Origin of the sequence: Ligilactobacillus agilis DSM 20509, assembly GCF_001436215.1 — a bacterium.
Classification (GTDB): domain Bacteria; phylum Bacillota; class Bacilli; order Lactobacillales; family Lactobacillaceae; genus Ligilactobacillus; species Ligilactobacillus agilis.
The window spans coordinates 57,672-115,342 of the sequence record NZ_AYYP01000010.1 but is presented as its reverse complement, the minus strand read 5'-3'; the positions used below and the strand labels follow the sequence as shown (position 1 = coordinate 115,342).

52 protein-coding genes, 2 pseudogenes and 1 other annotated feature (1 of these 55 only partly in view) are annotated in these 57,671 nt (G+C 40.6%); of the genes and pseudogenes, 11 read left to right on the top strand and 43 right to left on the bottom strand.

What is annotated here, in order from left to right; genetic code table 11:
* Positions 1 to 99: 99 nt before the first annotated feature.
* Positions 100 to 288: a hypothetical protein gene (locus tag FC14_RS01575; protein ID WP_056975965.1), complete on the bottom strand. Its 189-nt coding sequence runs from the start codon at positions 286 to 288 to the stop codon at positions 100 to 102.
* A 198-nt stretch (positions 289 to 486) separates the two neighbouring features.
* On the opposite strand from FC14_RS01575, the gene FC14_RS01570 reads away from it, so the two are divergent.
* From FC14_RS01570 to FC14_RS01560, 3 genes are all read left to right on the top strand, one after another.
* Positions 487 to 2,676 (top strand): ATP-dependent Clp protease ATP-binding subunit, encoded by a 2,190-nt coding sequence (locus FC14_RS01570; protein WP_056975981.1) that lies wholly within the window; start codon positions 487 to 489, stop codon positions 2,674 to 2,676.
* Positions 2,677 to 2,834: 158 nt separating this feature from the next.
* Positions 2,835 to 3,119, top strand: a complete 285-nt coding sequence (locus tag FC14_RS01565; RefSeq protein WP_050610942.1) for a DUF1827 family protein — start codon at positions 2,835 to 2,837, stop codon at positions 3,117 to 3,119.
* 179 nt (positions 3,120 to 3,298) lie between these two features.
* Positions 3,299 to 4,345: a MucBP domain-containing protein gene (locus FC14_RS01560; protein ID WP_056975963.1), complete on the top strand. Its 1,047-nt coding sequence runs from the start codon at positions 3,299 to 3,301 to the stop codon at positions 4,343 to 4,345.
* Between the two features lie 28 nt (positions 4,346 to 4,373).
* Here FC14_RS01560 and FC14_RS01555 read toward each other — a convergent pair whose 3' ends face one another.
* The 7 genes from FC14_RS01555 to FC14_RS01525 form a co-directional block, all read right to left on the bottom strand.
* Complete coding sequence (locus tag FC14_RS01555) at positions 4,374 to 6,212, bottom strand: glycoside hydrolase family 13 protein (RefSeq protein ID WP_056975962.1); 1,839 nt, start codon at positions 6,210 to 6,212, stop codon at positions 4,374 to 4,376.
* Complete coding sequence (locus FC14_RS01550; protein ID WP_056975960.1) at positions 6,193 to 8,631, bottom strand: glycogen/starch/alpha-glucan phosphorylase; 2,439 nt, start codon at positions 8,629 to 8,631, stop codon at positions 6,193 to 6,195. The genes FC14_RS01555 and FC14_RS01550 overlap by 20 nt, the downstream gene beginning before the upstream one ends.
* Before the next feature lie 105 nt (positions 8,632 to 8,736).
* Positions 8,737 to 10,173 (bottom strand): glycogen synthase GlgA, encoded by a 1,437-nt coding sequence (glgA, locus tag FC14_RS01545; protein WP_050610938.1) that lies wholly within the window; start codon positions 10,171 to 10,173, stop codon positions 8,737 to 8,739.
* Positions 10,174 to 10,177: 4 nt separating this feature from the next.
* Positions 10,178 to 11,323, bottom strand: a complete 1,146-nt coding sequence (gene glgD, locus FC14_RS01540) for a glucose-1-phosphate adenylyltransferase subunit GlgD (RefSeq protein ID WP_056975958.1) — start codon at positions 11,321 to 11,323, stop codon at positions 10,178 to 10,180.
* The gene (locus tag FC14_RS01535; protein WP_056975955.1) at positions 11,313 to 12,455 is read right to left on the bottom strand and encodes a glucose-1-phosphate adenylyltransferase; all 1,143 of its coding nucleotides are present in this window, start codon (positions 12,453 to 12,455) and stop codon (positions 11,313 to 11,315) included. Before FC14_RS01535 ends, glgD begins: the two co-directional genes overlap by 11 nt.
* Positions 12,456 to 12,515: 60 nt before the next feature.
* A complete protein-coding gene (gene glgB / locus FC14_RS01530; protein WP_056975979.1) occupies positions 12,516 to 14,450 on the bottom strand; it encodes a 1,4-alpha-glucan branching protein GlgB in 1,935 nt (644 codons plus the stop codon).
* A gap of 422 nt (positions 14,451 to 14,872) precedes the next feature.
* A complete protein-coding gene (locus FC14_RS01525; protein WP_056975953.1) occupies positions 14,873 to 15,181 on the bottom strand; it encodes a hypothetical protein in 309 nt (102 codons plus the stop codon).
* Positions 15,182 to 15,472: 291 nt separating this feature from the next.
* Between FC14_RS01525 and FC14_RS01520 the strand changes: the two genes are divergently transcribed.
* A complete protein-coding gene (locus tag FC14_RS01520) occupies positions 15,473 to 15,721 on the top strand; it encodes a hypothetical protein (RefSeq protein WP_056975951.1) in 249 nt (82 codons plus the stop codon).
* A 75-nt stretch (positions 15,722 to 15,796) separates the two neighbouring features.
* On the opposite strand, the gene glmM is transcribed toward FC14_RS01520, so the two are convergent.
* From glmM to cdaA, 3 genes are read right to left on the bottom strand one after another with little or no spacing between them, the layout of a single operon-like run.
* Positions 15,797 to 17,152: a phosphoglucosamine mutase gene (gene glmM, locus FC14_RS01515; protein ID WP_056975949.1), complete on the bottom strand. Its 1,356-nt coding sequence runs from the start codon at positions 17,150 to 17,152 to the stop codon at positions 15,797 to 15,799.
* 26 nt (positions 17,153 to 17,178) lie between these two features.
* Entirely contained in the window at positions 17,179 to 18,327 is a 1,149-nt protein-coding gene (locus FC14_RS01510) for a CdaR family protein (protein WP_056975947.1), read from the bottom strand.
* Complete coding sequence (gene cdaA / locus FC14_RS01505) at positions 18,324 to 19,166, bottom strand: diadenylate cyclase CdaA (protein WP_050610932.1); 843 nt, start codon at positions 19,164 to 19,166, stop codon at positions 18,324 to 18,326. The genes FC14_RS01510 and cdaA overlap by 4 nt, the downstream gene beginning before the upstream one ends.
* Positions 19,167 to 19,368: 202 nt before the next feature.
* Between cdaA and FC14_RS01500 the strand changes: the two genes are divergently transcribed.
* Positions 19,369 to 20,043 (top strand): DUF1361 domain-containing protein, encoded by a 675-nt coding sequence (locus tag FC14_RS01500; protein ID WP_056975945.1) that lies wholly within the window; start codon positions 19,369 to 19,371, stop codon positions 20,041 to 20,043.
* Positions 20,044 to 20,114: 71 nt separating this feature from the next.
* Here the strand turns inward: FC14_RS01500 and murB are convergent, their stop codons facing one another.
* Positions 20,115 to 21,023, bottom strand: a complete 909-nt coding sequence (murB, locus tag FC14_RS01495; RefSeq protein WP_050610930.1) for a UDP-N-acetylmuramate dehydrogenase — start codon at positions 21,021 to 21,023, stop codon at positions 20,115 to 20,117.
* Between the two features lie 129 nt (positions 21,024 to 21,152).
* Between murB and FC14_RS01490 the strand changes: the two genes are divergently transcribed.
* Positions 21,153 to 21,692 (top strand): 3'-5' exonuclease, encoded by a 540-nt coding sequence (locus FC14_RS01490; RefSeq protein WP_056975943.1) that lies wholly within the window; start codon positions 21,153 to 21,155, stop codon positions 21,690 to 21,692.
* Positions 21,693 to 21,747: 55 nt separating this feature from the next.
* Here FC14_RS01490 and ftsX read toward each other — a convergent pair whose 3' ends face one another.
* The 7 genes from ftsX to FC14_RS01455 form a co-directional block, all read right to left on the bottom strand.
* Positions 21,748 to 22,635, bottom strand: coding sequence for a permease-like cell division protein FtsX (gene ftsX, locus FC14_RS01485; RefSeq protein WP_050610928.1), 888 nt, complete (start codon positions 22,633 to 22,635; stop codon positions 21,748 to 21,750).
* The gene (gene ftsE, locus FC14_RS01480; RefSeq protein WP_056975941.1) at positions 22,616 to 23,311 is read right to left on the bottom strand and encodes a cell division ATP-binding protein FtsE; all 696 of its coding nucleotides are present in this window, start codon (positions 23,309 to 23,311) and stop codon (positions 22,616 to 22,618) included. Before ftsE ends, ftsX begins: the two co-directional genes overlap by 20 nt.
* An 81-nt stretch (positions 23,312 to 23,392) precedes the next feature.
* A protein-coding gene (gene prfB / locus FC14_RS01475; RefSeq protein WP_101812090.1) for a peptide chain release factor 2 occupies positions 23,393 to 24,521 on the bottom strand; the annotation gives its coding sequence in 2 pieces (ribosomal slippage) (positions 23,393 to 24,448 and positions 24,450 to 24,521; 1,128 coding nt in all).
* A gap of 63 nt (positions 24,522 to 24,584) precedes the next feature.
* Positions 24,585 to 26,948 carry a preprotein translocase subunit SecA gene (gene secA, locus FC14_RS01470; RefSeq protein ID WP_056975937.1) on the bottom strand — a complete coding sequence of 788 codons (2,364 nt, stop codon included), beginning with the start codon at positions 26,946 to 26,948 and terminating at the stop codon, positions 24,585 to 24,587.
* A 174-nt stretch (positions 26,949 to 27,122) separates the two neighbouring features.
* Positions 27,123 to 27,677, bottom strand: coding sequence for a ribosome hibernation-promoting factor, HPF/YfiA family (hpf, locus tag FC14_RS01465; protein ID WP_056975935.1), 555 nt, complete (start codon positions 27,675 to 27,677; stop codon positions 27,123 to 27,125).
* A 160-nt stretch (positions 27,678 to 27,837) separates the two neighbouring features.
* Positions 27,838 to 28,542: a ComF family protein gene (locus tag FC14_RS01460; RefSeq protein ID WP_056975933.1), complete on the bottom strand. Its 705-nt coding sequence runs from the start codon at positions 28,540 to 28,542 to the stop codon at positions 27,838 to 27,840.
* Complete coding sequence (locus tag FC14_RS01455; RefSeq protein WP_056975931.1) at positions 28,535 to 29,863, bottom strand: ATP-dependent helicase ComFA; 1,329 nt, start codon at positions 29,861 to 29,863, stop codon at positions 28,535 to 28,537. The genes FC14_RS01460 and FC14_RS01455 overlap by 8 nt, the downstream gene beginning before the upstream one ends.
* A gap of 58 nt (positions 29,864 to 29,921) precedes the next feature.
* Here FC14_RS01455 and FC14_RS01450 point away from each other — a divergent pair, with 58 nt between their 5' ends.
* Positions 29,922 to 30,569 carry a YigZ family protein gene (locus tag FC14_RS01450; RefSeq protein WP_056975929.1) on the top strand — a complete coding sequence of 216 codons (648 nt, stop codon included), beginning with the start codon at positions 29,922 to 29,924 and terminating at the stop codon, positions 30,567 to 30,569.
* A 38-nt stretch (positions 30,570 to 30,607) separates the two neighbouring features.
* Here FC14_RS01450 and FC14_RS01445 read toward each other — a convergent pair whose 3' ends face one another.
* From FC14_RS01445 to groES, 4 genes are all read right to left on the bottom strand, one after another.
* Positions 30,608 to 31,726 carry a glycosyltransferase family 4 protein gene (locus tag FC14_RS01445; RefSeq protein WP_056975927.1) on the bottom strand — a complete coding sequence of 373 codons (1,119 nt, stop codon included), beginning with the start codon at positions 31,724 to 31,726 and terminating at the stop codon, positions 30,608 to 30,610.
* A 196-nt stretch (positions 31,727 to 31,922) separates the two neighbouring features.
* The gene (locus FC14_RS01440) at positions 31,923 to 33,758 is read right to left on the bottom strand and encodes an APC family permease (protein ID WP_056975925.1); all 1,836 of its coding nucleotides are present in this window, start codon (positions 33,756 to 33,758) and stop codon (positions 31,923 to 31,925) included.
* Positions 33,759 to 34,023: 265 nt separating this feature from the next.
* On the bottom strand, positions 34,024 to 35,643 hold the full coding sequence (gene groL, locus FC14_RS01435; protein ID WP_050610917.1) for a chaperonin GroEL: 1,620 nt from the start codon (positions 35,641 to 35,643) through the stop codon (positions 34,024 to 34,026).
* Between the two features lie 38 nt (positions 35,644 to 35,681).
* Positions 35,682 to 35,966: a co-chaperone GroES gene (gene groES, locus FC14_RS01430; protein WP_056975923.1), complete on the bottom strand. Its 285-nt coding sequence runs from the start codon at positions 35,964 to 35,966 to the stop codon at positions 35,682 to 35,684.
* A gap of 202 nt (positions 35,967 to 36,168) precedes the next feature.
* Between groES and FC14_RS01425 the strand changes: the two genes are divergently transcribed.
* Positions 36,169 to 36,804, top strand: coding sequence for a CPBP family intramembrane glutamic endopeptidase (locus FC14_RS01425; protein ID WP_050610915.1), 636 nt, complete (start codon positions 36,169 to 36,171; stop codon positions 36,802 to 36,804).
* Between the two features lie 41 nt (positions 36,805 to 36,845).
* Here FC14_RS01425 and FC14_RS01420 read toward each other — a convergent pair whose 3' ends face one another.
* Positions 36,846 to 37,490, bottom strand: a complete 645-nt coding sequence (locus tag FC14_RS01420; RefSeq protein WP_050610914.1) for a redox-sensing transcriptional repressor Rex — start codon at positions 37,488 to 37,490, stop codon at positions 36,846 to 36,848.
* Positions 37,491 to 37,719: 229 nt separating this feature from the next.
* Here FC14_RS01420 and FC14_RS01415 point away from each other — a divergent pair, with 229 nt between their 5' ends.
* Positions 37,720 to 39,675, top strand: coding sequence for an ABC-F family ATP-binding cassette domain-containing protein (locus FC14_RS01415; protein WP_056975921.1), 1,956 nt, complete (start codon positions 37,720 to 37,722; stop codon positions 39,673 to 39,675).
* 49 nt (positions 39,676 to 39,724) lie between these two features.
* On the opposite strand, the gene FC14_RS01410 is transcribed toward FC14_RS01415, so the two are convergent.
* From FC14_RS01410 to rplK, 10 genes and pseudogenes are all read right to left on the bottom strand, one after another.
* Positions 39,725 to 40,621, bottom strand: coding sequence for a DNA/RNA non-specific endonuclease (locus FC14_RS01410; protein WP_056975920.1), 897 nt, complete (start codon positions 40,619 to 40,621; stop codon positions 39,725 to 39,727).
* A 12-nt stretch (positions 40,622 to 40,633) separates the two neighbouring features.
* Entirely contained in the window at positions 40,634 to 41,098 is a 465-nt protein-coding gene (locus FC14_RS01405) for a sunset domain-containing protein (protein WP_056975918.1), read from the bottom strand.
* 94 nt (positions 41,099 to 41,192) lie between these two features.
* Entirely contained in the window at positions 41,193 to 41,561 is a 369-nt protein-coding gene (gene rplL, locus FC14_RS01400) for a 50S ribosomal protein L7/L12 (RefSeq protein WP_050610910.1), read from the bottom strand.
* 61 nt (positions 41,562 to 41,622) lie between these two features.
* Positions 41,623 to 42,126: a 50S ribosomal protein L10 gene (rplJ, locus tag FC14_RS01395; protein ID WP_050610909.1), complete on the bottom strand. Its 504-nt coding sequence runs from the start codon at positions 42,124 to 42,126 to the stop codon at positions 41,623 to 41,625.
* A gap of 35 nt (positions 42,127 to 42,161) precedes the next feature.
* Positions 42,162 to 42,279: a sequence feature (ribosomal protein L10 leader region), on the bottom strand.
* Between the two features lie 56 nt (positions 42,280 to 42,335).
* Positions 42,336 to 42,761 (bottom strand): annotated as a pseudogene (locus FC14_RS01390) (ATP-binding cassette domain-containing protein); the annotation flags it as partial.
* Between the two features lie 22 nt (positions 42,762 to 42,783).
* Positions 42,784 to 42,978 (bottom strand): ATP-binding cassette domain-containing protein, encoded by a 195-nt coding sequence (locus FC14_RS11010; protein ID WP_268872172.1) that lies wholly within the window; start codon positions 42,976 to 42,978, stop codon positions 42,784 to 42,786.
* Positions 42,971 to 44,422, bottom strand: a complete 1,452-nt coding sequence (locus FC14_RS01385; RefSeq protein ID WP_056975916.1) for a hypothetical protein — start codon at positions 44,420 to 44,422, stop codon at positions 42,971 to 42,973. Before FC14_RS01385 ends, FC14_RS11010 begins: the two co-directional genes overlap by 8 nt.
* Before the next feature lie 147 nt (positions 44,423 to 44,569).
* Positions 44,570 to 45,037, bottom strand: coding sequence for a hypothetical protein (locus tag FC14_RS01380; RefSeq protein WP_056975914.1), 468 nt, complete (start codon positions 45,035 to 45,037; stop codon positions 44,570 to 44,572).
* A 207-nt stretch (positions 45,038 to 45,244) separates the two neighbouring features.
* Positions 45,245 to 45,937, bottom strand: coding sequence for a 50S ribosomal protein L1 (gene rplA / locus FC14_RS01375; protein WP_050610907.1), 693 nt, complete (start codon positions 45,935 to 45,937; stop codon positions 45,245 to 45,247).
* Between the two features lie 110 nt (positions 45,938 to 46,047).
* Complete coding sequence (gene rplK, locus FC14_RS01370; RefSeq protein WP_050610906.1) at positions 46,048 to 46,473, bottom strand: 50S ribosomal protein L11; 426 nt, start codon at positions 46,471 to 46,473, stop codon at positions 46,048 to 46,050.
* A gap of 220 nt (positions 46,474 to 46,693) precedes the next feature.
* Here rplK and FC14_RS01365 point away from each other — a divergent pair, with 220 nt between their 5' ends.
* Positions 46,694 to 47,509, top strand: coding sequence for a VOC family protein (locus FC14_RS01365; protein ID WP_056975912.1), 816 nt, complete (start codon positions 46,694 to 46,696; stop codon positions 47,507 to 47,509).
* 31 nt (positions 47,510 to 47,540) lie between these two features.
* On the opposite strand, the gene FC14_RS01360 is transcribed toward FC14_RS01365, so the two are convergent.
* The 6 genes from FC14_RS01360 to FC14_RS01335 all read right to left on the bottom strand — a co-directional run bounded on the left by FC14_RS01360 (position 47,541) and on the right by FC14_RS01335 (position 54,871).
* The gene (locus FC14_RS01360) at positions 47,541 to 48,212 is read right to left on the bottom strand and encodes a 2,3-bisphosphoglycerate-dependent phosphoglycerate mutase (protein WP_056975910.1); all 672 of its coding nucleotides are present in this window, start codon (positions 48,210 to 48,212) and stop codon (positions 47,541 to 47,543) included.
* A 126-nt stretch (positions 48,213 to 48,338) separates the two neighbouring features.
* Positions 48,339 to 49,484, bottom strand: coding sequence for a C40 family peptidase (locus tag FC14_RS01355; RefSeq protein ID WP_056975908.1), 1,146 nt, complete (start codon positions 49,482 to 49,484; stop codon positions 48,339 to 48,341).
* A 218-nt stretch (positions 49,485 to 49,702) separates the two neighbouring features.
* Complete coding sequence (locus FC14_RS01350; protein WP_056975906.1) at positions 49,703 to 50,725, bottom strand: DMT family transporter; 1,023 nt, start codon at positions 50,723 to 50,725, stop codon at positions 49,703 to 49,705.
* 15 nt (positions 50,726 to 50,740) lie between these two features.
* Complete coding sequence (locus FC14_RS01345; RefSeq protein ID WP_056975904.1) at positions 50,741 to 51,691, bottom strand: AEC family transporter; 951 nt, start codon at positions 51,689 to 51,691, stop codon at positions 50,741 to 50,743.
* A gap of 152 nt (positions 51,692 to 51,843) precedes the next feature.
* Complete coding sequence (locus tag FC14_RS01340; protein WP_056975902.1) at positions 51,844 to 52,641, bottom strand: endonuclease/exonuclease/phosphatase family protein; 798 nt, start codon at positions 52,639 to 52,641, stop codon at positions 51,844 to 51,846.
* Between the two features lie 70 nt (positions 52,642 to 52,711).
* Complete coding sequence (locus tag FC14_RS01335; RefSeq protein ID WP_056975900.1) at positions 52,712 to 54,871, bottom strand: PTS transporter subunit IIBC; 2,160 nt, start codon at positions 54,869 to 54,871, stop codon at positions 52,712 to 52,714.
* Between the two features lie 257 nt (positions 54,872 to 55,128).
* Here FC14_RS01335 and FC14_RS01330 point away from each other — a divergent pair, with 257 nt between their 5' ends.
* Positions 55,129 to 56,283, top strand: coding sequence for an LCP family glycopolymer transferase (locus FC14_RS01330; protein WP_056975898.1), 1,155 nt, complete (start codon positions 55,129 to 55,131; stop codon positions 56,281 to 56,283).
* Positions 56,284 to 56,456: 173 nt separating this feature from the next.
* On the opposite strand, the gene FC14_RS01325 is transcribed toward FC14_RS01330, so the two are convergent.
* The 3 genes and pseudogenes from FC14_RS01325 to FC14_RS01320 form a co-directional block, all read right to left on the bottom strand.
* On the bottom strand, positions 56,457 to 57,449 hold the full coding sequence (locus tag FC14_RS01325) for an alpha/beta hydrolase (protein WP_056975897.1): 993 nt from the start codon (positions 57,447 to 57,449) through the stop codon (positions 56,457 to 56,459).
* Between the two features lie 5 nt (positions 57,450 to 57,454).
* Positions 57,455 to 57,601: pseudogene (locus FC14_RS11105) on the bottom strand (DapH/DapD/GlmU-related protein); the annotation flags it as partial.
* Positions 57,602 to 57,671: the 3' end of an LbetaH domain-containing protein gene (locus FC14_RS01320; RefSeq protein WP_420890253.1), read on the bottom strand. Its footprint extends 353 nt past the window's final position; the window shows 70 of its 423 coding nt (coding positions 354-423); its start codon lies beyond the right edge, outside the window; its stop codon occupies positions 57,602 to 57,604.

Sequence of the window (57,671 nt, the reverse complement as noted above, 5' to 3'; positions counted from 1 at the left end):
TATTGAAACCGCCCCTATCAATGAAATATTAACATGTTTGATTACTTAAAACAAGTTTTTTATTACAAGAAAGATTATTTAATTACCTTTGAATTTAGATTAAATTCCGTCTCTACTATAGTGGTAGCTAACACCTCCACCACGTTTTGCCCTACCTACAATACTATTTCGTTGGTGAAATTCCATTAACACTGGTTGGAAAGCTTGAAATTCCTTTTGTTCAACATCTAGCTCAGCTAACTCTCCGCTAACTAACTGCTCCAATAATTTTTGGTAGTCTTTATCCATCTAATCCCTCCATTTGGCATCTAAAACTCAAGTAGACTTTAAACACATTTCCTATTATACCAAGCTTTGCATCTTTTTTCTAAAACCGAGTCTTTTTACTTGCACTTAGAAAGAAAGTTTTTATAATAAGAATTACAAAGGTCAAAAATGGTCAAACTATTTCTGACTAATGTTTGAAGAAAGGTAGTGAACTTATTAATGCTTTGTCAAATTTGTCATCAAAATCCGGCAACCATTCATTTAACAACTAATGTCAATGGTCAACAAACTACCCTCGATCTTTGTCAAAAAGATTATCAACTTTTAAAAGAACGAAGTAGTCAAAATGGCGGCCTAAGTGCCTTAATGCAAGATCCATTCGGCTTTGGTAACTTAGATGATATTATGCGCTCGCTTAGCGGGCAAGCTAACGGGGCAACCCCTTCAATGCCAGGTGGACCACGGCCAAATCCACAGGCCGGCCGAAACGGTAACGGCGGCAACTCTATTCTTGACCAATTTGGTCTAGATTTAACCAATGAAGCCAAAAATGGACACATTGACCCTGTTATTGGCCGTGATAAAGAAATCGCCCGTGTTATCGAAATTCTTAACCGGCGGACCAAGAATAACCCTGTCTTAATTGGGGAAGCTGGGGTCGGTAAGACTGCTGTCGTTGAAGGTCTAGCCCAAAAAATCGTCGACGGTGACGTCCCTCAAAAATTATTGAATAAAAAGGTTATTAGACTTGATGTTGTTTCCTTAGTTCAAGGAACTGGTATCCGTGGTCAATTCGAGCAACGGATGCAACAATTAATGACCGAACTTAAACAACAACAAGACACCATTCTCTTCATCGATGAAATTCATGAAATTGTAGGCGCTGGTAACGCTGAAGGTGGAATGGATGCAGGTAACGTCTTAAAGCCTGCCTTAGCACGTGGTGAACTCCAATTAGTAGGTGCTACTACCTTAAACGAGTTCCGCTCCATCGAAAAAGACGCCGCCTTGGCACGACGCTTACAACCAGTACAAGTAGATGAACCAAGCATCCCTGAAACTATCAAAATTCTTGAAGGAATTCAAAGTAAATACGAGGCTTATCACCACGTAAAATATAGCGAAGATGCCTTAAAGGCCGCAGTTACCCTTTCTGCTCGCTATATTCAAGATAGGTATCTTCCAGATAAGGCAATTGATTTGCTTGACGAGGCTGGCTCTAAAAAGAATTTAACTATTCAAGCAGTGGACCCTAACCTCCTTAGCGAAAAAATTAAGAATGCCGAATCACAAAAGCAAGCTGCTTTAAAAGAGGAAGACTATGAAAAGGCAGCCTACTACCGTGATCAAGTCAACCGCTTTGAAAAGATGAAGGAAAACAGCGTTTCTGACGAAGATACACCTTTAGTCACTGACCAAGACATGGAAAAGATTGTCGAAGAAAAGACTAAAATCCCTGTTGGTGAATTAAAGGCCAAGGAACAGTCACAACTCAAGAATTTGGCTGCTTCCCTGGAAAGCCATGTTATCGGTCAAAACCAAGCGGTTGATAAAGTTGCCCGGGCAATTAGACGTAACCGGGTCGGCTTTAACAAGTCAGGTCGGCCAATTGGTTCCTTCCTCTTTGTCGGTCCAACCGGGGTTGGTAAAACCGAAACTGCTAAGCAACTAGCCAAGGAACTCTTTGGTACCGAAGACTCTATGATTCGCTTTGACATGAGTGAATACATGGAAAAATTCTCAGTTTCCAAATTAATTGGTTCACCTCCTGGCTACGTCGGTTACGAAGAAGCCGGTCAATTAACTGAACAAGTAAGGAGACACCCGTATAGCTTAATTCTTCTTGACGAAGTAGAAAAAGCCCATCCAGACGTTATGCATATGTTCTTACAAATCTTAGATGATGGTCGCTTGACCGATTCTCAAGGACGGACCGTATCATTTAAAGATACCATTATTATCATGACAAGTAACGCTGGTTCTGGCGATTCAGTTGTCAACGTTGGCTTTGGTGCAGAAGCTAGTGGTAAGTCTAACTCAGTGATTGATAAACTTACTAAGTACTTCAAACCCGAATTCTTAAACCGCTTTGACGGTATCATTGAATTTAACGCCCTTTCAAAGGAAGACCTAACCAAGATTGTCCGCCTAATGTTGGCTGATGTTAACGATATGTTAGCACCACAAGGTTTATCCTTGCATGTTACCGCTCCGGTAGAGGCTAAATTAGTCGACTTAGGTTATGATCCAAAGATGGGGGCCCGGCCACTAAGACGCGTCATTCAAGAACAGTTGGAAGACAGAATCGCAGATTATTTCTTAGATCATCCGACAGAAAAACAACTTGTTGCTAAAGTTGAAAACGGCGAAATTAAAATTACTAACCAGACCACGGAAACAAGTAATTAATCGTTAATGAAAAGAAGCCTGCTACTAAAGTAGTAAGCTTCTTTTTTATTTAGCAAAAATAATCTTCATTTTTAAATTGTTATCAATTTAAACTTTTTAATATTTGCGGTATAATTAAGGTACAAAGGAATATATTAATTGTATAGGAGGGACTAATTATGATTATGACAGACGTTACTAACAGCTACCACCGTTTTATCAACGAAGAATTACGTTCATCTAACGCCCACTTTATTAAGGTTTATTCTTTGGGCAATTCCAAAGTTGTTTACAAGAAAAAATTTGGGCACGCAGAAGTCGTTATTTCTAACAAAATTCGCCCTGTCACCCAAAAAGAAATTGATTTTGTCCTCAAAGAATTAGCATCCTCCCTAGAAGTCACACCGACTATAGATAATGCTAACCATAACTTAGTTCAGATTACTTGGGATTTAGCTAGTTAACTACTAGCTTTAGACAAATTACCGACTTGGCTTGGAGTCACTAAAGTGGTTCCAAGCTTTTTATTTACCAATAGCTAGCATTTTATTTTTCGCGGTCTATTTCTTTTTTCTTGTAAAAAATCTAGCTGAATACGTTATAATGAACTTAGTTAACTTTTTACTAGGAGGGGTCAGCGCTTATGTTATGGTCACGAATATTTTCTAACCTAACCACTAACTTTAATATTCGCCGCCGGCAGCGGGGCCGCCATTTTGCCACCAAAAAGCATTATGTCCCTACTCCAAAAGCTGCCCCTAGTCCTAAAACTGTTACGCCGTCTACTAGCGACGCAACCTTATTGATTATTTATAAAGATGAAGCCCACCAAGCTTTAGCTGACCCTGAATTAGTTGTAGGTCAGTTAGGGGCCAAATTTAACTTAAGGTTTAAAAATTTCAAACACTATCGGCTGGTTAAAATCCAAGGTTTCACCTCCACTTTCGTGGATTCTTATGGCATTATCACCCTAACTTACCAGCGAATTACCGCTGCTAATATCTGGGTTTTTTGTATCGACTTAGACAGCCGACGCTTTTTGACAAAACCTCACTTTGTTAACGGCCTCCTTGGTCAGTCTTACGCTTTAGCTTCACCCACTATCAAAAATTATCGACTCTTGCTTGCAAAAGGTCCAATTCGGGGAACTTTTTCAGATAAACAAGCTGTTGTTACTTACTATTATCGTAACAATAACATTCAAGATATTACCTACCAACCTTACTTTCTTGAGATGCTTGACTTTATTACTTGTTATGATAACCCGTTGGGGCACTTAACCTCGGTTACTCTTGCTAAGGGAACGGTTTGGAAGACTTTTCAGACTATTCTTCTGACTGATGGCCAAATTTGGCACTGCATGGGCGGGAGTCTTTGGATCAAAGAAACTGCAGCTGCTTTCAAAAAAATAACGGGGCCAACCAAAAGATCTGCCCTCAATTACCAAGCAGCGATTAAACTCCCTTATAGCCAACCAATAAATCAGTTGGCAACCATTAACTTTGTTCCTCATAAACAAGTAACTAGTTATGAGCGACCATTTGGCCGTCCAAGTCAGCAATTCACTCACAACCAACAAGTTTTAATAACCGCTACCCTTCAATCTTATAACATTACCTGGTATCAACTTAATCATACTTCTTGGATTACTAGTCAATACCTTAAAATTTCGGCCCAAAAAGGGAACTAGTCGTTAGCGACTAGCTCCCTTTTTAGTTTCAGCTTCGATTTCCTTGCCAAAAGTATCCTTCAAATGGTTGCAACTGGGTAGTCGCAACTTGTTTAACAACCGTTTCGCCCAAATTATGATTGTCGTGATCAAAAGCAAAACTTTCTTGGCCTAAATCTATAGTTTGTTGACTTAGATTGAGCACATAGAAAGCTAATTTAGTTTCGGTATAACGCAAAATTATGAAGCAATTGTCATTACCACCAATGATTAACTCACCTTTTTGCAAGGCCTCACTATCGTTATGCCGGTGCACCCACTTCTTGACCAGCTTTTGGATTGTTAGGTTTTCTCGTCCCCATGGGAAGAACGCCCGGTTTAAAGGATCTTTGCCTCCAGTCAATCCGGCTTCATCACCGTAATAGATGCACGGCACCCCAGGAAACATAAATAACAAGCCATAAGCAGCAATCAATTTACGCTCATCATTACCTAATGCGGTTAGAATTCGCTCCGTGTCATGTGTCCCCAAATTGTTCAGCGCGTTAAAGAAAAAGGTCCGGGGGTAGTTTTCACGCAAACTCATTAATTCTCGCGCCACCGACCAGATCGGACGTTGGTGGCTATTTATCAATAAATCTAAAATACATTTGCGTAAAGGATAATTCATAACCCCATCAAGTTCTGACCCCTCTACATAGTGACGTCTAGCCTCGTGTGCTATTTTGTTAGACGCGTCTTCCCAAACTTCACCTAATAATAACTTTTCGTTTGCAAAGCCATCTAAGTTTTTCCGAATTCCCTCAATAAAGTATTCCGGCAATTCATCCGCCACGTCTAACCGCCAACCATCTACCCCTAAATTAGTCCACTTGCTAATGACGCTATCTTTTGCGCCGTAGATATAGGCTTGGTAGTTAGGGTTGGCTTTATCAACTTCCGGTAGATCTTTAACCCCCCACCAAGAAGCATATTCATCAGGATAATGGGTAAACTTAAACCATGAATAGTAGGGACTATTTTCGTTTTGAGCGGCCCCTTGGTCAGCACCATAATAAAGCTTACGCGCATTAAAATACTTACTATCCTTTCCAACGTGATTGAAGACGCCATCTAAGATTAGATACATCCCATTGCGATGTAACTCGTCTAACAAGTCCTTAAAATCTGCACTTGTTCCCAACATCGGATCTATTTCCATAAAATCATTAGTATCATAGCGGTGATTAGTCGTCGCTAAAAAAATCGGATTCAAATAAAGTCCGCGAATTCCTAACTCTTTTAGGTAGGGAATCTTAGCTTTAATTCCCTTCAAATTGCCCCCAAAAAAGTCCCAGCGCACAACTTCTCCCTTAGCATCCTTGATATAGTAAGGGGTATCCTCCAATGTTGCATAGATAAAACTATTCTTCTTTTTACCAGTGATTTCTTGATTGGGATTTCCATTGTAAAACCGGTCTGGAAAAATCTGGTAACAAACTCCGCCTTGATACCACTTAGGAGCCGTAACCTCGTTTTGGTAACAGGTTAACTGGTAAGCGGTAATGTTATCCCCAGCACTAACTCTACCTGGACCACCATAGCCATCATAATCCGCGCCATAAAAGTAACAAGCGCGCTGGCCATTTTCATCCAGCTCAATCTTAAAATAGTAATAATAAAGCCCGGCCTGCTCTAAACTTAAAGTTACCTGATAAAAATCAGCTTCCTTATAAGTCATTTGGTAGCTGGTAGCAGACATTTCACCATCTTTTCTAAGCAGCAGTTCTACCTGGGGATTAGTCTGACTAGCTACGGCAATTCCAAATGTAACCGCTTGGTCTTTAGCAATAGCACCAAATGGTCGTTTATATCTTGCTATCCACGAATTATAGTGGATATTTGGCATTAGTTCCTACTTCCTTTCCTTCTGTGACTGATTTAATATTCCAGATTTCGGCAGCATACTTCTTAATCGTGTCATCAGACGAGAAGAAGCAGCCATTGGCAGTATTAATCAAACTCATCTTATTCCAACGATTTCTATCACGATATGCTTCATCAACCTCAGCTTGAGCACGTAAGTAGTCTTCAAAATCACCTAAAACAAAGTAGTCATCGTTTAAGTAAGTTAAGGAATCAAAGATTTCGTGCCCTTCATTACTAATATTAGGAATCGTTCCATCAACAAATGCATCTAATACCCGATGGATAACTGGATCATTATAGTAATAGTCTGAACCATGATAGCCATGGTTAGCATAGTATTCATATACTTGATCTTTAGTTAAACCGAAGATAAAGATATTGTCGTCGCCCACTTTATCCTTAATTTCAATATTAGCCCCATCAAGAGTCGCGACCGTCAAGGCACCATTTAACATGAACTTCATGTTAGATGTTCCTGAAGCTTCCTTAGAAGCAGTAGAAATTTGTTCGCTGACATCGGCCGCAGGAATAATCTTTTCAGCCAAAGTTACCCCATAATCTTCCAAGAAGACAACCTTCAACTTACCTTGAATGCTTGGATCATTGTTTACTAAGTTGGCTACTTCATTGATACACTTAATGATTGACTTGGCGTACCGATAACTAGGTGCAGCCTTAGCGCCAAAGATAAAGACGCGTGGGACCATATCCAGATTTGGATTATCCTTCAAATCAAGGTAAACCTTAACAATTCTTAACAGATTCAATAATTGCCGCTTATAAGCATGTAGTCTCTTTACCTGAACATCAAAAATTGCATCGGGAGATACTTCAATCCCCGTCTTTTCCTTGATAACGGCGGCCAAACGAACCTTGTTTTCACGCTTAGCTTGTCCAAACTTATCTAGGACAGCTTGATCATCGGCATAATCTAATAGCTTATTAACCTGTTTGATATCACTCCGCCAGTTAGTCCCCAACGTTTCGTCTAATACCCGTGCCAAAGATGGGTTGGCTAATTGTAACCAACGACGTTCTGTAATCCCGTTAGTCTTATTATTAAAGCGTTCAGGATAAAGGGTGTAGAAGTCGTGGAGCACATCTTCTTTCAATAATTCTGTGTGCAACTTAGCAACCCCATTAGTGCTATGCGAACCGATAATAGCTAGGTGAGCCATATGAACTTGACCACCCGAGATGATTCGAGTCCGTTCAATGATACTACCATCAACTTTACCGGCCCATTCTTTAACATAGCGGTTATCAATTTCAGCAATAATTTGCAGTAACCGTGGTTGGATTTCGTTCATCATTTGAATGCTCCACTTCTCCAATGCTTCCGCCATAATGGTGTGGTTGGTGTAAGACATTACTTGGACTGTTTGTTGCCAAGCATCTTCCCAGGACATGTGTTTTTCATCTAATAAAATCCGCATTAATTCCGCCACACACATTGCTGGGTGAGTATCATTGATGTGAATTCCAATGTGCTTTCCTAGTTCGGTCAATGGTTTACCATATTTTTCGTAGTGCCGCACAATACTTTGGACCCCAGCAGACACAAAGAAGTATTCTTGTTGTAACCGTAAACGCCGGCCGTCTTCGGTTGAATCGTCAGGGTAAAGAACCGCGGTTAAATCTTCCACCCGCCGTCTAGCTTCAATCGTTGGGTACTTATTTTCTTCACTTTCAGGAATTTCCGCTTCCCATAGTCTCAAAGTATTAACGTGTTGATTATGATAACCAACCATCCCCGTATCATAAGGAACCGCCCGGATGATCATCCCATCTTCATAAACTGGTTCAAGGTAGTCCCCCTTTTGTTCTAGGTGAACGTGACCACCCATTCTGACCATAACGGCCTTACTATCACGCCTTACTTCCCAAGCATTACCTACCCCGGATTTCAACCAAACACTAGGTAATTCAACCTGGTAACCATTAACAAACTTTTGTTTAAATAGACCATACTTATAGCGAATCCCATTACCATTTCCAGGAAAACCATCCGAAGCTAAGGAATCCATGAAGGCAGCCGCTAAGCGACCTAGCCCACCGTTTCCTAAGGCCATATCAGGTTCAACCTTCACTAAATCTTCTAGGTCGATTCCTAATTCTGCTAACCCTGCTTGAACTGTTTCTAACCACCCCATGTTTAAAAGGTTGCTCTTTAGCATCTTACCTGGCAAAAATTCAATTGAAAAATAATAAATTTGTTTTTCATCTTTGTTGACGTACTCTTTCCAAGTTTGACGCCACTTTCTAGTGTAAGCAGACTTTACTAACGAACATAAGGTATCATATAGTTCATAAGCGGTCGCATCTTTTACATCTAGAGCATATTTTGTTTCTAACCGTTCTTCAAATTTTTCCACAAAGTTCTCTTTAGTAAGTTCCATAATTCCTCTCCCTTTTTTAAAAAAGGAGCCAGGAATAATACCAATCCCCAGCTTCTTATTTTTATTAACACGTTAGCTGGACAAAAGACTTAATCTTTAGCAACATTAATTACGGATAATTTCTTCATAAAGTGCTTCATAGCTTTGACTAGCTGTCTGCCAACTAGAGTCTCTCTTCATCGCATTAGTTACCAATTTCTTCCAAACTTTTGGTTCATTAGTATAAACCCCTAATGCCTGTTTAATTGTTTCCATCATATAAAATGAATTGTATTCTTCAAACCCAAAGCCGGTCCCGGTATGTTCGATTGGATTATAAGCTTCAACACTATCCTTTAAGCCCCCAATTTGGTGAACGATTGGTAGGGTCCCATAACGCATCGAGATCATCTGGGACAAGCCACATGGTTCAAAGGCCGATGGCATCAAGAACATATCACAGCCTGCATAGATTTCTTGAGCCAAGTTAACATCAAAATCAATCTTGACCCCACACTTATCTGGATACTTATCACCAAAGTACCAGAAGTCATGTTCTAAATCAGGGTAGCCTGTACCAAGCACTACTACTTGAACATCAAATTGAAGCAAGTTTTCCATTTCGCTTACTACTAACTGGAAGCCTTTTTGGTAAGTTAGCCGACTGACAATTCCAATTAGGGGAACGTCTTTTCTAACCGGCAAGCCAAACTTTTGCTGGAGTTCAGCCTTATCCACCGCCTTGCCCTTCAAATTATTCTTGGTAAAGGTGTGTTTAATGTTAGGATCAGTCTTAGGATTATTTGTTTCATAATCAATCCCATTTAAAATCCCAGACAACTTCCAATTTACCATCCGTAATACGCCATCTAACCCGCAACCAAATGCTGGTGTTTGGATTTCACCGGCATAGCTTGGACTAACAGTATTAATTTTATCGGCGTATAAAATCCCGGCTTTCATAAAGTTAACCGCATCCCCAAAACGAACCGTGCCGTCATCATAACGACCTGTATCCATCCCAAATAATTCTGGTAAGACGTCGCGGCCGTATTGTCCTTGGAATTCAAGGTTATGAATCGTTAGGACGGTCGCAATTTGTTGGTAAGCATTAATCCAGCCATACTTTTCCCGTAATAGGAAGGGAATGAAGGCGGTGTGGTAATCATTTACATGGAGGACATCGGGAATAAAGTTTACCTTTTCCATCATTTCAATGACTGCTTGTTGGAAAAAGGCAAACCGTTCACCATCATCATAGTAGCCATAAAGACCCGGGCGCTTAAAATAGTATTCGTTATCAATAAAAAAGTATTCGACCCCGTCTTGTTCTAAGTGCATCAAGCCACAATACTGACTCCGCCAACCAACGTTAACGCGGAAATTAAATAAGTAAGCTAACTTTTGCTTATACTCTTCTTTCATCCCAGCAAAGTATGGTAAGACTACCTTTACCTCATGACCCTTTTTAGCTAGGTACTTAGGTAGCGCTCCGACCACGTCTCCAAGGCCACCAGTCTTAAAAAAAGGGGCACACTCCGCTGCTGCAAATAAAATTTTCATTCACTTAGCCTCCAATAACGTCTGCGGTAATATGAGTATCTTTTTCGATTACTACCGGTTTTTCAGGCGTACCTTCAATCTTTAGGTTAGCGTCAATCGTTACATTCTTATCAAGAATTGCATATTTAACGCTGGTATTTTCACCCACATTAGCGCTTCCCATTAAGACAGAGCCGATAACCTCTGCCCCATTTTCAACAACAGTTCGCCGTGAAATTAGGCTGTCTTCAACCTTCCCCTTAATGACACAACCAGTTGCAAACTGACTCCGCCGAACTTCTGAATCTTCGGTAAAGTAAGTTGCCACTTCATTTTTAGTCCGCGTAATTACTTTTTGGCTGGAGAATAAAAGTGAGTTGAATTTTTCAGGATTTAACATATCCATGTTAGCTTGGTAGTAGCTCTTAACACTGTAAATGTTGCTCATGTAACCTGTGTATTCATAAGCAGAGCTCTTAACCTTAGTCAATTCGCTAACTAAAAATTCTTCAATGCTGGTTGGTGCACCTGCATTTTGCCCGGCGTTTAAGGCCTTAATTAACCAGTCGGTATTAGCGATAAAAATTCCCATGGCTAAGTTATAGGTATCGTCTTTTTCGCTTAAGTCATTGAATTTTTTAGTACCTAAAACCGTTCCGTTTTCTCCTAAAGTTAGGATTTGGTCATCACTAGCAATATCATTTCTAGCAACCCGTTTAAAGACCGCCGTAATTTCATTATTTTGAGCTTGATGAATCTTTAATACGGCCCGCAAATCAACGTTAGCTAAAATCTTGTTAGAGATGAACACTGTGTATGAAGCCTTTGATTTTTGTAAGTAATCGATTACGTCATCAAAGTAGGTCTTACCTTCTGCCTTACGCCGGAGAATATCTTGATAGAAACTAATATATTGATAACTACCAATACTGTCTAAGCCCCATTCACGTCCCCCACCAAGATGGTCAAAGACTGACTTAATCCGCCCTTCATTCATAATCATAAATACGTTTCTAATATTGGCATTTACCACGCTTGAAAGGGCAAAATCTATAATCCGGTATTTGCAATCAAAGTAGAGGGTGGAGAGGGGCCGATTCTTAGTTAAGGGTAAAAGACTCGTATATTCGTGTTCGTTACCAATAATTGCACACATTCTATTAGTCTTCATTAACTTTCACTCCAATCACTTCAGAATTTCCTACGACAGCGATTTCATCACTACCGTCAATTTCAGCGTTATCACCAATAACCGCATTTTCACCAATGATTGCGCGGTTAATCTTGACATTTTTACCAATCGAAGCCCCCGGCATAACGATACTGTCCTTAACCACACTGCCTTCCTTTACTTGAACGTTGGCAGCTAAAATTGAGTGCTCAATATCACCTGCTACAAAGCAACCGTCAACAATCATTGAGTTATTAACGTTAGCGGTATCCGTAATGAATTGAGGTGGTGCAATTGGATTTTTAGAATAAATTCTCCAACTGTGATCGCGGATATCTAAACCGCCCTTATCATCAATGAATTCCATGTTAGCTTCCCAAAGCGAATCAATTGTCCCAACATCTTTCCAATAACCTGAGAAGTTGTAAGCAAAGACATTATCCCCACTCTTAATGTAAGCAGGAATAACATTCTTACCAAAGTCAACCATTGGAACACCTTTTGTAAAGCCATTGACTAATACCTGTCTTAGGCGTGGCCAACTAAAGATATAAATCCCCATTGAAGCGTGGTTACTCTTTGGTTCCGCTGGCTTTTCTTCGAACTCGATAATGCGATTATTTTCATCGGTATTCATAATACCAAACCGGCTAGCTTCATCCCAAGGAACATCGATAACAGCAACCGTTAAAGCGGCATTTTTTTCCTTATGTTGTTGCAGCATATCTTCATAGTCCATTTTGTAGATATGGTCTCCCGATAGGACCAATAAGTATTCTGAATCCATGCTATCAATGTAATCAATATTTTGGTAGATAGCGTGCGCAGTACCTTCAAACCACTTACTGCCTTCATTACTTGAATATGGTTGTAAGATAGTTACCCCAGAATCAAGCCGATCTAGCCCCCAACTAGCACCGTTACCTATATGATTATTCAATACAAGAGGTTGATATTGGGTAATTACCCCAATATTGTGAACCCCAGAGTTTACACAGTTACTCAAGGTAAAATCGATAATGCGGTAGCGGCCACCAAATGGAACCGCGGGTTTCGCAATATTTTTAGTTAACTTTTTTAACCGGGTGCCTTGACCACCAGCCAAAATCATTGCAAGCATTTCATTTTTCATATTCTAAGATGGATTTACTCCATCCCACACCTCTTTTCTATGAAAATCTATTAACAAAACTTACTTCTTCTTTTTAACTTCCTTTTTAGCAGTAGGATGCTTCTTTTTCTTACGCAAATTAATATCAACCGGCTTTAAAATAATTGCCCCTAAGGCAGGAACTGTTGTCGTGATTACTTGCTCAAATTGCTTGAAGCTTTCATCTTGACTCAGGCTATCAACATTGTGCTTAGTCCATGTCCCCCCAAATTCTCTCATTTCAGTATTGAATACTTCTTGATACTTACCAGGATATGGGACCCCAATCTTGAAGTTTCTTCTTTCAACCGGGGTTAAATTCATTGCAATTATTAAGAAATCCTTCTTACGTTTGCCGTGTCTAATGAAGGTCAAGACCGTTTCATCAGTATTATCTGCGTCAATTACTTCCAGGGTATTTTCAGTGTGGTCAGTTTCCCACAAAGCGCGATTATCGTGGTAAAACTTGTTTAAGCTGGCAGTATAATGTTGCATACTTGCATTCAAATCGTCTTGCAAATCAACCCACTCTAATTGGTCGTCATACTTCCACTCTAAAAACTGGCCCCATTCGCTTCCCATGAACAAGAGTTGCTTACCAGGGTGGGTAGCCTGATAGAGATAAAGTGTCCGTAACTGGGCAAACTGCCGGTACCGATCTCCCCACATCTTATGCATCAAACTCTTTTTGCCATGCACCACTTCGTCATGAGAAAGCGGTAAAATAAAGTTTTCAGACATTCGGTACATCCACGAAAAAGTCAGTAAATTCAAATGATACTTGCGATAAACTGGATCCATTTCGAAAAACTTCAAAACGTCGTTCATCCAGCCCATGTTCCACTTATAATCAAACCCAAGCGAATCTTCTTCTAGCATCCCCGTAACCTTTGTCCCGGCAGATGATTCTTCTGCCATAATGATAGTCTTAGGATGCTTTAATTTGACTACACTATTAAACTTCCGTAAGAAGTGCCAACCTTCCAGATTACGATTGCCCCCGTCTTTATTAGGTTTCCAAGGGCCAACATCATAGTCTAAGTAAATCATATTTGAAACTGCATCTACCCTAAGTCCGTCTAGGTGGAAAGTCTCAATCCAATAAAGGGCACTAGAAATTAAGAATGATTGCACTTGCGGTTTGCCTAAATCAAAATTCAAAGCTCCCCACCCGATATTATTAGCGCGATCAGAGTCATAATATTCATAGGTTGGTGTCCCATCATAATAAGGAAGCGTATCATCGTTACGGCAGAAATGACCTGGTACCCAATCAACCAAGACCCCAATATTTTCATTATGACAAGCGTTGACAAAATATTGGAAATCCTCAGGTGTTCCATAGTAGGAAGAAAGGGCAAAATAACCGATTAACTGGTAGCCCCAAGAAGCTCCTAACGGATGCTCCATCAAGGGCATAAATTCTACGTGAGAATAGCCCAATTTCTTCAAATATGGTACTAGCTCATCTGTTAAGTCCTTAAAAGTATATGGGCTACCATCGGCATGGTGTTTCCAAGACGATGCATGCACCTCATAAATATTTAAGGGACGCTCAAAGTAGTTAGACCTTTTTTGTCTCCCCCGCCACAGTCCATCAGTCCAATGGAAGTCTTTCAAGTCGTAGAGGATGGCCGCATCTCCTGGTCGTTTTTCAAACCTTTGCGCAAATGGATCAATTTTAAAAATTTGCCGACCATTAGCCTGGGTAACATTATACTTATACATCTGACCTTCTTTAGGAATAGTCGTAAACACAGACCAAACTCCCTCTTGGTCTTTGGTCAGAGGAATCCCCTCAGCTTGCCACTCATTAAATTCACCAACTAGGGAAACGTTTTGTGCATTCGGAGCCCACACCGAAAAGATAAAACCATCTTTGCCATCAACCGTCGCCTTATGTGCACCTAGAGTGTTATAAGCATGAAAGTTCTCACCAGTCGTAAATGTCGCTAGGCCTTTTTTTAAGTCATTCATATTAAATTTGCCCACAGCGACCCCTCCTTGCAAAATAATCTAGATAGTCATAGTTTAATAACTCTCTATTTATATAATACCATAAATCTTTGAAGATACCTTATTTTTTCTAATTTTAAGAACAAATTATTGTATTCGTTTTAAAAGTTGCAGTTACAAGCTTTTACTATAAAAAGTAACCATTAGAATAATCGGTTACATTATAATTATAATCTTCTTCTAATCATAACTTTTTAGCAACAACGCTCTTTTCTTGTTAAGATTTAATCTAAATAAGCTTAGAAAAAATCTAAAAAACGCTTTCTTAACTTGCATTTAAGCCCCTTCTTTTTTCTAATTAAATAAACATGCATTAATTTAAACTTAATTTAACCCAACTAAAAAGACACCTAGCAATTGCCAGGTGCCCCTTTACTTAAAGCCTAAGCGATATGATTTTCACGTAAGATAGCGTCTACTAATTTTTGCGCCTCCGGCGTTTTAGTCCACTCTTCAAAGTGATTCATCTGTTCAGTCGGCATCTCAAAATTTTCGTTTACATACTGCTCATATTTAATGACGTTAGTTGATCTGGGAATATTCAATTGCAAAATCCTAACCTGTTTAATAAATCCCCGTACTGCAGCCAACTCTGCCCGGCCATTTTGAACCATGTTGGCAATTTCAAAGTACCTACTTCCGTCATTTCTAGTAATTTCTTCGATTAAAGTCAACGTCTCGTTACTTTTCAATAACAACAACTCCCTTATTAGCAGTCTCATTAACTTTCAAACTCGATTATAGCACAAAAAGCTCAAAACAACAAAACCACTGTAACTAAAAAGCTACAGTGGTTGGCATAAGAGAGAAAGAGAATTGATTAGAAGGTAAATTAGTTTAAATACCTTACTCCTATAATATACTCCCGTCTGTAAGCGTTGTCAAACTATTTTTAAGTTTTTTTACTTAATTTATTCAACTTGTCCTTCCTCCTATTAAAGCCTATACTAAGTAGTAGTTTATTAGGTTAGGATGTTCACACTATGATTAATACTAAACAATTTCAACTCTCGCTTTTTTTAGGGTTAGTGATTACTTTAATTCACCTCCTGTTGGAATTCACCCAACTTAACTCTGGAACTAACCTTACTTTTGACACCCTGTTACTCTTTTTCCATACTAAGTTTTTCCTACTTCCCATCCTGGTTTGGTTCTTAGAGTACCTAGTCAATACTAGCATCTGCTACTTGTTTTTCCGCCTACTAACCCACCTCATCAAATTATTTCAATAGATAACAAAAAAGGCTGTGATAAGAGTAACTTTTCTTACTCATATCACAGCCTTTTATTTTGAATCAAACTAATATTTAGGCTTCACTTACACCCATTTCTTCTTCGACCACTGCTACAATCTGCATGACATAATCATGAACCTCCTCTTTAGTAGGAGCTTCTGCCATGACACGCAATAAGTCTTCGGTGCCACTAGGACGTACTAACACCCGACCATCGTCACCCATCTTATCTTCAACCTTAGCAATGACTTCTTTAATCTTTTCATTGTCCAAAGCAGCTTTTTTATCAGTTACACGGACGTTGACTAATTCTTGTGGATAAGTCGTAACTTCAGCTGCCAGTTGTCCTAAGGTCTTACCTGTTTGCTTAATAATGTTTAATAGCTGTAAAGCTGTCAACATCCCATCACCAGTAGTATTGAAGTCCAAGAAGACTACGTGGCCTGATTGTTCCCCACCAAGATTGTAACCATTCTTCCGCATTTCTTCAACGACATAGCGGTCACCAACCTTAGTTTTTACTGAGTTTAACCCATTAGCTTCCATTGCCTTATATAAACCAATATTAGACATGACAGTGGTTACGATGGTATCCTTTTTCAAACGACCACGTTGACTAAGATATTTACCACAGATATACATAATCTTATCGCCATCTACAATTTCGCCGTTTTCATCAACTGCAATACAACGGTCCCCATCGCCATCAAAGGCAATTCCGACCTGTGCGCCCTTTTCAAGCACAAACTTAGCCAAAGCTTCAGGGTGAGTTGACCCTACCCCGGCATTAATATTAATTCCATCCGGACTAGTTGCCATCGTTTCAAAGTCTGCATTTAAATCAGCAAATAATCTTGAAACTAACGCACTGGTTGAACCATTTGCACCGTCAACTGCAATATGTAGCCCAGTTAAATCGTCTGGAATCGTTTGTTCTAAAAATTGAGTATACTTCAAAGCCCCTTCTTTATAGTCGTTAATCCTACCCAAACCTTCTGCAGCTGGCCGGGGAAGGTTATCGCTGGCTTGATCTAGCAGTACTTCAATTTCTTCTTCTTGATCATCAGATAATTTATAACCATCACTACCAAAGAACTTAATCCCATTATCTGAAGCTGGGTTATGGGAGGCAGAAATCATAATCCCGGCATCGGCATCTTGTAAGCGGACAAGGTATGCCACCCCTGGGGTTGTCATTACTCCTAAGGTGAAGACTTCAATCCCTACGGATAATAAGCCAGCAATTAGGGCGCTTTCTAACATTTGCCCAGAAATTCTTGTATCACGAGCCACTAATACCCGGGGAGTTTTCCCGCTTGCATGCTGTGTTAGGACGTAGCCTCCACAACGTCCCAATTTGAAGGCCAACTCAGGGCTTAAACTTTGATTGGCAATTCCTCTGACACCGTCTGTACCAAAATACTTCATACTATTTTAATCCTCGTTTCTTTAACTTAATTCTCAGCTTCATCACTGCTACTAGAACTACTTAACTGACTGCTAGTACTTGAAGAACTGGTTGCTTCGGAACTACTATCATCCGTAGCTACCGTTTCCTTCGTACTACTGGCACTGCTTGTTTCAGCTTGCGAACTAGCTTGGTTTTGCTTTTGAGCAGTACTTGCTTCCTTTTGACTAACACTGACGTTAACCGTAATTGTGGTTGGACTGATAGCGGTTATCCCGCTTTGACTTGGAGACAAGCGGACATTTTCGACCGTGTCCGCCGTCACCCCGGTAATTGATACCGGCACGTCTAAGCGGTTCAATTTGCTTAAAGCCTCCTTAGTTCCGTGGACAGTCACTGTCTTAGTATCCGAACTAAAACTATACTTCATATTGCTTACCCCTTCGCCCCGTGCAACTAAGTTAATTGGAACCCTTTTACTTGCACTAGCCGTATAAATCGGCACTGTTGCCGTTACGTTAGCCGGGGAAATAACAACGTTTAATACTTTACCACTTTCATCTAAGGCTTGCAAAGCCACGTTTTTAGCGTAGGTCTCATTGGCATTACGCGGCAAATTCAGGTTAGCCACCACTTTATCTAGGTTATTAATATCTTTAGCGGCCCCCGTTACCGTCACATATGCTTGTGAACTATATGCTTCTCCAGCAGCATACCCACTTGCAATCCGATTGCTATCATACCTAACTTGAACCGCTGTTTTCTTAGTCTTTTTCTTACTAATTTGTACCGTAATCTTTTCGGGAATGATTTTTACGGTCAACTCACTACTTAGACCTGAATCTTTCAACCTAACGGTGTGGACCCCTGGTTTTAAGTCATTTAAGTCGGCATAAATTTCAAAGTTTTGTGTATTTTTAGCCGCAATTACTAGCGCCGACGGACCACTAATTTTGACCTTAACCACATCGGGATACCCACTTACAAAGTATTTATCGCTATTAACATTTAGTTTTAAATCCGTTTCTAGTGTAATTGTTTTATTAGAAACTAAGCTACTACCGAAGGTCCCGGAATTACCACTACGCGTCGTATTTCCTTTTTCAGATGTTACGTAAAATGAAAGTAACAAGGCAAAAAATAGGGAAATTAGCCGGTAAAAAAGCTTAGAGTTAAAAGCTTGTCTTACTTTCAATGCTTATGTCCCCCTCCTTTTATCATCCCTTCAATAAAGCGTGTAACTGGATTGGTCTTTACTTCTTCTTGCCGCGGAACTAATTCATTACGCAACAATTTCAAATAATCCTGCTGGGTAAGGTCACGGATCAACTCGTTATTCTTCGTAACTGTTACCCCACCGGTTTCTTCTGAAACAACAATTGTTAACGCATCAGTTACCTCACTGATTCCAACCGCTGCTCTGTGTCTGGTTCCGAGCTCTTTAGGAATTAAATTACTCTCAGATAAAGGCAAGTAGGCGGCTGCTACTGCAATCTTATTATCCTTAATAATTACGGCCCCATCATGTAAAGGGGTATTAGGAATAAAAATATTGATTAGTAACGCACCCGTGACATCGGCATCGAGGCTTATTCCAGTTTCAATGTAATCTTCTAAGCCGGTATTTTGTTGGATAGTGATTAAAGCACCAATCCGCCGTTTAGACATATATTGAATGGCTTGATCCAAAGCTTCAACCATTTTTTCTTCTTGATTGCCGGTTTTATTATAGGTAAATACCGAACCACGCCCTAGATGCTCTAACCCCCGTCTGATTTCAGGCTGAAAGATAATGATGATTGCAATAATCCCCCAATTAATAACCTGATCCATAATCCACGATAGAGTTTGCAACCCTACATACCAACTTATTAACTTAATTACAATAATGACTAAAACACCCTTAAATAACTGAACAGCTTTGGTTCCCTTTAAGAGCATCATTAATTCATAAATAACAAACCATACCAGGCAAATATCGATTAAATTAACAAAATTACGCAGGGTGAGCAAATCTCCCCAATTAATTGCCATTAGTAAGATCACCCCTCTTTTTAAATTTCTTTTTCATTATATCACGACTTTAAAAATTATTTTAGCTTTGCTCAATTGACCGCCAGCTAAATTTTAATGGTCACCACTAAAAAGTTAAAATATCCCTAAATACAGTTTTTTAGTAAGCAAATTTTCTTAGCATTTGTTAGAATAGTAGTAATAAATTCTAGGGTGATGTTTTATGTCTACGAAATCTAAATGGTTAATCCGGACAGCGTTTTGGCTGTATATGTTGTATGTCTACCTAACCGTTGTCCGTCACAACTCTTTTTATAGTTTTTTACTTTTAAATACTTTTTTAGCCTACATTCCAATTGAACTTTCCTTTCACATTAAGGAAAAACAAACTGGGCTGTTATTTTATCCCCTGTTGATTGGTTGGTTATTATTTTATCCCAATGCCCCCTATATCTTAACCGACCTCTTTCACCTAGCGCGGATGACCCCTTACAATCCGACTACAGGTTTAATGAGCTTTAACTTGCATATGTGGCTAAACTTTACCAACTTAGTTTCCTCAGCATTAGCAGCAGCCCTAATCGGAAATTGGAGTCTCCAATACGTAGCAGATGTCATTTGCTTGCGCTTCAAACTACATAATAATTTCGGGCGCCTAAGCATTGTCACGCTCTTGCTACTATTATCGTCGGTCGGCATTTACGTTGGCCGGTTCTTACGGCTCCACACCGCTTACTTATTCTTAAACCCTAATTGGGTAATTGAGCAACTGCTTAACATGTGGAGCATCCGGATGCTAGCCTTCGTTTGCTTCATGTTCTTACTACAACTAATTATTTGGTTGAGCACCTACTTAAGTTATCTCGCTTTTAGAAATATGGATTCTAAGTTCAATTAACAAAAACCGTTTGAAATCAAGTTCGATTTCAAACGGTTTTTTATTACTTACTTTTTGTTTTTTCAATCCAACTAACTGTCACGCCCGATAATTCGAACTTCCGTTTCTAAATCCACATCAAATTTAGCCTTAATTTCTGCTTGAATATGATGAATAACATCTAGGTAATCGCTAGCGGTCGCATGGTCCACGTTGACAATAAAACCTGCGTGTTTTTTAGAAACCTGCGCCCCCCCACTTTGGTAACCTTGTAGGCCAGCATCACAAATTAATTTACCTGTAAAATGTCCTACCGGTCTCTTAAAGACACTCCCACAAGAAGGATATTCCAACGGCTGCTTAGACGCCCGTAAGAAGTTCAATTCTTCCATTCGGTTACGGATTGCATACCTATCACCTGCCCGCAAACTAAAAGTTGCTTGCAAAACAATATCGTCTTCTTCTTGGAGGCGGCTGTGCCGATAAGCAAAGTGGAGTTCATTATTTTGGTAAGTTTTTAACTGACCATCGCGGGTGATAACTTCGACTGATTTAACAACGTCCTTAATTTCTCCATCATAAGCACCAGCGTTCATAAAAATAGCTCCCCCGATACTACCAGGGATACCCGCAGCAAATTCCAAGCCAGTTAACCCGGCTTGATATGCAACTTGAGTCGTTTTAATTAAAGAAGCTCCGGCCTGGGCCAAAATAAAATTACCCTCAACCTTGATTTCATTCATATCGGTTAGAATAATCACTAGCCCTAAGATTCCACCTTCTTTGACAATCAAGTTACTAGCATTGCCAATTACAGTTACAGCTACCTGGTTTTCCTTAGCAAATACCAATAATGATTTGATTTCAGCAACATTTTTAGGAAAGGCTAGGCATTCGGCCGGACCACCCGTTTTAGTATTTGTATATTTAGCTAATGGCTCAGCTGCTAATATTTTGATTTTCGGAAACTTAACCTTAAATTCTTGTGCTAGTTCAGTCATTATAATAATACTTCCTCACATTTTAATAATACTACCCTATTTTAGCATTTTTTAGGGCGTCTTGCTTGATTTAGAACCCACTTCTGTTAAACTTTTAACGTAAAGTCAAAATTTGAAAGAAGGACTCCTATGGATTTTGTTGCCTTTGATTTCGAAACGGCCAACGCAAAGAGAAATAGCGCTTGCTCACTAGCATTGAGTGTTGTTCGTAATGGTCAAATTGTCGATGAATTTTACTCGCTAATTAATCCCCAAGCTGAGTTTGCTCCAACTAACATTCGCATTCACGGGATTCGACCTGCTGATGTAAAAAAGGCACCAACTCTAGCCGAGCTGTGGCCTCATATTCAGTCTTTTTTCCAGCCCAACCAGTTGGCTGTCGCCCATAATGCTAGCTTTGATTGTAGCGTTTTAAAGTGCACCCTGGAAAGTTATGACATTACGGTACCACAATTTTTGGTCTTAGATACCCTAAAGACTAGTCGGAAATTTTTTGCCGACTTTCCTAATCAAAAGCTCGACACTATTTGTCAACGACTTAATATTTCACTTGAAAACCACCATAACGCCTTAGCCGATGCATCTGCTTGTGCTAACATCTTACTTTACCAAGCAAACCATTTTGGCAGCTCCGCCTTGGTAGATTTTATTAAAACTTATCCCAAATAAAAAGTACCTAACAAGTTGGTTTCACAAAACCACTTTGTTAGGTACTTTTTTAAAACTAAATCTTTAAGAACTTACTCATTGATAAACCAGAACCTAAAGCCCCGATAACAATCCCAATTACGGCTAAAAGTAAGTCGATTTCCCATAAAAACTGACCTGGTGTTAACAACCGGTATGCTGTTCCTTCAAAGGACTTGGATAAAACAGCGTAAGCCCAGTTGTAACCAAAATCAACTAATATAATTGGAATAACGGCACCAAGCAACCCTGTCCAAGCTCCTTCTAAAACAAACGGCCAGCGAATATAGCTATTAGTAGCTCCTACTAAGCGCATGATTCCAATCTCATCTTTACGTGATAAAATCGTAATCCGAATTGTGTTGGAAATCAAGAACACAGCCACGAATAACAAGAGGACACTGATAGTTAAGCCCCACTTTTGAATAGTTGCTACGGCTTTAAACAACTTCTTAGCTGCTACTCCACCATAACGAGCATCGTAGACGTTCTTAATCTTCTTAGCTTGCTTGGCAACCTTGATGGTTTGGTCGGGTGAGTTAGTCTCAACAATGTAAACATCGTAGAGCGGGTTACTATCCCCTTGGAATAAACGGAAGTCATCACCGTAAACCCCAATTACATTTTTTAATTCTTGCTTACGACTGGAGAACTTAATCTTCTTAACGGCCTTGATTTTAGTCAAATCAGCCTTAATTTGTTTAATCTGTTCCTTGTTAGTTCCACGGTTAATAACTACTCGAACTTGCACGTCCCTTTCAACATCATGGGCAACTTTATTGATATTTAATAAGACTGAGAGTAATACCCCTACCAATAATAAGGTTACTGTTACAGCTGAAATTGCGGCAACTGACATCCAACCATTACGTCTTAAACTCTTAAAACTTTCGGTCAGATGACGCTTAAGCGTTAGCGTCTTCATTACTATAAACCCCTTCCTCTTCATCACGAATAATCTTACCACCATTAATTTCTAACACCCGGTGTTTGTATTCATTCACTATAAAACTGTTGTGAGTCGCCATTACAACCGTAGTTCCTTGCTTATTAACCTGTTCTAGAATTTCCATAATTCCTTCGGCGGTTTCAGGATCTAGGTTACCAGTTGGTTCGTCAGCAATCAAAATGCTTGGCTCGTTTGCAATTGCCCGTGCAATCGCCACCCGTTGCTGTTCGCCCCCTGACAATTCCGCTGGAAAATTATCCCGCTTGGCACTTAGACCAACTAAGTCTAAAACGCGACTTACCCTTTGTTCAACTTCTTCTGGGGTTTTTTCAATTACTTGTAAAGCATAGGCGATGTTTTCAAACACTGTTAGCCGTGGTAATAACTTGAAATCTTGGAAAACAATCCCTAATTCGCGCCGTAAAAATGGAATTTCCCGACTCTTAATATTTTCCAAAGCATATTCATTTACAATAATGCTCCCCGATGTGGGAGCTTCTTCCCGGTACATCATTTTTATAAAAGTTGATTTTCCCGCCCCACTAGGACCGACAACGTAAACAAATTCGCCCGGCTTTATTTTTACCGAAATATTGTTGGTTGCTGTAATATTATTATCGTATTTTTTTACGACGTTTTTAAATTCAATCAAAAAAGTTACCTCCCTACAGATTGTAATAGCCTTAATAATTATATCATTTTGGCTTAGCTTAAGGTTGCAATTAAATTACAGTTACTTATCATTATCCCCACTTGCTTTGTGAATGTTCCACTGGAGATAAGCGTTGATAAAGGGATCTAAGTCCCCATCCATTACCGCCCCAGTATTACCAGTTTCGTAGCCAGTCCGGTGGTCTTTAATCATTGAGTAGGGGTGGAAAACATAAGATCTTATTTGGGATCCCCAAGAAATATCCAGCTGTTCACCTTGCAACTTGGCTTTTTCCTTTTCCTTAGCTTCTAATTCCAGTTGATACAACTTAGATTTCAACATACTTTCGGCCGTAGCCCGGTTTTGGAATTGCGAACGTTGAGCTTGACTCGAAACAACAATTCCCGTCGGAATGTGAATCAACCGTACCGCTGAAGAAGTTTTATTGATATGCTGCCCCCCAGCTCCACTAGCTCGAAAGACTTCCATCTTCACATCTTCTGGCCGCAACTCTACTTCAACAGAATCATCTAGCTGAGGCATAACATTTACAGAGGCAAAAGAGGTATGCCGTCTGCCCGCCGCATCAAATGGTGAAATTCTCACTAAGCGGTGAACCCCTTTTTCACTTCTGAGGTAACCGTAAGCGTTCGTCCCTTCAATTAGTAGGGTAACACTTTTAATCCCCGCTTCATCTCCGGCCTGATAATCTACTGTTTCAACCTTAAATCCATGCTGGTCTGCCCAGCGCGTATACATTCTTAATAACATCGAACCCCAATCTTGCGATTCAGTCCCACCAGCTCCAGGGTGGATTTCTAAGATTGCATTGTCCTTGTCATAAGGTTGGTTCAACAAAATGCTTAGTTGGTAGGCTTGTAACTTGTTAGCAGCCGCCGCATAGGTTTGCTCTAGTTCCGCTAATAATTCTTGATCGGTTGGTTCTTCAGCCACCATTTCTAAGAGAACTTCTAAGTCCTCAACTAGCTTTACTAACTCTTTGAAATTATCATACTTAGCCTTTAATTCATTATTTTGATTGATTAACTTCTGAGCGGACTCTTGGTCATCCCAAAAGCCCGGTTGAGCCATCTTATTTTCATTAAGGGCAATCTCTTCTTCTAGTTCATCTAAGTCAAAGAGACCTCCTAAATTCTAAGATTTTTGCCTTCATTGTGGCAATTTCACGTTTGTAATCACTATATTCCATTTTATCCTCCATTCAAAAAGCTGAAAAGCAAGCTTACTTCAGTCTTACCTTCCAGCTTTATTTTTACCGCTTAATATTTTGGCGAATTTCCGCCTTCATGAAGAGGCGGGTAACGTCGTATTCAATATCCCCAATCATCTGTTCAAACATTCTGAAACCATCTGATTGGTATTCAACCAACGGATTCAATTGTCCGTAACCACGAAGACCGATTGATTGGCGTAATTGATCCATTTCATCGATGTGATCAGTCCACCGGGAGTCTACCACCCGTAAGATAACAACCTTTTCAAATTCTAGCATTTGACTAGCATCATATAGTTGTTTTTCTTTTAACTTGTAGTTAGCCTCGGCACGGTCCATTAGGTAAGCAACAATCTCATCAGGAGTCTTGCCAACTAAATCTGCCAATTCAATGCTATCTTCATTAACCATTGCTGATACAGCAAAATCTAAAATAGCTTGCAAGTTCCACTCATTCTTTTCACCCTGAGTATGAACTTGAACTGTATGCTCTACAGTTCGCTTAATCATTGGCATAATTACACCCTTGAGTGACTTATCTTCCATGATTACTTGTTGCCGTTGGCTGTAAATAATTTCACGTTGAGCCCGCATTACATCATCGTATTGTAACACTTGCTTTCTAGTATCGTAGTTATTACCTTCAACCCGCTTTTGCGCAGATTCAACTTGCTTAGTAATCATCCGTGATTGGATAACCGCATCATCATCGGCCACTTTCATTCGTTCCAAGAATGCCTTGATTCTTTCTGAACCAAAGCGTAGCATCAAATCATCTTCCAGCGATAGATAGAATTGTGACACCCCTGGATCACCTTGACGACCTGACCGGCCCCGTAACTGATTATCAATCCGGCGCGATTCGTGCCGTTCTGTCCCAATTACGGCTAAACCACCAAGTTCACGAACACCCGGCCCCAGTTTGATATCGGTACCCCGACCGGCCATGTTAGTAGCAATTGTGACAGCTCCTCTTTGCCCGGCATTCATAACAATTTCAGCTTCCCGGGCGTGGTTTTTGGCGTTTAAGACAGAGTGAGGAATTCCCTCTTGATCAAGCATATGTGACAAAAGCTCAGAGGTTTCCACAGCCACCGTCCCAACCAAGATTGGTTGTCCAGCTTCATGGCGAGTCTTAATATCTTCTACCACCGCTTTAAACTTACTCTTTAAAGTTGGATACAATAAATCAGGCCGGTCTTCCCGGGCGATTGGCCGGTTAGTTGGAATTGTCACAACTTCCATGTTATAGATTTCCCGGAATTCTTCTTGTTCCGTCTTGGCAGTCCCAGTCATCCCCGAGAGTTTCTTATACATTCTGAAGAAGTTTTGGTAGGTAATGTTAGCCATTGTTTTAGTTTCTTCTTTAATTTCAACGTGTTCTTTAGCTTCGATAGCCTGGTGCAACCCATCGGAGTAGCGCCGGCCATCCATAATCCGCCCTGTAAATTGGTCAACAATCAAGACTTCCCCATCTTGGACCACATAATCTTTATCCCGTAACATGATAAAGTTAGCCCGCAAGGCATTATCTAAGTGGTGATTTAAGGCTGTGTTATCTGGGTCATATAAGTTGGTTAACCCAAAGTATTTTTCACCCTTCTTGATTCCTTCCTCAGTCAAGGAAACAGTCTTAGACTCCAAGTCAATCTTAAAGTCTTCATCTTCCGTTAGCGTTTTAGCAAACCGGTCTGTCCGCGTATAAAGCATAGTTGAACCAGTTGCTTGCCCTGAAATAATCAGCGGTGTCCGCGCTTCATCGATTAAAATAGAGTCTACTTCATCGACAATTACAAAGTTAAGTGGGCGTTGTACCATATCTTCTCTGTAAACAACCATGTTATCCCGCAGGTAGTCAAAGCCTAATTCACTGTTAGTGGAATAGGTAATATCAGCCGCATAAGCTTCCCGCTTTTCGGCTGGAGTCTTGCTAGCGATATTTAAGCCAACTTTTAATCCTAACCAATTATAAAGTTCACCCATTTCACTGGCATCACGACTAGATAAATACTCGTTAACAGTAACAACGTGTACCCCTTCTCCTGATAAGGCGTTGAGGTAAACAGGCATAGTAGCCGTCAAAGTCTTTCCTTCACCAGTTTTCATTTCTGCAATATTACCTTCGTGAAGAACAATCCCCCCGATAATTTGAACCCGGTAAGGATATAGGCCTAAAACCCGACGAGCCCCTTCACGTGCAACCGCAAAGGCTTCTGGCAAGAGTTCATCTAAACTACTGCCATTTTGGTAACGTTGCTTTAATTCTGGTGTTTTTGCTTTTAATTCTTCATCTGATAAAGCTTCCATCGTACTTGCATAAGCTTCAACTTTATCAGCAATTTTTCCTAAACGCTTTAATTCACGTTTATCACTTTCAACCCATTTTCTTAGGAAATTTGCCATCTTATAAATCCTTCCTAATTTGTTTTCTTTTAAAAAAATTAAATTTCAATTTAAAATTTAGTATACCAAGGTATATTCTAGCATTATTTTCAGAAAATTTAAACATAAAAAAGGGTTGCCACTATCGACAACCCTCCCTAGCACTAGCTAGCTATCTTATTTAGTTAGCGAAGACTAGCCTTCGTCACCTGCTTCGATTAAGCCGTAACGTCCATCCTTACGACGGTAAACGATGTTAATGCCTTGGGTTTCAGCATCTTCATAGATGAAGAAGTTGTGGCCTAACATGTCCATTTGTAAGACAGCTTCTTCACTGTCCATTGGCTTCAAGGAAACATGCTTTGTACGCACGATTTCAAACTTCTTATCTTCTTCTTCCTTTTCTTCGGCTTGAGGAACAAATTCAAAGGAAGCAAAGCCTTTTTCACGTGACTTGCGATTAACTTTTGTCTTATACTTACGAATTTGACGTTCAAGTTTATCAGTCACCAAATCAATACTTGCGTACATATCAGGTGAGGTTTCTTCAGCCCGTAAAACTAGGTAAGGTAAAGGAATGGTTACTTCTACCTTGTATGTTTTGTCGGTGTAAACTTTTAGATTTACATGAGCTGTAGAATTTGAAGTATTCTCGAAGTATTTTTCTAACTTAGTTAGTTTCTTTTCTACGTATTCGCGAATAGCTCCTGTAACTTCGATATTTTCACCACGAACATTGATTTTTAACATGGTAAACCTCTCCTTTCAACACTAAGTATCACTACTTAGTTCAAAGATAGGTTCTTATATGAACCATATCTTATCTACACTTTTATTATAATAGAAAGCGGTTCATTTAACAATTGTTATAGACAAATTTTTCCCTTTTTTTAGACTTTTTTCGCTTTTTTTAACGGCTAAGCGTCACGCTTCTAACCAACGCAGCCCCGTGTGTTTTTAAAACTGCACGGGCATGATACAGTGTCCGGCCGGTTGTATAAACGTCATCTAAAAGTACCACCTTCTTTTGCAAAATTTCCTCCTCACTTCCACTATAATTGAACGGTTGCTTGGTTTTCATTCGTTGGCGGCGGTTCTTCTTAGATTGCTTTACCCGTCCATGAGTTTGTTTCATCTCTAATACCTCAGTTAAAGGCAAAAGTTCTGCTAGACCTATCACCTGGTTGAATCCCCGCTGGCTCTTACTTTCCTGATCGACCGGAATAGGAACATACAGCCAGCCTTGCTTAGGAGGATAGTTCTTAACAATAAAGTCACACCACTGCTTTTGAAAAACGTAACGCAAGCGGTAATCGCCTAAAAACTTATACCTTTCTAAGTAGCCCTTCATTGCTTCGGTCTGGTAGCTATACAGGGCTTTGTTAGTTAACAACTCTGGGGCTACTTGTTGCCAACGCAAGCAGTCTGAACACAGCTTGCCCATCTCACTCAGCCGGCCACACCCTGGGCAAGTTAATTTATTATCTAACCTGATAAAATTAGCAGCACAGCGCTCACATAGGTATTTATCAACCAGCGGTTGCAATGTTAAAAACCATTTTAAATCAAAGTGGTAAGTTAGGTCTTGTTGACAAAGTAAACACTGCTTATTCATCTTGCTTCAACTTCTTTCCCTTACGATTGAGAAACTTAATTTGCTTGCAGGCGGCTTTTACCGTCCGGGTATAATCTTGACAAAAGAAATAAACATCCCCGGTAGGTCGCGCCTTATTTCTCCCCGCTCGTCCTGCAATCTGGACCAAAGCAGCCGTCGAAAAGTTGCTATCGTCTGCAGCTAAAACCATAATATTAATCCCTGGAAATGTTACCCCCCGCTCCAAAATAGTAGTCGTAACTAAGTACCGGTATTCCTGCGCCCGCATTTTAGCTACCTTCTCAATTCGTTGACCATCGTTAGCGTAGACCGTCTGCCCCTTTAATTCTGGCTTTAACAAGTTAGCAATAGCTTGGTAGACCGGTTTTAAGAGGGCAATTCTTGGAACAAAAACTAAGAATTGATATCCTTCTTCCTGCCACCTTAGTAGAATTTTTTTAATTTTTGAATTCAAAATTCCCTCGTCAAGCTGACTGCGTAATTTAGCAACTGCGACTAAGTTAATTGTTGGCAGTAGGTAGCCATGAAACCGAAGTGGGAGGTAACTGACCGAGAGTTCTTTTTTCTTAACAGCCGCTAACAGCTTCCTACTAGGAGTTGCAGTTAGATAGACTAGCGTACCACCTGGAATCAGCGCGTTATTAGCAGCATAATGAAGCCCTGGATCATCTACAAAGGGAAAAGCATCCACTTCATCAATTATCAACAGGTCAAAGGCCTGGTAAAAACGCAATAGCTGGTGAGTGGTTGCAACTACTAGCTGGGTATAACGGTACGATTCCTTAGCGTGGCCATGAAGTAAAATCATGGGCGTCTTTGCAAATGCAGCTTGTAACCTGGGAAATAATTCGTTACAAACATCGACCCTCGGTGAAGCAAGTCCCACCCGCTTTCCAGTTTGGAGGGCCCAGTTAATGGTTTCAAAAAGCATCTCCGTCTTTCCCGCCCCCGTTACAGCCCACAGCAAATGTTTGCCCCCGTGTTTAACAACCGTTTGTAGTTGAGCCGAGCACTTCTCCTGGTACTTAGATAATTGTCCCTGCCAAGTTAAACTATTTTTTTTGTATTCAAATAGGTGGGGCTCTGGTAAATTATAAAGCTGGTCAGCACTAGTCAGCCGTCCTAACAGCAGACAATTAGGACAATAGTACTTTCCAGTTGGAAGCCGGGCTAACTTTAAACTAGTAGTCTGCCCGCACCTTTGACAAATCACTCCTCGCTTACCTACCACCAAAGCAGGTTTAACCCGGAGATTATTTAAGCCCTCCAAGTCTTTTTCACCCAAAACTATTTGGCGACCGTATAAAATGCTTGCATCCATAGTAATTCCCCCTTCATAATATAGATACGCAAAAAATTCAGATTACTGGAGGAGTTACATGGAAAATGAGACATATTTAACCATAAAATCACCTGGCTCTTATAAACAAACGATTAAGAAGTCAGATTTCATTTGCAGTCTCGCTCGAACTGAAACAGAAGCAGAAGCTAAAGCCTTCATCGCCCAGATTCAAGCCCAAAATAAAAAGGCCAACCATAACTGTTTTGCCTACACCTTAGGTCTAAACGACGAAATCCAACGCGAAAGCGATAACGGGGAACCTTCAGGAACAGCCGGCGTCCCTATTTTAGAGGTACTTAAAAATCTTTCCCTCCATAACGTCACCGCAGTCGTTACCCGTTACTTTGGCGGTATCAAGTTAGGTGCTTCAGGGCTAATCCGGGCTTATTCAAGCACTACCAGCCAGGCCATCAACGAAATCGGCATCGTCAAACGGGTTATGCAAAGAGAGCTCGCACTTCAAATCGCTTATAACCAACAAGGTCGTTTAGAAAATTATTTAAAACAAAATAACTATCACATCCTAAATACTGACTACGGAGTTGACGTTACTATCAAGATTGCGGTTGACCTTGAGAACGTTAATCCTACTGAAGCCAACCTCATCGACCTTTTAAACGGCCAAATTCAAATCACCCCCGGCCCTAGTTTCTATAACGAAATCCCCTACCAACCTCATCACTAACAAATAAAGGATGCCCTGTCAAAGAGCATCCTTTATTGTTATTTATGTCGATCTTCTTTATCACGGTCGCAACGTTCACGCGCACTTGTCATTAAAACTAACTTTTTAATTCCATCAAGTAAGGGTTGCCGCCCATCTCCTACTAAGCCGATTAATTCCACAAACAACTCTAATCCTAGTAGGGTAGCGACTGTTAACAGCACTGACCCCCACAAGTTTGATAAGGGGTACAGCAAGGAAATGAACGAAAAGATTAAAGCAATTCCATAAATTACCAGCACTGTTTGGCGGTGTGAAAGCCCCATTTGCATCAAGCGGTGGTGTAAATGATGCTTATCTGCTTGCGAAATTGGTTTATTATTCAACCATCTCCGCAAAATCGCGTAGACTGTATCTGTAATCGGAACACCCATAATTATCACTGGGATAATAATCGTAATGAACGTCGCATTCTTTAAGCCATACAAAGAGAAAACAGCCATCATAAAACCAATGAATAATGAACCCGTATCTCCTAAATAGATTCTAGCCGGGTGAAAATTATAGGGTAAAAAGCCAATTAAAGCAGCAACTAGTGTAAACATCATGATTGACACAAAGGTATTGGTTACATTTAAGAAGAAATATCCTGTCACTGCACTGGTTGTTAAAGCTATAATTGAAACCCCAGTCGCCAACCCATCCAAACCATCAATCAGATTAACCGCGTTGGTAATAGCTAGAATCCAAATAATGGTGATAGGAAAACTCAGCCAGCCTAGCGGGATTACCCCTAGAAATGGTAAGGTTAACGTCGTCATCCTTACTTTGGCAACAAAAAATACCACTAGCGCTGCCAAAAAAATCCCAAACATTTTTTGCCGGGGTTTTAATTCATAAATATCATCAATCACGCCCGTCGCAATTATGATTAACTGGGCTAAAATTAACGAATACAACTGACTACTTGGATATTGATTTCTTAATAAAAATAAGTTTGCTAAATTAAATGACAAAAAGATTGCCAAACCACCCATTGTCGGCATGGGGATTTTATTAACCCGCCGCGCGTTAGGGTTATCAACTGCCCCTACTTTAAAAGCCAGCTGCCGAATAAATGGTGTTAGCAAGGCAGCCAGTAACATAGTGGCAAATAAAGACGCAAGGATTTTATACATATATCTGCCGTCCTTTTAAATCTAAATCTTAGTCAAAGCACTAATTTGACTGTAACAGTCAAATTTAACTGTCAACTATCATAACTTCTATGATAACATATCGCCAACCTTTTTGGCATTGAAATAATAATCCCCCTTTATAAAAGCAAAGCGAAACGACCTTGACTAACAAATTATCAGTCAAGGTCGTTTTAGCTTATTTCTTCAAATGATAACTATAGGTCGAGACAATCACATTTTCGTGAAGATTTAATGCCCGCCGTAATTGTAAGGCGGTTTGGTTATGCAAGATATTTTGCCATGGCTTCTTAGGTACGAATTGTGGGATTAGAACTGTCACCGAATAGTTACGGTTAGCCGCATTTTTAGCAATTACATCAGTAAAACGTAAGACCGGCTTAGTAACTGACCGGTAAGAAGAGTGCAAATCGACAAACCGAACGTCAGGGAAGGCCTGCTTAAATTTCTTAGCCGTTTCATGTTCCTTTTTCGGATTAGTGTCAAAAGAAACGTGCATAGCAATCACGTAATCCCCAATCGAACGCGCATAGTTAATAGCCCCCGTCGTCACATGGGTAACTGAACTAACTAACACGATTACCGTTGAACCATCGTACTTATGGAATTGTGCTTCCTCGTCCATTGTCAAGCGTAATTGGGCGGCAATCTTTACATAGTGATCATGCACCTTATAAAACATAAACAGTAAGAATGGCATGATTACTAGGTATGGCCAAACATTGTCAAAGTGTAACCAGAACAAGAAAATCACTAAGGCAAAGGAAATTAATGCGCCTAATAAGTTAAAGCAAGCATTTAAGACCCAATTCTTTCCTTTTTCCCTAAACCAGTGAATAATCATCCCTGATTGCGACAAGGTAAACGGCACAAATACCCCCACTGCATACAGTGGAATCAAGAGGTTAGTTTGACCATGGAAAATAAAGATTAACGCAATCGCACCAACCGCCAAGAAAATAATCCCGTTAGAATAACCTAGGCGATCACCCTTATCCATAAACAGGTGGGGCATAAACTTGTCCTTAGCCATATTGTAAGCTAACATTGGGAAGGCTGAAAAACCTGTGTTAGCAGCAACGGCTAAAATCATAGCAGTTGCTAATTGAAGGAGGTAATAAAAAATCCCCTTTCCAAAAACTAACGCCCCAATTTGAGATAAGACCGTTTGCTCAGGATTAGGCATTACCCCTAAGTAATAACTAAGGAAAGTAATCCCAGCAAAGAAAGTCGCCAAAATTAAGGACATAATTGCTAAGGTATTAGCCGCGTTCTTTCTTTTTGGCTCCTTAAAGTTTGGCACCGCATTACTGATAGCTTCGACCCCAGTTAGGGAAGAAGAACCCGCAGAAAATGCCTTTAAAAATAAAATAACCGTCATGCCAGGAACACTAGCACCAATCGCAGCTGGGGCGTGGTAAGCCAAATGACCGGTAGCAATATTAATTAATCCCCAAACAACCATCCCGACAATCATGATGACAAAGAAATAAACGGGCACGGTCAGAAATGAAGCTGACTCCCTCATTCCCCGTAAGTTCAAGGTCATGATAAAGAGGACAATTATTACTGAAATTGCCACACTATGGTCACGCAAAGCCGGCACCGCAGAGGTTATCGCTTCAGTCCCCGCAGTCACAGAAACCGCAACGGTCAACATATAGTCAACCAATAATGAGCCCCCAGCCACTAACCCAGCACCTGTTCCCCAGTTCTTGGTTGCGACTACGTAAGCACCACCACCAGATGGATAGGCATGAATAATTTGGCGGTAGGACATTGTAATTGCAAAGAGCAAAATCAGCACAATTCCAGCCGCTGGCATTGCATACCAAGTTGCAGCTGCAGATAAGGCAAATAACACGGTGGTTATCTGTTCGGTCCCGTATGCCACAGAAGACAAAGCATCTGAAGAAAGAAGTGCCAGGGCCTTAAACTTGGTTAAAGATTGCCCGCCTTCCTCTGCAGTTTTTAACGGCTGACCAATTAACAGCCGTTTTAAATAACGCCACATAATAATTTCTCCTTTAGCTAATCGTAATTATCACTTATTCAAAGTAGAAACTTTTTTGATTAAACACCACCATTTTACACCAAAAGCCCCAAAATTAGTAGCCACATCTGATTAAGACTAGTAGGGGCATTTGTAAAATAGTACGCCCTTGATTTAATCATATTTACCTAGGACTTGCAAGCTAATTTTTTAACAAAGTTTTTTCATAACAAAAAAAGCAAGCCTCCTCAAGGAAAACTTGCTTTTAATTACCCTTAATTTTAAATTACATCATACCGCCCATACCAGCAGCTGGTGCTTGAGGAGCTGGATTTTCTTCTGGTTTGTCGGCAACAACCGCTTCGGTTGTAAGTAATAATGCAGAAACTGAAGCAGCGTTTTGAAGTGCTGAACGAGTAACCTTAGTTGGGTCAACAATTCCGGCTTCAACCATATCTACCCATTCATCACTAGCAGCATTGTAACCAATACCGGCCTTTTGTTCCTTTAATTTTTCAACGATTACAGATCCTTCCAGCCCAGCGTTTTCAGCAATTTGACGAACTGGTTCTTCTAAGGCACGTTTAACGATGTTAATCCCAGTTAAAACGTCACCTTCAGCTTTAAGGCTAGCAACAGCAGGAATTACATTTACTAAGGCTGTACCACCACCAGGAACAAAGCCTTCTTCCACGGCAGCCCGGGTTGCATTTAAGGCATCTTCAATCCGGTACTTGCGTTCCTTCAATTCAGTTTCAGTGGCAGCCCCAACTTTAATAACCGCAACCCCACCGGCTAATTTAGCTAACCGTTCTTGAAGCTTTTCACGATCAAAGTCAGAAGTTGTTTCTGCGATTTGCTTCTTAATTTGTTCTACTCTTTCCTTAATTTGAGCTGAGTCACCAGCACCTTCAGTAATTGTTGTATTTTCCTTAGTTACAATTACCTTGTGAGCTGTCCCTAATTGGTCAAGGGTAGTGTCTTTTAATTGAAGGCCTAAATCATCGGTAATCAAAGTTGCACCGGTCAAGATAGCAATATCTTCTAACATTGCTTTGCGCCGGTCACCAAAGCCAGGTGCCTTAACAGCAACTACATTAAAGCTACCACGAATCTTGTTTAAAACAAGGGTTGGTAAAGCTTCACCATCAACATCATCGGCTACAATCAAGAGTGCCCGCCCTTGTTGAACTACTTCTTGAAGTAATGGCAAGATTTCTTGGATGTTAGAAATCTTCTTATCAGTCAACAAAATGTATGGGTTGTCAAGGTCTGCTTCCATCTTATCAGTATCTGTTACCATGTATTGTGATAGGTAACCACGGTCAAATTGCATCCCTTCAACAACGTCTAAGGAAGTATCAATCCCCTTAGATTCTTCAATAGTGATAACCCCATCGTTACCAACTTTTTCCATCGCATCAGCAATTAAGTTACCTACTTCTTCACTTGCTGATGAAATAGAAGCAACTTGGGCGATATCACTCTTAGAAGCAACTGTGTGAGACATCTTGTGTAACCCTTCAACGGCAGCCTTAGTTGCCATTTCAATCCCAGTCCGGATACCAACAGGGTTAGCACCAGCAGTTACGTTCTTCATTCCTTCGTTAACAATTGCTTGGGTCAAGACAGTAGCAGTAGTTGTACCGTCACCGGCAATATCATTTGTCTTAGAAGCAACTTCGGCTACTAATTTAGCCCCCATATTTTCAAAATGATCTTCTAATTCAATTCCCTTAGCAATAGTTACCCCATCGTTTGTGATAGTTGGGGAACCATATGATTGTTCCAAGACAACGTTACGTCCCTTAGGACCAATTGTTGATTTAACTGTGTTAGCTAATTTGTCAACCCCAGCTAACATTTTTGAACGTGCATCTTCTGAAAACTTAATTTCCTTTGCCATTAAATATTCACCTCATATAGTAGTAAATTTAATAAAAACTAGTCAACAATTGCAACTAAGTCGTTTTCACGAACAACTAAGTAAGTTGCATCTTCATATTTAACTTCTGTTCCAGCGTACTTGTCGAATAAGACAAGGTCACCTTCCTTAACACTTGGAGCAACTTTTTGACCATTGTCTAAAACGCGACCTTCACCAACAGCGATAACCTTAGCTGTTTGAGGTTTTTCTTTTGCATTAGCGGCTAAAATAATGCCCCCAACTTTTTGTTCTTCTTCTTTTTGAACTTCTAAAATTACTCGATCTCCTAATGGTTTAAGCACGTTAAATCCCTCCATGTTTTTTTTAGCACTCGTTAACTTTGAGTGCTAACTGATTACAACTATTACTATACTCACTTTAATTTAAAATTGCAAGACTTTTTTATCACTCTCGCCTGGCGAGTGCTAATTTTTTTAACCACGGCTTAACTGTGTTATAATTGACGCTGTTGAAATTTTACTTACAAGCAGAAAGGTTTTTTCAATGGCAAATTCTAAAAACGCGTTGGCATTAGTGCTTACTTATTTTCTAACACTTAACTTTGCCAACCTAGCTAGCTACTGGTGGGCAAAAAGTCCTTATATTTATCTGTTCCTAACAATTATTAACCTCTTAGGTGCGGGACTTATGCTGGGGCTTAACCACCGCTACCCTTATCACAATCAGTTTGAAAGACGACCAGCTCCCTGGTCTGTGAGTTTACTCTACCTCGGCTTAGGACTGTTAGGCTTATTTATTAGTCAAAAATTGGCTTTAGGGTTCGAGAGTTACGTTCTCCACCTTCCAAGCGCTTCTGCCAACACCCAATCTTTGCTAACCATTACGAAATCCTATCCGTACTACGCCTTAACTTTGGTACTAGCCGCTCCACTTATGGAAGAACTCGTCTTTAGGAAGGTACTCTTTGGAACCGTTAGCGACTTTACAAATAAACTCTACCCCTTGTTAGGATCAACTTTTCTCTTTGTGTTAGCCCATAACGATGGTCACTTCTTAGTCTATGCTTTTATGGGCCTAATCCTTAGTGGGGTCTACTATAAGACGGGAAGAATCAGTATTAGCGTGGGGTGTCACCTGGGGATGAACTTACTAATCTTGCTACTTAGCCAAACAATATAAAAAAGAGGGATTTTCACCATAATGTGAAAATCCCTAAGTTATTAGTCTTCATCCTTAGTGCCAAAGTGATCTAAAAAGTAAACCAAAGTTTGGAGTTCGTTGGTCAAATCAACGTTTTGGACCCGGACTGTATCTGGAACAGAAATTCTGAGGGGGGTAAAGTTCAAGATGCCTTTTACCCCGGTTTCCATAATTTCATCAGTTACATCTTGCGCAACAGATGCAGGTACAGTCAAAATAACAATTTCAATCTGTTGTACCGTTAACTGTTCTTTCATATCAGACATTGGGTAGATGGGCACCCCACTTTGAATGGTACCCGTTATCTCGTCATTAACATCAAAGGCAGCACTGATTCGGACGTTATTACTCTTATGGAAGTTAAAGTTTAATAAAGCATGGCCAAGATTTCCGACTCCAATCAAGGCAACGTTAGTCAACTTATCTTGGTTAAGAATCTTTTTGAAGAACTTAATCAATGCTTCAACTTCGTAACCATACCCTCTCTTACCTAGGGCACCAAAATAAGAAAAGTCACGCCGAATGGTTGCCGAATCTACTTTAACAGCTTCAGCTAATTCCGTAGAGGATACCCTTTTTTTACCAGAATCTGCTAGAATGTTAAGGTAACGATAATAAATGGGGAGCCGCTTAGCTGTTGCATTAGGAATATTTTCAGTAGCCATTTTATTTCTCCTTTCACATAGTTCACGAATTAATTCTACCATAACCGCGACTATAAGGAAACAAAGAAGCGTTTACTTTTTCACAATCTTTTTTAAATTCAGCCGGTAAAACCCCAGCTTATCAAGCACTACATCTAAGATTTTCGCTTAAAAAGATTGTACATATTAATTCACAAACATTATTACTATTTAACACAAGCTAAAAACTACACAAGCAGGTGATATTTTCATGATTTTACTTCAAGCACAAGCCGTTGCCCGTCACTTTGGGGCAGACGTCTTGTTTTCAAACGTTAACCTTGATATTCAAGATAATTCTCGGATTGGCTTAGTCGGCAAAAACGGAGCCGGTAAGTCTACTTTAATTTCAATGCTACTCGGTGACTCCGAACCAGATGAAGGCCAAATTGTCCGTAAAAAAGGCCTAACTATCGGCTACCTTGCCCAAACCACTGGCCTTGATTCCGATAGAACTGTTTTTGAGGAAATGAAGTCCGTCTTTGCTTACCTCAAAGAAATGGAAGTTAAACTCCACCAACTAGAAGAACAAATTGCTACCAGCACAGACCATCAAAGCGCTGCTTACGAACAACTAACTAAGCAATACGATCAGTTACTCCATGACTTTAACGCTCAAAATGGTTACGGCTATGAAAATGAAATAAAAGCGGTCCTCCATGGTTTCCACTTCGACGAAGATATGTATGACCACGCCATCACAGACCTTTCCGGGGGACAAAAAACCCGCCTAGCCTTGGCTAAGTTACTCTTAGAAAAACGCGACCTCTTGATTCTAGACGAACCTACTAACCACTTAGACATTGAGACTTTAACCTGGTTAGAAAATTACATTCAAGGCTACCAAGGCGCACTCTTAATCGTTTCTCACGACCGTTATTTCTTAGATAAAATCGTCACCGAAATCTACGAGATCACGCATGGTCACTCTAATTACTATAAGGGAAATTATTCTTATTATATTAAGGAAAAAGCCGCCCGCTTAGCTCAGGAATGGAAGAGTTACGAAAAACAACAAGCAGAAATCAATAAATTGGAAGATTTCGTTAACCGTAACTTAGTCCGAGCTTCTACCACTAAACGGGCTCAAAGCCGGCGTAAACAACTAGAAAAAATGGACCGGTTAGAACGACCTGAAGGCTATGAAAAGGGCCCCCACTTTAGCTTTGAAGGCGAAAAAGAGAGCGGTAATGTCGTTTTAACCGTATCTGACGCTGCAATCGGCTATAATCAGACAACCATTGCCGCCCCCATTAATATCGATTTACGCAAACACAAGGTTATGGCTATCGTTGGCCCCAACGGAATTGGTAAGTCCACCCTCTTAAAGAGTATCCTAGGTAAAATTCCCTTTATCAAGGGTTCAGCCGAACTAGGAACTAACGTTACGGTAGGCTACTACGACCAGGAACAACAAAACCTTGACTTCAAAAAGACTGTGCTTAATGAAATTTGGGACGAACACCCAACTATGCCAGAACGTGACGTCCGCTCGATTCTAGGTAGTTTTCTCTTCGTTGGTGATGATGTTAAAAAAATCGTCGGTAGCCTTTCTGGTGGTGAAAAAGCCCGCTTACTTCTAACTAAGTTAGCCTTAGAACACAATAATTTCTTAATTTTGGACGAACCTACTAACCACTTAGACATTGACAGTAAAGAAGTCCTAGAGCAGGCTATCCTTGATTTCAACGGCACAATTTTATTTGTTTCTCACGACCGCTACTTTATCAACAAGGTGGCCACCAGCGTCTTAGAAATCGAACCAACTGGTAGCACCCTTTACCTAGGTGACTATGACTACTATGTTGATAAGAAAAAAGAACAAGCCGAACTAGCAGCTGCTAAAGCGAGCGAACAATCTGACCAAACTGCACAAGCTACTAGCTCAGTTTCTGATTCTAAGTTAAGTTACCAGCAAAGCAAGGAACGTCAAAAGCAAGAACGTAAACTGCAACGGGCACAAGCTGAGGCCGAAAGTTTGGTTGAACAACTCGATGCGCAAAAGTCTGAAATCGAAGTTGCTATGACTGCTCCTGAAAACTTAAATGATTTAGGCAAACTCCAAGCTTTGCAAAAACAACTTGACCAAGTAACTTCCGACTTAACTGCCGCCGAAACCGCTTGGGAAGAGGCTAGTTTAGCCTTAGAAGAATTTCTAGAACAATAACAAAAAACAGCTTGCAATCACGCTATAAACGCATGGTTGCAAGCTGTTTTTAGTTTAGGCGACTAGTTCCGTCGTTATAATTTAGGGTCACCCCTGGTTGAATGTTAAAAATATAAATATTATAAGAAACACTGTTATCACCGACTGATTGTGCTCGCATCTGCACACCCCTTGCTAGTAATTCATTTTGATAGAAAACGGGGCGCACACTATAACGAACATAGTGCTTAGGACTCGCTTTTAGGTAATCTGCGACTTGATCTTCATATTTAACCATCCCCGGATCATTTAGAGAGCGGGTAGCAGTAATTAGGTTCTTCCAGTTGTTATTTTGCCCCGTTAGCTGATAGCCGATTAGGTGACTTCGATTGTACAACCAGCCCGAACTAATCCGTTTGTTATGCCACCCGGTAGGATTAACCGTCAACCGTTCCCGCTTGGTCTTAGGCATCAAACTTTGATTTAACAAGGCGTCTGCCTGGGTCGCCCGGTTTAAATTATCTAGATTACCATAATGCTGCCACGGACCCTTAGCGGTAGATAAGTCAGCCGTACTAAAGCCAGGCTTATTATTATTGACCGTAATTACTTGCTGACCCTGATAGCTTAATTGCGCTAAATCCTCATTTCCGCTAGCCGTTTGCTTAGAGTCAGTGTCCTCTAAGGTGATTCCTAATTTTTGAGCCTGCGAGGATAGTTTAGCCTTTAAGCTTTCATTTTTACGCTCCTGCTTAGCATTTTTTTCGGTTAGTGAACGTAAAGCGCTAATCAGTTGGGTTTTTGTTTGGTTAAGCGCCTCAACCGGACTATTATTTTGACTAAGAGCTATCCCCGCAATAAAACCAACCGCGATTAAAGCCAGCAAGACTACTGGCTTAACTTTCTTTAGCTGTTTTAAGTTAAGTAGTAACACCAAAATTAATAAGACAATAATTCCAATTCCCATACTCTCGTCCCCCTAACGCTGCGCTTTACGGTAACCGGCAGCTTGTGCCTCTGCTTCAGTGTTAAAGTAAACGGCATTAGCGGCTTTCATAGAATACCTAGCCTGACCGGGTACATGGTAAACGTGAGTATTACGATTGCCGACTATTTGCCCAGTCTGTCCTGTCGTAACAGAACTAGTTTGTGCTTGGCTAACTTCACTGCTAGCTTGAACTTGACTAGTAGCCTGGCTATTAGCACTAGCTTCTAGGCTAGCTAACGAAGTAGAAAGAACCCGCAGGCTACTAGCATCAGCCTTTAAACTAAGCGATTTTTTCTTAGCACTACTAATTCTTGCCCGTAACTGTTTCTTGGATAAGCTAGTTAGGTTAGTCTTGGCCTGAATCGTTGCGGGGGAGTGCTTAACCGTTCCCACAAACCCTAAGGTTAAAATTAACATCAACCAGGCACTTATAAATTTAATCTTTTTCTCTTTCATCCGCTTCACCCTAAAATAGTACGTATGTTTACTTAATTATAACAAAAAAGGCGTCACCCGCCAACTGGGGTAACGCCTACTTACTAAGCAAGAATTACTTAAGAGTAACCTTTGCGCCAACTTCTTCAAGTTTAGCTTGGATTTCTTCTGCTTCTTCCTTAGCAACGCCTTCCTTGATAACTGAAGGTGCACCATCAACTAAGCCCTTAGCGTCTTTCAAGCCAAGACCAGTGATGTCCTTAACAACCTTGATAACCTTAACTTTTGCAGAACCTGCATCAGTTAATTCAACGTCGAATTCTGATTTTTCAGCAGCAGCGTCGCCACCAGCAGCACCTGCAACTGCTACAGGAGCAGCAGCTGAAACGCCAAATTCTTCTTCGATAGCTTTTACTAAGTCGTTTAATTCAAGAATGCTAGCTTCTTTTAAGTCAGCAATAATCTTTTCTGTATCTAATGCCATTTTGATATCCTCCATTTAGGTATTATATATAATTAGTTAAAATAGTTATGCTAAAGACGCATTAAGCTGCATCTTCATCTTTACTGTCAGCAACAGCCTTAACTGCATAAGCGAAGTTGCGAACAGGAGCTTGTAATACGGAAAGTAACATTGAAAGCATACCTTCGCGGTTTGGTAATTTGGCCAAAGCGTTGATTTCTTCAAGAGAAGCAACCTTACCTTCGATCATACCACCCTTAATTTCCAATGCTTCGATATCTTCGGCATATTTAGCCATGATACGAGCTGGAGCGACAACATCTTCAGAAGAAAATGCCACAGCTGTAGGACCTGTGAAAGTTTCATCAAGACCTTCGTAACCAACCTTATCAGCAGCACGCTTCAAGTATGTGTTCTTGATAACACGCATTTCAACGCCAGCTTCACGTAAGTCCTTACGTAAGTTAGTTACTTGTTCAACTGTTAAACCACGGTAGTCAACGACAACTACTGAAACAGCTGATTGGAACTTTTCAGCAACTTCGTCAACGATAGCAGCCTTCTTTGCGATAATTTTTTCACTCACTTAGATTCACCTCCTAGTCATTGTGTCAAGGTTTCTTATTAAAATAAAAAACCCTATGTTCACGAAGACATAGAGAGAGAGTTTATTCAAGTCTCCTCGGCAGGATATTAAGGTTTGCACCACCTGAGTCTTCGGTAGAATCATAATTTAAAAAATTGACCTTCAATAGCATATCATTTTCAAACAAAATCGTCAAGGCTTTTTTGAAATTATTTTAATTCAATTACTTGGTCGCTAATTTCCTTAAAGTAAGGATCGTGACTAACGATTACCACCGTCTTCCCTAGGGAACGTAATTTGATAAAGAGCTCAGCCACCTGGTTGCGTAAATTCAAATCCAAGGACCCAGTCGGTTCATCAGCTAAAACTAATTCCCCCTTGGCAAGTAAAGCCCGGGCAAGCGCAACCCGTTGCTTCTCGCCCCCGGATAACAGTTTCACCTTAGTTTTTAAGCGGTAGCTCAGCCCAACTTGTTTTAGAGCTTCATTCATCTTGAGATTTTTTTCTTTTTTAGTTAGCTTTTGGTAAGCCAGTGCAATCTTTAAGTTAGCCGCAATCGTTTGCTCCTCAAGCAAGCCATAATCTTGAAATACATAGGCCAAATGCTCCCGCCGATAACGCGTTGCCCTTGCCCCTTTAGCTGGGACTACCTGACCATTAAATAAAACATTTCCTGCCTGATAAGTCGCTAGTCCCCCCCATAATTTTTAAAAGCGTCGTCTTGCCAACACCACTTGGCCCATAGATGGTCGTCAAACTATGTTCTTGAATGGCTAAATTTAAATCTTGAAACACTAGCTGCTTGCCATAACTTTTAGTTAAGCCCCTAACTTCGATTAACGTCCTAGTCATTTTCCGCCTCAACCTTTCTCAATGCTAGCCCAGTGACTGCTAGTTCTATCAAGCTGATTATCGCTAACACCACCAACAAATTTAACCCATCAGCTCCCTGGATAACCCTAACTATTCCGTAGGTTCCTATACATAAATATTGACCTAGTAGCAATAGCCAATAGGACTGATAGGCTTTGAAACGGCTATAACCGTAACTGCGTTTTAACCTAATTTCCCGGGCAAATAACTTAAGGTAGCTTCCTAACGAGTAGCCACTCAACAAGATTAAGGTTAACAAGTAGAATAAATTCTCAACCACATGTTCGCCTAAATCAGTCAACTCCTGCCTAAATTCTGCTCGGTCGGCTTGTCTATAACGGATCAATTGGAGGAAATTATCTTCTAAATTAACCTCTTTCATTCGCTTAAGCCATTTCTGACGGAGAGCTTTCTCTGAGCCTTCAAGCGGAATCATTAACCCATCTCTAGGAGAACCGTTCAAAATATTAAGATAGGTTGTCAGACTTTTGCTAGTCACAACATACACAATCTCATCAGCCATTGCCCGTTGATTAAGGGTATCATAGCTAGACTGGTTATACTTTGGGTCAGTGTAAATTACCTTGAGGAGCTTATTACTTGCTTGAACGTACTTTTTTATGTAAGTCAAGGCCGCCCGTTCTTGGTTACGTCGGTCTTTAGGAAGCAAAATAACCAGCCGGTTTTCACTTGGCTTAATCGTGATTTTATGACCATGAATATCTTTTAGTGGGTAAGCATCCAAATAGTAATTATTCATCGTCACGGAAGTTTTAGCACGGGCAACATCGGCCGGTTGTTTGTAAGAAGCCGCCCCTGAATCAATATATAAGATTTTCTCCTTAGCAGCTAAGTGATACAATCTTTTGCCACCGCGCAAATAATTATCAACGTCACCAACCGGATTGCGTCCAACTTGAAGGGGATAAAAGCACAGGTAATCTTTTTTCACTTGGTTAACCTGTACAGATTTAAAGCCACTAATAGTTGCTTCAGCAATATTAAACAGGCTTACAAAGGAAAGAGCCACCACTAAAAACTTCAAGCTAAATAAGCCTAAAAAACTTCCAATTTCTAGCAACTTTTCCTTAAGTTCATCCAAGCTGACTATGTAAAGCACCGTAAGTGTCCCTAGCGAAACTAACAGTTGCCAAAAGAAGATATTAAGGACGATAAAACTTTCCGCCACCCCACCTGCTACTAAAAGCACCGTCATACTCAGTCCAGTCGTTACTGTTAGTAGCAAGCCCGGCACTTTCATAATCGTTATTACCGTCAATGGCAAAGAATAGCCATTAAGTTTGTACAACTTTGCGCTAGCCTGCTCTAAAAAATAGTAAATAACCAAGGCTAGCAAACTAAATAGCAATAAGTAATCATTAATGCTAGCCAGGGTGTCGCTAAAATAAAAATGCGGAATCAATAACTGCTCTTCATCTCTTAGCTGGTAATCACCACTAGCATAGTGCTTCTTGAACTTGTGGTTAATTTGCTGATTGAAATCGGCTAAAAAAGCGTCATACCTAGCTTGATTGCGTGTTTCTACAAAGTATGTCCCCTCATACTGGGCTCAAAGCAGTTTGGCTTCATTCAAAGGTTTTAAAATTACTTGATAACCCTTGAGGTAGGGGTAAGTATAGCGATAGTAGTCTTTTTGCGTACCTAAATCCCCAAAATTACCGGTAATCATACTCGTTGCTAGGTGGTGAACATAGAAGGTGTAGTGGTTGTGATAATTAGAAGTGGGCTTTAATCCAAGTCGATCGTAACTGTAACCCACGTCTGCACACTTCTCTAAATAATTTAAGTGATATTTAGACGCACTTTTATTTAAGGCCGAAAAAATCAACCGTTGCTTTGTAGCTGAATTAATCAACAGGTCCGCCGGCAAGCGCAAGGCGGTAAAGTGCTTGCTCAAATCTTGTTGTTGGGTCGCTAATTGTACTTGTTGTTGGTACTGATTCAGATAAAAACTTGTCAGTCCGGTAAGCATGCTCATCAGCACACTTAAGCCTAACAACCTTTTTTTTGCACTCATCTTTTTCCTCCAATGGTAATTAAAATAATAAAACCACATACAGAGTTTATCTTAACAAAAAAATTGCCACTTGTTTCAAATTCACCCTATTCGGTCGCTTTTCCAACGTATTCGGTTAATTTTAGGGCTATCTAACACATGTAAGGCCAAAAGAAAACCCCCGTAAGAAAAGGTTACCCTTCTCTCACGGGGGACTCTAATCAAAGATTAAAGTGAAGCTAAATCAACAGTTACACTAGGACCGAATGTTGATGCAAAGGATACATGCTTGATGTATTGACCCTTAACAGCAGCTGGACGAGCCTTAGCAATTACGTCGTAGATAGTCTTGAAGTTACCTTCAAGTGCTTCTTCACTAAATGATACCTTACCCAATGGAACATGAACGTTACCGTCGCGGTCAGTTCTGTAAGTTACCTTACCTGCTTTTGATTCTGAAACAGCCTTAGCAACATCCATTGTAACAGTACCAGTCTTAGGGTTTGGCATTAAGCCCTTAGGCCCTAAGACACGACCTAAACGACCAACTTGAGCCATCATGTCTGGAGTTGCGATTGCTACGTCAAAGTCCAACCAACCATCTTGGATTTGTGCAACTAAGTCGTCGTCACCAACAACATCTGCACCAGCTTCTTGAGCTTCCTTAGCCTTAGGACCCTTAGCAAATACAACAACCTTTTGATCTTTACCAGTACCGTTTGGTAAAACAACGGCACCACGTAATTGTTGGTCAGCTTGCTTTGTATCAACGTTTAAGTTGAAGGCAACTTCAACTGTTGCGTCGAACTTAGCAAAGTCGATTTTCTTAACCAATGCAAGCGCTTCGTTAGCGGTGTAGTTCTTACCTGCTTCAACTTGCTTTGCAGCTTCTAAATATTTCTTGCTTTTCTTTTTAGCCATTAGTGAATTTTCCTCCTTGCAATATGTGGTCTATCGGATATACCTCCCACTTGACACAGCCGTTTTCACGAAGTGTCCGACTGAGAAGCATGGCCGTAGAAAGAATAAAATTAGTCTTCTACAACAAAGCCCATGCTTCGTGCAGTACCTTCAATCATGCGCATAGCAGCTTCAACGTCTGCAGCGTTTAGATCTTGCATTTTAGTTTCAGCGATTTCCTTAACTTGAGCCTTAGTTACAGTTGCAACCTTCTTCATGTTAGGTTCGCCAGAACCCTTTTCTACACCAGCAGCTTTCTTAAGTAAAACAGCAGCAGGTGGTGTCTTAGTAATGAAGTCGAATGAACGGTCTTCATATACGCTGATAACAACAGGGATAATCATACCAGCTTGGTCAGCTGTCCGAGCGTTAAATTCCTTAGTGAATCCCATGATGTTAATACCTGCTTGACCTAAAGCAGGACCAACTGGGGGAGCTGGAGTTGCTTTCCCAGCAGGAATTTGTAATTTAACAACGTTGACTACGTTTTTTGCCACGGTAAAAACCTCCTTGTATTCCGTGTGTGGTTCGGATGGTCTTAAAATTTGACCTCCCACGAGTACGCATAAAGCATACCCATAAAATATAGCATAGTAAAAATAAGTTTGCAAGTCTTTTAGAAAATTTATTTGTAACCTAAAATAACTTACTTTTTATAAGTAAAATTGTTATAATGAGTTTACAATTATTAAATATTAAGAAAAGCGAGGTCACCTTATGTATAACCAAGAAACAGTAATTACTTCCTACCTTTTAAACGTCACTAACCTAGCTAACGTGACTAACTACTATCACCACCACCTTGGTTTAGATATCTTAGAAAAAGCATCTAAGCAAGTTATTTTAGGACTAGCTGGCCGCCCCCTCTTAATTCTTAAAGAACAAGTCGGCCAAACCCGTCAGCAGGTAGCCGGTCTTTACCACACCGCCTTTTTAGTTCCAGACCAAGCTAGTCTAGGTGGAATCTTGCGGCACTTACTAGTAACTAATACCCCCCTACTAGGCGGAGCAGACCATGGTTACAGCCAAGCGCTTTACTTACAAGACCCCGAAGATAACGGGATTGAGATTTATTGGGATAAGCCCCTTTCCAATTGGGACGTCCGCGCCACCGGTCAAATCATCGGGGTAACAGAAGAGCTAGATGGCACCCGGCTCTTAGAACTTGCTGACAATCGGACCGGACTACCTCAAAATACTAAGTTAGGTCATATCCACCTTCAGGTCACCGACCTCAAAGCCAACCGGACTTTTTACCAACACAACTTAGGCTTTGAACTTAAAAGTAGCATGAAGCAAGCTGACTTTTTGGCTTACGGACTTTACCACCACCATTTGGCCGCTAATACCTGGACTAGGGCCAAGCTAACAATCAGGTCCCGAAACCAGCTAGGCTTGGGGACCTATGCACTCACTGTTCCCGACCTAGACCTAGTGAGAGAACAACTAGATGTTAATAATTACCCCTACCGTAATTTAGCCACCAAACTAGCCCTCACAGACCCAAACGGAATTGAGTTAATCATTAGCTAAAATAAAAGCGGACTATTTTGGTCCGCTTTTACTAAATAATTTCCTTTTTGACAATCTTTAACTGACCATCTAATTCATAGATAATCGGCTGGCAGTTTTCGACCTCCAAGCCGTCAATGCCTTCGTCACTAATTGACTCTAAGTACTTGATTAAAGCTCGAAGCGTCGATCCATGTGCAACTACTAGCTGATTTTTACCCTCCAATAATTTAGGGGCAACCTCGTCTTGCCAGTAAGGCATAATTCGGTCTAGGGCTTGGTCTAAACTTTCCGCCGTGGGAATACTCCTAGAATCAAGGTTAGCATAACGCCGCTCTAAATCAGGTTTGGTTAAGGCTGGGGGAACTGCATAAAAAGACCGACGCCACAAGGCAACTTGATGCTTGCCATAAATTTTACGCGTATCATCCTTATTTAGTCCCCTTAAGGCACCGTAGTGTCGCTCATTTAAGCGCCAAGTTTTATGCAAGGGCAGATACAGTTGGTGACACGCCTCTGCTACCAAGTTAGCTGTCTTGATTGCCCGCCCTAAAACCGAAGTGTGGATATCAGTAAACTCTAACTCTTTTTGCGCTAGCGCTTGGCCGGCAAAAATTGCTTGCTTTACACCTAGTTCTGTTAAAGGAGCATCATTCCACCCAGTATACACATTTTCTTTGTTAGCGATGCTTTGCCCATGCCTGATGAGCACTAATTTTACCATCTACTTATCCTTTCTTTCTCACACTCTTCTAGCCCAAATTATACCACACTTATTAAGGGTATAAAAAAGAAGCTAACTTAACGCCGCTGGCTAAGTTAGCTTTCCTTTTAAATGAATTGTATTAAATTAGAGACGACCTGCAAATGATGGAGCCCAACCAGAGATTGAACCGTATTTAACAACTTGACCAAATGTAGGTGCATGGATGTAACTACCGCCACCAACGTAGATTGCTACGTGGTAAACACCGCCACCTTCACCCCAGAATAGGAGGTCTCCCGGTTGTGCTTGGGAAACAGGAATCCGGGTAGTTTGTGCAGCTTGAGCAGCAGCAGTCCGGGCAAGTGACTTACCAAAGTGACCGTAAACATATTGGGTTAAGCCTGAGCAATCAAAACCTGAAAGACTTGAACCACCCCATACGTAAGGAATATTCATTTTAGTCAATGAATCAGCCATTGCTAAAACTGAGCTAGAGTTAACACTTGAAGCAGCTGGCGCAGCGCTAGTTGAAGCAGCTTGACTGCTTGCTTGGTTAGTAGTTTGACTAGCAGCTTGGTTGTTACTATTATTGTTAGCATTGTTGCTTGAGGATGATACTGAAGCAGCAGCAGCTTCTGCTTGGTTAGCAGCCTTTTCTGCATCGTCAGTACTCTTAGCAGCAGCTACTTGCTTAGCAGCTTTCTCAGCAGCCTTCTTAGCTGCTTCTGCTTTGGCCTTAGCTTCATCTTCGCTAGCCTTCTTAGCTTCTAAGTCAGTCTTTTGAACAGCTAAGTCAGCCCGGGTTTGAGCTAATTCCTTGTTTTGTTCCTTTTGCTTTTCAGCAGCAGCTTGTAAGTCGGTTTGCTTTTGAGCTAACTTTTCTTTATCAGCCTTTTGGTCTGCCAAAGTTTGGTTATTAGCACGAACCACAGTTGCCACTGTAACTGTCCGGCTAACAGCTTCTGTTACAGAATCTGAGTTAGCCACAAATTCAAGCATAGACCCTGCATCATTTAATTGGGCTGCCCGAGCTTGGTCAGCTAATTGTTCAGACCGTGCAGCGATGTTCTTCTTCAAAGTTGCAATTTCTTGAGAAGTCTTTGCTTCTTGACTTTCCAACTTAGATAAAGCAACTTGACCTTCTGAAACCTTCTTTTCTGTTTCAGCGATTTTAGCTTTAACAGCGTCTAAATCTGATTGGGTATCAGCTGAGGCACTTGTTGCTACCCCTAAAACTGTGAAAGCCGCTGCTGCCATCACAGCAACCTTTTTCAATCCTAATTTCTTCATAATTATATACTCTCCTAAAATACAATTCATTTACCGTTCAAACGGCTACGAATAATATTTTAGCATATAAATACTTTTACGCTATTACAGTAAATTTACAGTTACTGACTAAAAAAGCTTATAATCCCACTAATATTACAGTTATATTTCAATTTAGTAATATAAACGACAAAAAACACTTACAAACCCGCAGGACTTGTAAGTGTCTTACCACATTATTAATGTTTCAAATGTGTAGTATAGTGGCCTAACTTATCTTCTTCAGCCACCACTTCTTTTTCTTCTGGAAGTTTATTAACTACACTAGTATCTTCCACGGTTCTATTGCCCACAAAGGTAATCACTGAACCAATCAAGATAATTACAATCCCGATAATTGTAGTAGGCAGGATTTTTTCGTGAATTAAGATGGCAGCTAAAATCGGCGCTAACCCTGGTTTAATAAAGAAGACCAAGGAAGCGGTTGAAACGTCTGAATTTTCCATTGCCATAAAGTAAAAAGCAAAGCCCCCACCGGTCACGCAAATTCCTAGGTAAAGCAACAAAGGCAAGGAACCAATTGTAATATTAGCCAAGATAGGTAGATTTGCAAACGTCTTTAAGGCTGGAATGGCTGCTAAGCTTCGAGCAACAAATGGTAAGTGGGTTACTAATGAGAGAACTAATAGTTCAATCGTACCAGCAACAAAAGTATAAGCGGTCATAACAACTCCGTTTAAGCCAAGCTTATTTGAACCGTAGCGTGACACAATTGAATAAAAACCAAATGTTACCGCTGAAAGGAGGCCCAATACAATTCCAACTGGTTGAGAAAGGTGGGCTGGATCAATAATCACAACTAGCCCAATTAAAGAAACTACCACTGAAATAAAGCTTGCCCGACTCATGCGCTCCCGTAAAAGTAAAAAGGCAAATAATAAGGCGAATACGGGATTGCAACTAAAAAGCACTGCCACGGTTGAAGCCTTAGTAGCTGCAACGGCTAATTGAAAGAGGGTCATACTAACAATCACACAGCAAAAACCCGTCAGCCAAAAGATTTTCCAATCTGCCCTTGTTAATTTCCGGTTTAGCTTACTTAAGCTAGCTTGAGCAATTGGAAGTAAGACCAAACTCCCGATAAAAAAGCGAATTAAGTTTAACTGAATCGGATTAAAAGTCGCTCCAGCAACCTTTAAAGCAATTTCCATTGAACTAAACAGAAAAGTTGATAAGCAAATGTAAATAATGGTTTTTTTCACAAATAAAACTTCTTCCTATGTAAGATTTTGAGTTATTACCATTAAGATAGGGACAACAACCATTGTCATTAAAGTAGTTTCTGTCACCATTACTGCGGCATACTCAGCGTCAGCCCCGTACAATTTTGCTACTACCGGCGCGTTAGTCATAACCGGCATCGCCACCTGTAAAATAAAGACCTGTTTCATCAAGAGGGGCATCGGTGCCTGCATTACCAACAAGGCCATTAGTGCAGGCGCAACTAGAAAGCGTCCCCCTAAGATTAGTAAGTTATCCTTATGCAAGGTCAACCGCCCCAACCCGGCGTTAGAGACCGCAATTCCGATGAAAATCATAGATAAGGGAATTGTCAAACCACCAATATAGTGGAGGTCACTTTGAATAAAGGTCGGGATTTTGACCCTTAAAAAGACCAAAATTACCCCTAGAATATATCCTAGTAGCGGCGGCGAGAATACCTTTCTGATAACCTGCCTTAAATCTAGCCGTGCCTTTTGTCCGCGACCATCTCGTTGGATAAAGTAGGTCCCAATTGTCCAAAAAAAGGTTGTATTACACATGTAATAGACTAAGACATACGGAATGCTTTGATTCCCAAATAGCGCTTCGTTAATCGGGAGCCCGATAAAAACCGTATTTGAATTGAAAAACATTGAGGTAAATACCCCACGCCGACTCTTATCCACTCGAAAAATCCGGGCAATTGCCATCGCTAAAGCCATCAAGATTGTCATCGAGAGGGCCGGGTATTTCAATTCCGGTAGCATCTTCAATAATTCATGGGCAGTGAACTTACTAGTAACTGTATCCAACATGTAACAAGGCAGTGCCACTTGAGTTACTAATCGCGCAATCAATCCGCTAGAACGCCCGTCAAACCACTTTCTTTCAGTCAAAACGTAGCCCACAATAATCATTACTAAAATGACTAGCACTCCTGAAATACTATGGTAAAAAACCTGCATATATCTTCACTTCTTTCGTCCCTACATGTCCCCTAGTATATCATACATTAAGCCATTATTTTTAATCGTTTTGTAATGAAAACGCTCTAACTAAAAAAGATTTTTAGGCATATTAAAATAGCCTAGGAAGCAACCGCTCCTAGGCTATTTAGCTACTCTATTTCAACTAAGATTCCAAAATGATCACTAACTTGCGGACTAGTTTGCCCATCAAAAATCACCTGATACTTAGACACTTTAAAAGTATCACTGAGGTAGACGTAATCAATTCGCAGCTGTCCTTCATTATCTTGCCAACCATCAATTGCTTTCACTACCGTGTGCTCACCGTAACGTTTAGCAGCCACCTGGAAACTATCCACCAACCCTAAGTTAGCCTCCCTAATTTGTTGGTGGGCAGAACTTTCTGGGGGGTTATTGAAATCTCCCATTATTACCAGGGGCTGTTTTTGCCCCTTAAGCGCTGCTTTTGTCTTAGCCCATTCGTAATCAAACCCATTTTTGCCTGCCCACGAATAATGTCCCACCACAAAGGTGGCTTGACTAGTTTGCCCCACTAAAATTTTACGAGTCAATTTTCCAACGTAGCTGGGATTAGAAGTTACTTGCTCTGTGCTAATTAACTTTTCTTTGCTCAATAGTGCTAACCCTTCTTGGTAGGTGTCATAACCAATGTGGGTATAACTATAAGACCAGTAATAATTTAAGCCTAATTCTCGCAAGCGGCTAACTAAAAGGTAGGCAAAATTATCCTCATGAAGCGGAACTTGGTTGGCTAAGGGGCAAAAATAGTCGTCACCCTCTATTTCCTTAGAAGTAATTAATTGGTTAATTTCTTGTAAAGCAACTATATCTGGGTTTTCTTCCTTTATATAGGTCGCTATCTGCGCTAGTTTTTCCAGCGGTTGGCTCTCAATGTAGCTATGTGTATTTAAAGTCATCACTTTCATATTCAATCTTCCTTTCCCCAATATCAAAAAACAGGGACATGAACTTAAGTTATGTCCCCATCTTTATTAATTAACCTTTGGCTTGACCAATCACAGTCCCAGCAGTTTGCTTGCCAGTCTTATCTAAAGTAAATGTTACTTGGTCAACGTTAGTGAAGGCAACAATCATTGTATCTTCCTTACCCGCAGCAGCTAAGGCGGCTAGATCAACTTGAGCCAACTCTTGGCCAGCCTCTACTTGGTCTCCTTCTTTAACCATTAAAGTAAACGGCTTACCTTCCAAGGAAACAGTGTCAATTCCCATATGAACTAACACTTCCATGCCCGCGGCTGTTTCTAAGCCAATCGCATGCTTGGTTGGGAAAAGACTCTTAACTTGACCAGCAACTGGGGAAACAATCTTTCCATCCGCTGGTTTAACAGCATAACCATCACCCATCATCTTTCCTGAGAAAACAGGGTCGTTAACTTCAGTAATTGGCATTACTTCCCCATTGGCTACAGCTACTACTTCGGCTTGAGCACCCTTAGCCACTGTTTCTTTTTTAGCAGCAGCTGTATCAACTACCACATTAGGAATTTCCATTCCAGAGTCTAAAATGTCTTGAATATCTGATTTCAACACGTCGGCTTTAGGTCCATAAACAGCTTGAACACCGTTGTCTTTAGTGATAAGTCCCATTGCACCGACTGCTTTCCATTGATCTTCGCTACCAACTTTAGCTTTATCTTTTACAGTCACACGTAGACGGGTCATACATGCATCCACATCTTCAATGTTAGCTTTACCACCTAAAAGGTTGATGATGGCAAAGGCTTGATCATTACCTTCAACTGGTGCACCAGTTCCGCTAGCATTGTCACCTGTATCTAAATCGTAGTTACCGTTTCGGCCTGGAGTTGCAAAATTAAATTTCTTAATCAAGAAGTTAGCTAAGAAGTAAGTGAACACCCCAAAGAGAATTGAAACCCAAACAAAGTTGAGTAAGTCTCCACCAAGACCGGCTTTAATTGCCAGTGGTGTCCGGGTTAGCAATTCGATGTTACCAAATGAGTGAACCCGCAATGAAACCAGGTCGGCTGTTGCAAAGGCAGCCCCTTGAATGAAGGCGTAAACAACGTACAATGGCACGGCTGCAAACATGAACATAAATTCAAGTGGTTCTGTTACCCCAGTTAAGAAAACAGCTAAGGCAGCTGAGAAGAACATTGACTTGTAAAGATGCTTCTTGTCAGGGTCAACATTTTTATACATTGCAAGTGTCATCCCCATCAAAATCCCTGTGGCACCAATCATTTGTCCTACCTTGAAGCGAGCTGGGGTCCAGTGAGTTAATACATAGTGATATTGGCTCATATCGCCAGCATTCTTAAGGTTAACTAAATCAGTTGCCCAGGCTAACCATAGTGGGTCTTGCCCGAAAACATGGGTCCCTGCTTGCGGACCAGATAAGATTTCGTAAGTTCCCCCTAAGGCAGTGTAGTTAATAGGAATTGTTAACATGTGGTGCAAACCAAATGGGAGGAGCAAACGTTCTAGCGTCCCGTATAAGAACGGTGCTAAAATAGGAGCATTATCTTGTGATTCTGCAATCCATAACCCGAAGTTGTTGATACCACCTTGAATTGTTGGCCAAACGACGGCTAAAATTAAGGAACAAATTAATGACCACAAGATAACTACGAAAGGAACGAAGCGCTTACCATTAAAGAATGATAAAGCATCGGGTAATTTACGATAGTTATAATACTTGTTATAAGCCATCGCCCCAATAAAACCGGCAATGATTCCGACGAAAACCCCCATGTTTAGTGCAGGCGCTTCCAAAACGCTGGTAAAGAAACCTTTAACCATGATTTTGGTTCCAAACAAAGTATGGGTGTAAGCTTTAGGATCGTTTAGCATTTCGCTAGTAACCCCAAAAATAGAACCAGTAATCCGGTTGATTAAAATGAAGGAAATCCCAGCTGCAAAGGCACCACCAGCTTTTTCTTTAGCCCAACTACCACCGATAGCCAATGCAAAAAGAATATGTAAGTTGCCAATAATTGCCCAACCAATGTTTTCAACCACGCCACCAGTCGTAACTAAGGCTGTTACGTGTGGGTTGATTAAAGGAATCGTCTTCCCAATACTAATCATTAAACCAGCTGCTGGCATAACAGCTACGACTACCATTAAAGCTTTACCGAATTTTTGCCAAAATTCAAAGCTAAATATTTTCTTCATATTAACTCTCCTTTTTCTGTTGCACAAAATTTACGCAACCGGTTTCGTTGAATTTATTATAGCTTGTTTGCGCTTCAATGTAAACCTTTTCTTTCTAGGAAAATTTTTTCTCTAGCTTAAAAGAGTTGATTTTTCGGCTTTGATACCGCATTTCAATTTTTAAATATCCGTAAAAAAATTACCATTAGTTTTAATTTTAGGTCTACCCGTGTATAATGACTTATAGTGGATTTTTACATTTACATAAGGAGTTATTTATGAACAATAAAAACCAACGTAACTATCGGCCGAACGATATTCCCCCCCGGCGTGAACATCGCGGTCATAGTTCACAGCACGTTCTTATCAGCCCCCATCGTAAACGCAAGCGCCTGTTCACAGTTTTACTGGTGCTTGCCTTAGCCATTTTCTACGGTGGTGGCGCCTACCTCTACCACATGTTAGCCAATGCTAAAAGTGCTGTTAACGAAACCTATACTGCTACTAATATCAAAAAATCACGTAACGTTTCAAAGGTTTTAAAAGCCAAAAAGCCGATTTCAATTCTCCTCTTAGGAACCGATACCGGTGATTTAGGAAGAACTGACAAAGGGCGCACAGATACCCTTATCGTTGCTACCATTAACCCATCTACTAAGCGCGTTACCCTAACTTCTATCCCGCGGGATCTTCAAGTTAAGGTTCCTGGTTCAATCGACAGTTACGATAAAATCAACGCTGCCTATACAATCGGTGGCGTCTCAACTGCCATTAAGACAGTTCAAAATACCTTCCACATCCCGATTGACTTCTACGTGCTTGTTAACATGGGTGGGTTGACCAAGATTGTCGATGCAATTGATGGTGTGACCGTTACCCCAACATTAACCTTCTCTTACGAAGATGCACACGTAACTAAGGGTAAGAAGGTTACTCTTAACGGTAAAGAAGCCCTCTCTTATTCGCGGATGCGTTACGATGATCCCCTCGGAGATTACGGGCGGCAAAAGCGGCAACGCCAAATCATCACGGCCATCATTAAAAAGTCACTCTCAGTTTCAACCCTTTCCTCTTACAAGGAACTTCTTAATACCCTGGAAGAAAATATGAAAACCGATTTGACTTACGATGATATTATGACCATCATTTCCGAATACAAAGCTGCCGGCCAAAGCATTAAGTCCTATGCCGTTCAGGGTGAGGAAGCCATGATTGACGGTGCTTCTTATCAAGTCGCTTCTGCAGCAGTTAAGCAAAAGAATTCCGACCGCATCAGAAATGAATTAGGCCTGGAACCATCCGATGCCGAGTTCACTGGGCGCGTTGACTATGACGATAGTTACGACAGCACGTCTACCACGACTTCTACCTACGACAACACTTACAGTGATTCTTATGGTGACTCCTACGGCACTAGTAGTTATGGCTACTAGTCCATAACTAAATAACCCGCTGAATGTCCAGCTTGGACTTCAGCGGGTTATTTCTATGACTAATCAAGTCACTCTATTTAAAAATGTGTACGGTAAGAATTATTATTCCAACTAATTTTTTAGAGACTAGACCACCTTAACTCTAATTTAACTTCTTTGGCATAAAAAACTCACTACAGATTTTCTTCAAAAAATTTCTGTATTTTTGCAAAGGGAATCACTCCCACATTGTCATATAAGTCAGTATGCGTTGCCCCTTTAATTGAAAGAAACTCTTTATTAGCAGAATACGGATTATCTTTCACCATATTTTTATAAGCATCTTTGCCCATATAATAGCTATGTGCTTTATCACCGTGCATAATAAGGACTGCACTGCGAATTTCATTGCTATACTCTAAGATGGGTTGATTAATAAATGACATAGTGCCTATTATATTCCAGCCTTGATTTGAATTGAGCGACCGACTATGGTAACCACGGTCTGTCTTATAGTAAGCATAATAGTCTTTCACAAACTGGGGAGCATCCTCAGGTAACGGGTCAACTACTCCTCCTGCTCTTTCATAGTATCCCACTTGATAATCTTTTGTCCTTTGTTCGTTCCATTTCTTTTTTATTTCATACCTAGCTTCTTCGTTATTCTCAGAGTCAAAATAACCTTTGGCCGCTACCCTAGTTAGATCATACATTGTAGACACAACGGTCCCCTTGATACGTGTATCAAGCGCAGCAGCGTTAAGTGCTAGGCCACCCCAACCACAAATTCCGACAATACCTATTTTATCAGCATCGACCCCTTCATAATTACTTAAAAAATCAACTGCCGCTTGAAAATCTTCTGTATTGATATCAGGTGAGGCCATATTTCGAGGTTTGCCTCCACTTTCACCAGTGAAGGAGGGATCAAATGCCATTGTTAAAAAACCTCGTTCTGCTAGCTGCTGTGCATATAAACCTGAAGACTGTTCTTTCACAGCTCCAAAGGGACCGCTTATCGCTATCGCTGGAAGTTTTCCATTAGGATTTTTCGGTTCATACAAATCAGCTGCAAGTGTGATTCCATAACGATTAATAAACGTTACCTTCATGTGCCTTACTAGCTTGCTTTTAGGAAATACCTTATCCCATTCAGTTACTAAAGTTAATTCCTCTTTTTTCACCATATCAATCACTCCTCAACATTTTTGATAAACCTTGCTGGAGCACCGGCGACTACTGTGTTTTTCGCTACATTTTTCGTAACTACAGCGCCAGCTGCAATAACAGCTCCGTCCCCAATTTCTACGCCTTGACAAATAGTCGCATTAGCTCCAACCTACACATTCTTGCCAATTTTGATTGCTTTAGGAATAACATTTCCCCTATCTTTTACTTTTAGGTTATGA

Bases quoted from the DNA above. Each gene is read 5' to 3' on its own strand.
- FC14_RS01575 (WP_056975965.1), bottom strand. From the start codon at position 288: ATGGATAAAGACTACCAAAAATTATTGGAGCAGTTAGTTAGCGGAGAG.
- FC14_RS01570 (WP_056975981.1), top strand. From the start codon at position 487: ATGCTTTGTCAAATTTGTCATCAAAATCCGGCAACCATTCATTTAACA.
- FC14_RS01565 (WP_050610942.1), top strand. From the start codon at position 2,835: ATGATTATGACAGACGTTACTAACAGCTACCACCGTTTTATCAACGAA.
- FC14_RS01560 (WP_056975963.1), top strand. From the start codon at position 3,299: ATGTTATGGTCACGAATATTTTCTAACCTAACCACTAACTTTAATATT.
- FC14_RS01555 (WP_056975962.1), bottom strand. From the start codon at position 6,212: ATGCCAAATATCCACTATAATTCGTGGATAGCAAGATATAAACGACCA.
- FC14_RS01550 (WP_056975960.1), bottom strand. From the start codon at position 8,631: ATGGAACTTACTAAAGAGAACTTTGTGGAAAAATTTGAAGAACGGTTA.
- glgA (WP_050610938.1), bottom strand. From the start codon at position 10,173: ATGAAAATTTTATTTGCAGCAGCGGAGTGTGCCCCTTTTTTTAAGACT.
- glgD (WP_056975958.1), bottom strand. From the start codon at position 11,323: ATGAAGACTAATAGAATGTGTGCAATTATTGGTAACGAACACGAATAT.
- FC14_RS01535 (WP_056975955.1), bottom strand. From the start codon at position 12,455: ATGAAAAATGAAATGCTTGCAATGATTTTGGCTGGTGGTCAAGGCACC.
- glgB (WP_056975979.1), bottom strand. From the start codon at position 14,450: ATGAATGACTTAAAAAAAGGCCTAGCGACATTTACGACTGGTGAGAAC.
- FC14_RS01520 (WP_056975951.1), top strand. From the start codon at position 15,473: ATGATTAATACTAAACAATTTCAACTCTCGCTTTTTTTAGGGTTAGTG.
- glmM (WP_056975949.1), bottom strand. From the start codon at position 17,152: ATGAAGTATTTTGGTACAGACGGTGTCAGAGGAATTGCCAATCAAAGT.
- cdaA (WP_050610932.1), bottom strand. From the start codon at position 19,166: ATGGCAATTAATTGGGGAGATTTGCTCACCCTGCGTAATTTTGTTAAT.
- FC14_RS01500 (WP_056975945.1), top strand. From the start codon at position 19,369: ATGTCTACGAAATCTAAATGGTTAATCCGGACAGCGTTTTGGCTGTAT.
- murB (WP_050610930.1), bottom strand. From the start codon at position 21,023: ATGACTGAACTAGCACAAGAATTTAAGGTTAAGTTTCCGAAAATCAAA.
- FC14_RS01490 (WP_056975943.1), top strand. From the start codon at position 21,153: ATGGATTTTGTTGCCTTTGATTTCGAAACGGCCAACGCAAAGAGAAAT.
- ftsX (WP_050610928.1), bottom strand. From the start codon at position 22,635: ATGAAGACGCTAACGCTTAAGCGTCATCTGACCGAAAGTTTTAAGAGT.
- secA (WP_056975937.1), bottom strand. From the start codon at position 26,948: ATGGCAAATTTCCTAAGAAAATGGGTTGAAAGTGATAAACGTGAATTA.
- hpf (WP_056975935.1), bottom strand. From the start codon at position 27,677: ATGTTAAAAATCAATGTTCGTGGTGAAAATATCGAAGTTACAGGAGCT.
- FC14_RS01460 (WP_056975933.1), bottom strand. From the start codon at position 28,542: ATGAATAAGCAGTGTTTACTTTGTCAACAAGACCTAACTTACCACTTT.
- FC14_RS01455 (WP_056975931.1), bottom strand. From the start codon at position 29,863: ATGGATGCAAGCATTTTATACGGTCGCCAAATAGTTTTGGGTGAAAAA.
- FC14_RS01450 (WP_056975929.1), top strand. From the start codon at position 29,922: ATGGAAAATGAGACATATTTAACCATAAAATCACCTGGCTCTTATAAA.
- FC14_RS01445 (WP_056975927.1), bottom strand. From the start codon at position 31,726: ATGTATAAAATCCTTGCGTCTTTATTTGCCACTATGTTACTGGCTGCC.
- FC14_RS01440 (WP_056975925.1), bottom strand. From the start codon at position 33,758: ATGTGGCGTTATTTAAAACGGCTGTTAATTGGTCAGCCGTTAAAAACT.
- groL (WP_050610917.1), bottom strand. From the start codon at position 35,643: ATGGCAAAGGAAATTAAGTTTTCAGAAGATGCACGTTCAAAAATGTTA.
- FC14_RS01425 (WP_050610915.1), top strand. From the start codon at position 36,169: ATGGCAAATTCTAAAAACGCGTTGGCATTAGTGCTTACTTATTTTCTA.
- FC14_RS01420 (WP_050610914.1), bottom strand. From the start codon at position 37,490: ATGGCTACTGAAAATATTCCTAATGCAACAGCTAAGCGGCTCCCCATT.
- FC14_RS01415 (WP_056975921.1), top strand. From the start codon at position 37,720: ATGATTTTACTTCAAGCACAAGCCGTTGCCCGTCACTTTGGGGCAGAC.
- FC14_RS01410 (WP_056975920.1), bottom strand. From the start codon at position 40,621: ATGGGAATTGGAATTATTGTCTTATTAATTTTGGTGTTACTACTTAAC.
- FC14_RS01405 (WP_056975918.1), bottom strand. From the start codon at position 41,098: ATGAAAGAGAAAAAGATTAAATTTATAAGTGCCTGGTTGATGTTAATT.
- rplL (WP_050610910.1), bottom strand. From the start codon at position 41,561: ATGGCATTAGATACAGAAAAGATTATTGCTGACTTAAAAGAAGCTAGC.
- FC14_RS11010 (WP_268872172.1), bottom strand. From the start codon at position 42,978: ATGACTAGGACGTTAATCGAAGTTAGGGGCTTAACTAAAAGTTATGGC.
- FC14_RS01380 (WP_056975914.1), bottom strand. From the start codon at position 45,037: ATGAGTGCAAAAAAAAGGTTGTTAGGCTTAAGTGTGCTGATGAGCATG.
- rplA (WP_050610907.1), bottom strand. From the start codon at position 45,937: ATGGCTAAAAAGAAAAGCAAGAAATATTTAGAAGCTGCAAAGCAAGTT.
- FC14_RS01365 (WP_056975912.1), top strand. From the start codon at position 46,694: ATGTATAACCAAGAAACAGTAATTACTTCCTACCTTTTAAACGTCACT.
- FC14_RS01360 (WP_056975910.1), bottom strand. From the start codon at position 48,212: ATGGTAAAATTAGTGCTCATCAGGCATGGGCAAAGCATCGCTAACAAA.
- FC14_RS01355 (WP_056975908.1), bottom strand. From the start codon at position 49,484: ATGAAGAAATTAGGATTGAAAAAGGTTGCTGTGATGGCAGCAGCGGCT.
- FC14_RS01345 (WP_056975904.1), bottom strand. From the start codon at position 51,691: ATGCAGGTTTTTTACCATAGTATTTCAGGAGTGCTAGTCATTTTAGTA.
- FC14_RS01340 (WP_056975902.1), bottom strand. From the start codon at position 52,641: ATGAAAGTGATGACTTTAAATACACATAGCTACATTGAGAGCCAACCG.
- FC14_RS01335 (WP_056975900.1), bottom strand. From the start codon at position 54,871: ATGAAGAAAATATTTAGCTTTGAATTTTGGCAAAAATTCGGTAAAGCT.
- FC14_RS01330 (WP_056975898.1), top strand. From the start codon at position 55,129: ATGAACAATAAAAACCAACGTAACTATCGGCCGAACGATATTCCCCCC.
- FC14_RS01325 (WP_056975897.1), bottom strand. From the start codon at position 57,449: ATGGTGAAAAAAGAGGAATTAACTTTAGTAACTGAATGGGATAAGGTA.